This window comes from Mesorhizobium carmichaelinearum, assembly GCF_900199455.1.
GTDB lineage: Bacteria > Pseudomonadota > Alphaproteobacteria > Rhizobiales > Rhizobiaceae > Mesorhizobium > Mesorhizobium carmichaelinearum.
Window position 1 is genome coordinate 689,736 of the sequence record NZ_FZQR01000001.1, and the last position, 56,266, is coordinate 746,001.

Annotated in this window: 52 protein-coding genes, 1 tRNA gene and 1 other RNA gene (1 of these 54 running past the window's edge); 28 read left to right on the forward strand and 26 right to left on the reverse strand. The window is 63.8% G+C overall.

The features are described 5' to 3' along the window. Positions 1–67 precede the first annotated feature (67 nt). Positions 68–1,345 (reverse strand): 4-aminobutyrate--2-oxoglutarate transaminase, encoded by a 1,278-nt coding sequence (locus CKW40_RS02915; protein ID WP_095198519.1) that lies wholly within the window; start codon positions 1,343–1,345, stop codon positions 68–70. A 232-nt stretch (positions 1,346–1,577) separates the two neighbouring features. Between CKW40_RS02915 and CKW40_RS02920 the strand changes: the two genes are divergently transcribed. Genes CKW40_RS02920 through CKW40_RS02930 form a run of 3 tightly spaced genes read left to right on the forward strand, consistent with a single transcriptional unit; the run spans position 1,578 to position 6,885 of the window. After that, positions 1,578–2,714, forward strand: coding sequence for an efflux RND transporter periplasmic adaptor subunit (locus CKW40_RS02920; protein ID WP_095198401.1), 1,137 nt, complete (start codon positions 1,578–1,580; stop codon positions 2,712–2,714). After that, positions 2,711–3,787, forward strand: a complete 1,077-nt coding sequence (locus CKW40_RS02925) for an efflux RND transporter periplasmic adaptor subunit (RefSeq protein ID WP_095198402.1) — start codon at positions 2,711–2,713, stop codon at positions 3,785–3,787. The genes CKW40_RS02920 and CKW40_RS02925 overlap by 4 nt, the downstream gene beginning before the upstream one ends. Continuing rightward, the gene (locus CKW40_RS02930; RefSeq protein WP_095198403.1) at positions 3,787–6,885 is read left to right on the forward strand and encodes an efflux RND transporter permease subunit; all 3,099 of its coding nucleotides are present in this window, start codon (positions 3,787–3,789) and stop codon (positions 6,883–6,885) included. Before CKW40_RS02925 ends, CKW40_RS02930 begins: the two co-directional genes overlap by 1 nt. A 371-nt stretch (positions 6,886–7,256) precedes the next feature. On the opposite strand, the gene CKW40_RS02940 is transcribed toward CKW40_RS02930, so the two are convergent. From CKW40_RS02940 to ffs, 12 genes are all read right to left on the reverse strand, one after another. Continuing rightward, complete coding sequence (locus CKW40_RS02940; RefSeq protein ID WP_095198520.1) at positions 7,257–8,006, reverse strand: ABC transporter ATP-binding protein; 750 nt, start codon at positions 8,004–8,006, stop codon at positions 7,257–7,259. Further along, positions 8,003–8,836, reverse strand: a complete 834-nt coding sequence (locus CKW40_RS02945; RefSeq protein WP_095198404.1) for an ABC transporter ATP-binding protein — start codon at positions 8,834–8,836, stop codon at positions 8,003–8,005. The genes CKW40_RS02940 and CKW40_RS02945 overlap by 4 nt, the downstream gene beginning before the upstream one ends. Further along, a complete protein-coding gene (nikC, locus tag CKW40_RS02950) occupies positions 8,833–9,753 on the reverse strand; it encodes a nickel transporter permease (protein WP_095198405.1) in 921 nt (306 codons plus the stop codon). The genes CKW40_RS02945 and nikC overlap by 4 nt, the downstream gene beginning before the upstream one ends. Further along, positions 9,750–10,811, reverse strand: coding sequence for an ABC transporter permease (locus tag CKW40_RS02955; protein WP_095198406.1), 1,062 nt, complete (start codon positions 10,809–10,811; stop codon positions 9,750–9,752). Before CKW40_RS02955 ends, nikC begins: the two co-directional genes overlap by 4 nt. Before the next feature lie 18 nt (positions 10,812–10,829). Beyond that, positions 10,830–12,473, reverse strand: coding sequence for an ABC transporter substrate-binding protein (locus tag CKW40_RS02960; RefSeq protein WP_095198407.1), 1,644 nt, complete (start codon positions 12,471–12,473; stop codon positions 10,830–10,832). Between the two features lie 261 nt (positions 12,474–12,734). After that, a complete protein-coding gene (locus tag CKW40_RS02965; protein WP_095198408.1) occupies positions 12,735–13,988 on the reverse strand; it encodes a lytic murein transglycosylase in 1,254 nt (417 codons plus the stop codon). Positions 13,989–14,014: 26 nt separating this feature from the next. Next, positions 14,015–14,620, reverse strand: a complete 606-nt coding sequence (recR, locus tag CKW40_RS02970) for a recombination mediator RecR (protein ID WP_095198409.1) — start codon at positions 14,618–14,620, stop codon at positions 14,015–14,017. Positions 14,621–14,701: 81 nt separating this feature from the next. Next, the gene (locus tag CKW40_RS02975) at positions 14,702–15,760 is read right to left on the reverse strand and encodes a cell wall hydrolase (protein WP_095198410.1); all 1,059 of its coding nucleotides are present in this window, start codon (positions 15,758–15,760) and stop codon (positions 14,702–14,704) included. A 228-nt stretch (positions 15,761–15,988) separates the two neighbouring features. Next, a complete protein-coding gene (locus CKW40_RS02980) occupies positions 15,989–16,393 on the reverse strand; it encodes a hypothetical protein (RefSeq protein ID WP_095198411.1) in 405 nt (134 codons plus the stop codon). A gap of 75 nt (positions 16,394–16,468) precedes the next feature. Continuing rightward, the gene (locus CKW40_RS02985) at positions 16,469–16,792 is read right to left on the reverse strand and encodes a YbaB/EbfC family nucleoid-associated protein (protein ID WP_095198412.1); all 324 of its coding nucleotides are present in this window, start codon (positions 16,790–16,792) and stop codon (positions 16,469–16,471) included. A 23-nt stretch (positions 16,793–16,815) separates the two neighbouring features. Then, a complete protein-coding gene (locus CKW40_RS02990; RefSeq protein ID WP_095198413.1) occupies positions 16,816–18,621 on the reverse strand; it encodes a DNA polymerase III subunit gamma/tau in 1,806 nt (601 codons plus the stop codon). A gap of 104 nt (positions 18,622–18,725) precedes the next feature. Then, positions 18,726–18,822: signal recognition particle sRNA small type (ffs, locus tag CKW40_RS02995), an RNA gene on the reverse strand. Positions 18,823–18,965: 143 nt separating this feature from the next. On the opposite strand from ffs, the gene CKW40_RS03000 reads away from it, so the two are divergent. The 5 genes from CKW40_RS03000 (at position 18,966) to CKW40_RS03020 (ending at position 21,646) form a co-directional block, all read left to right on the forward strand. After that, on the forward strand, positions 18,966–19,385 hold the full coding sequence (locus CKW40_RS03000) for an HIT family protein (protein WP_095198414.1): 420 nt from the start codon (positions 18,966–18,968) through the stop codon (positions 19,383–19,385). An 84-nt stretch (positions 19,386–19,469) separates the two neighbouring features. Further along, the gene (gene nudC, locus CKW40_RS03005) at positions 19,470–20,414 is read left to right on the forward strand and encodes an NAD(+) diphosphatase (protein WP_095198415.1); all 945 of its coding nucleotides are present in this window, start codon (positions 19,470–19,472) and stop codon (positions 20,412–20,414) included. A 31-nt stretch (positions 20,415–20,445) separates the two neighbouring features. Next, positions 20,446–20,751, forward strand: coding sequence for a Dabb family protein (locus CKW40_RS03010; RefSeq protein WP_095198416.1), 306 nt, complete (start codon positions 20,446–20,448; stop codon positions 20,749–20,751). Positions 20,752–20,913: 162 nt separating this feature from the next. Further along, the gene (locus tag CKW40_RS03015; protein WP_095198417.1) at positions 20,914–21,165 is read left to right on the forward strand and encodes a type II toxin-antitoxin system Phd/YefM family antitoxin; all 252 of its coding nucleotides are present in this window, start codon (positions 20,914–20,916) and stop codon (positions 21,163–21,165) included. 55 nt (positions 21,166–21,220) lie between these two features. Next, positions 21,221–21,646, forward strand: coding sequence for a type II toxin-antitoxin system VapC family toxin (locus CKW40_RS03020; RefSeq protein WP_095198418.1), 426 nt, complete (start codon positions 21,221–21,223; stop codon positions 21,644–21,646). A 47-nt stretch (positions 21,647–21,693) separates the two neighbouring features. Here CKW40_RS03020 and CKW40_RS03025 read toward each other — a convergent pair whose 3' ends face one another. Then, the gene (locus tag CKW40_RS03025; protein WP_095198419.1) at positions 21,694–22,557 is read right to left on the reverse strand and encodes a prephenate dehydratase; all 864 of its coding nucleotides are present in this window, start codon (positions 22,555–22,557) and stop codon (positions 21,694–21,696) included. Positions 22,558–22,600: 43 nt separating this feature from the next. Next, positions 22,601–23,329: a 3-deoxy-manno-octulosonate cytidylyltransferase gene (locus CKW40_RS03030; protein ID WP_095198420.1), complete on the reverse strand. Its 729-nt coding sequence runs from the start codon at positions 23,327–23,329 to the stop codon at positions 22,601–22,603. A gap of 193 nt (positions 23,330–23,522) precedes the next feature. On the opposite strand from CKW40_RS03030, the gene CKW40_RS03035 reads away from it, so the two are divergent. Continuing rightward, positions 23,523–24,203, forward strand: coding sequence for a c-type cytochrome (locus CKW40_RS03035; protein ID WP_095198421.1), 681 nt, complete (start codon positions 23,523–23,525; stop codon positions 24,201–24,203). A gap of 37 nt (positions 24,204–24,240) precedes the next feature. Here CKW40_RS03035 and CKW40_RS45335 read toward each other — a convergent pair whose 3' ends face one another. After that, the gene (locus tag CKW40_RS45335) at positions 24,241–24,372 is read right to left on the reverse strand and encodes a hypothetical protein (RefSeq protein ID WP_280175376.1); all 132 of its coding nucleotides are present in this window, start codon (positions 24,370–24,372) and stop codon (positions 24,241–24,243) included. On the opposite strand from CKW40_RS45335, the gene CKW40_RS03040 reads away from it, so the two are divergent. Genes CKW40_RS03040 through CKW40_RS03065 form a run of 6 tightly spaced genes read left to right on the forward strand, consistent with a single transcriptional unit; the run spans position 24,371 to position 32,988 of the window. Then, positions 24,371–26,248, forward strand: coding sequence for an extracellular solute-binding protein (locus CKW40_RS03040; protein ID WP_095198422.1), 1,878 nt, complete (start codon positions 24,371–24,373; stop codon positions 26,246–26,248). The two genes, CKW40_RS45335 and CKW40_RS03040, sit on opposite strands and share 2 nt — an antisense overlap. A 14-nt stretch (positions 26,249–26,262) precedes the next feature. Next, on the forward strand, positions 26,263–28,125 hold the full coding sequence (locus tag CKW40_RS03045; protein ID WP_095198521.1) for an extracellular solute-binding protein: 1,863 nt from the start codon (positions 26,263–26,265) through the stop codon (positions 28,123–28,125). A gap of 30 nt (positions 28,126–28,155) precedes the next feature. Next, positions 28,156–29,253 carry a microcin C ABC transporter permease YejB gene (locus tag CKW40_RS03050; RefSeq protein ID WP_095198423.1) on the forward strand — a complete coding sequence of 366 codons (1,098 nt, stop codon included), beginning with the start codon at positions 28,156–28,158 and terminating at the stop codon, positions 29,251–29,253. Next, the gene (locus CKW40_RS03055) at positions 29,253–30,392 is read left to right on the forward strand and encodes an ABC transporter permease (RefSeq protein ID WP_095198424.1); all 1,140 of its coding nucleotides are present in this window, start codon (positions 29,253–29,255) and stop codon (positions 30,390–30,392) included. The genes CKW40_RS03050 and CKW40_RS03055 overlap by 1 nt, the downstream gene beginning before the upstream one ends. After that, the gene (locus CKW40_RS03060) at positions 30,389–32,017 is read left to right on the forward strand and encodes an ABC transporter ATP-binding protein (RefSeq protein ID WP_095198425.1); all 1,629 of its coding nucleotides are present in this window, start codon (positions 30,389–30,391) and stop codon (positions 32,015–32,017) included. Before CKW40_RS03055 ends, CKW40_RS03060 begins: the two co-directional genes overlap by 4 nt. Positions 32,018–32,046: 29 nt before the next feature. After that, the gene (locus CKW40_RS03065; RefSeq protein ID WP_095198426.1) at positions 32,047–32,988 is read left to right on the forward strand and encodes a 2-hydroxyacid dehydrogenase; all 942 of its coding nucleotides are present in this window, start codon (positions 32,047–32,049) and stop codon (positions 32,986–32,988) included. A gap of 75 nt (positions 32,989–33,063) precedes the next feature. Here the strand turns inward: CKW40_RS03065 and CKW40_RS03070 are convergent, their stop codons facing one another. The 3 genes from CKW40_RS03070 to CKW40_RS03080 form a co-directional block, all read right to left on the reverse strand. After that, the gene (locus CKW40_RS03070) at positions 33,064–33,591 is read right to left on the reverse strand and encodes a P-loop NTPase family protein (RefSeq protein ID WP_095198427.1); all 528 of its coding nucleotides are present in this window, start codon (positions 33,589–33,591) and stop codon (positions 33,064–33,066) included. Positions 33,592–33,616: 25 nt separating this feature from the next. Beyond that, positions 33,617–33,979, reverse strand: a complete 363-nt coding sequence (locus CKW40_RS03075; RefSeq protein WP_095198428.1) for a hypothetical protein — start codon at positions 33,977–33,979, stop codon at positions 33,617–33,619. A 125-nt stretch (positions 33,980–34,104) separates the two neighbouring features. Beyond that, positions 34,105–35,022, reverse strand: a complete 918-nt coding sequence (locus CKW40_RS03080) for a class I SAM-dependent DNA methyltransferase (protein ID WP_095198522.1) — start codon at positions 35,020–35,022, stop codon at positions 34,105–34,107. Between the two features lie 154 nt (positions 35,023–35,176). On the opposite strand from CKW40_RS03080, the gene CKW40_RS03085 reads away from it, so the two are divergent. Together CKW40_RS03085 and CKW40_RS03090 are read left to right on the forward strand one after the other, a co-directional pair. Next, the gene (locus CKW40_RS03085; protein ID WP_095198429.1) at positions 35,177–36,184 is read left to right on the forward strand and encodes a ligase-associated DNA damage response exonuclease; all 1,008 of its coding nucleotides are present in this window, start codon (positions 35,177–35,179) and stop codon (positions 36,182–36,184) included. Positions 36,185–36,188: 4 nt separating this feature from the next. Then, a complete protein-coding gene (locus tag CKW40_RS03090) occupies positions 36,189–37,790 on the forward strand; it encodes a cisplatin damage response ATP-dependent DNA ligase (RefSeq protein ID WP_095198523.1) in 1,602 nt (533 codons plus the stop codon). Between the two features lie 12 nt (positions 37,791–37,802). Here CKW40_RS03090 and CKW40_RS03095 read toward each other — a convergent pair whose 3' ends face one another. Further along, entirely contained in the window at positions 37,803–38,948 is a 1,146-nt protein-coding gene (locus CKW40_RS03095; RefSeq protein WP_095198430.1) for a hypothetical protein, read from the reverse strand. Positions 38,949–39,238: 290 nt separating this feature from the next. Here CKW40_RS03095 and CKW40_RS03100 point away from each other — a divergent pair. The 11 genes from CKW40_RS03100 (at position 39,239) to CKW40_RS03150 (ending at position 46,692) form a co-directional block, all read left to right on the forward strand. After that, positions 39,239–39,314: transfer RNA gene (locus CKW40_RS03100), tRNA-Thr, on the forward strand. 271 nt (positions 39,315–39,585) lie between these two features. Then, positions 39,586–40,278 (forward strand): class I SAM-dependent methyltransferase, encoded by a 693-nt coding sequence (locus CKW40_RS03105; RefSeq protein WP_143748231.1) that lies wholly within the window; start codon positions 39,586–39,588, stop codon positions 40,276–40,278. Positions 40,279–40,394: 116 nt separating this feature from the next. Continuing rightward, positions 40,395–40,832 carry a VOC family protein gene (locus CKW40_RS03110; protein ID WP_095198432.1) on the forward strand — a complete coding sequence of 146 codons (438 nt, stop codon included), beginning with the start codon at positions 40,395–40,397 and terminating at the stop codon, positions 40,830–40,832. A 133-nt stretch (positions 40,833–40,965) separates the two neighbouring features. Next, on the forward strand, positions 40,966–41,154 hold the full coding sequence (locus CKW40_RS03115) for a YodC family protein (RefSeq protein ID WP_032932854.1): 189 nt from the start codon (positions 40,966–40,968) through the stop codon (positions 41,152–41,154). Positions 41,155–41,376: 222 nt separating this feature from the next. After that, complete coding sequence (locus CKW40_RS03120) at positions 41,377–41,805, forward strand: EF-hand domain-containing protein (RefSeq protein WP_095198524.1); 429 nt, start codon at positions 41,377–41,379, stop codon at positions 41,803–41,805. Positions 41,806–41,850: 45 nt separating this feature from the next. After that, positions 41,851–42,387: an RNA polymerase sigma factor gene (locus CKW40_RS03125; protein ID WP_095198433.1), complete on the forward strand. Its 537-nt coding sequence runs from the start codon at positions 41,851–41,853 to the stop codon at positions 42,385–42,387. A 113-nt stretch (positions 42,388–42,500) separates the two neighbouring features. After that, positions 42,501–42,947: a hypothetical protein gene (locus tag CKW40_RS03130; RefSeq protein ID WP_244571064.1), complete on the forward strand. Its 447-nt coding sequence runs from the start codon at positions 42,501–42,503 to the stop codon at positions 42,945–42,947. Further along, positions 42,944–43,399: a periplasmic heavy metal sensor gene (locus CKW40_RS03135; protein WP_095198435.1), complete on the forward strand. Its 456-nt coding sequence runs from the start codon at positions 42,944–42,946 to the stop codon at positions 43,397–43,399. The genes CKW40_RS03130 and CKW40_RS03135 overlap by 4 nt, the downstream gene beginning before the upstream one ends. A gap of 110 nt (positions 43,400–43,509) precedes the next feature. Beyond that, positions 43,510–43,788 carry a GCG_CRPN prefix-to-repeats domain-containing protein gene (locus tag CKW40_RS03140; protein ID WP_095198525.1) on the forward strand — a complete coding sequence of 93 codons (279 nt, stop codon included), beginning with the start codon at positions 43,510–43,512 and terminating at the stop codon, positions 43,786–43,788. Positions 43,789–43,901: 113 nt separating this feature from the next. Further along, entirely contained in the window at positions 43,902–45,407 is a 1,506-nt protein-coding gene (locus tag CKW40_RS03145) for a DUF1800 domain-containing protein (RefSeq protein ID WP_095198436.1), read from the forward strand. 46 nt (positions 45,408–45,453) lie between these two features. Then, complete coding sequence (locus tag CKW40_RS03150) at positions 45,454–46,692, forward strand: DUF1501 domain-containing protein (protein ID WP_095198437.1); 1,239 nt, start codon at positions 45,454–45,456, stop codon at positions 46,690–46,692. Positions 46,693–46,882: 190 nt separating this feature from the next. Here CKW40_RS03150 and CKW40_RS45930 read toward each other — a convergent pair whose 3' ends face one another. From CKW40_RS45930 to CKW40_RS03180, 6 genes are all read right to left on the reverse strand, one after another. After that, on the reverse strand, positions 46,883–47,137 hold the full coding sequence (locus CKW40_RS45930; RefSeq protein WP_439330952.1) for a GCG_CRPN prefix-to-repeats domain-containing protein: 255 nt from the start codon (positions 47,135–47,137) through the stop codon (positions 46,883–46,885). 153 nt (positions 47,138–47,290) lie between these two features. Then, the gene (locus CKW40_RS03160) at positions 47,291–50,698 is read right to left on the reverse strand and encodes an acyl-[ACP]--phospholipid O-acyltransferase (RefSeq protein WP_095198526.1); all 3,408 of its coding nucleotides are present in this window, start codon (positions 50,696–50,698) and stop codon (positions 47,291–47,293) included. Positions 50,699–50,959: 261 nt separating this feature from the next. Further along, positions 50,960–52,549 (reverse strand): indolepyruvate oxidoreductase subunit beta family protein, encoded by a 1,590-nt coding sequence (locus CKW40_RS03165; protein WP_095198439.1) that lies wholly within the window; start codon positions 52,547–52,549, stop codon positions 50,960–50,962. Next, a complete protein-coding gene (locus CKW40_RS03170; RefSeq protein ID WP_095198440.1) occupies positions 52,542–54,695 on the reverse strand; it encodes a thiamine pyrophosphate-dependent enzyme in 2,154 nt (717 codons plus the stop codon). The genes CKW40_RS03165 and CKW40_RS03170 overlap by 8 nt, the downstream gene beginning before the upstream one ends. A 45-nt stretch (positions 54,696–54,740) precedes the next feature. Continuing rightward, positions 54,741–55,223: a MarR family winged helix-turn-helix transcriptional regulator gene (locus CKW40_RS03175; protein ID WP_095198441.1), complete on the reverse strand. Its 483-nt coding sequence runs from the start codon at positions 55,221–55,223 to the stop codon at positions 54,741–54,743. Next, a protein-coding gene (locus tag CKW40_RS03180; protein ID WP_095198442.1) for a phytoene desaturase family protein crosses the window boundary here: on the reverse strand, positions 55,223–56,266 show its 3' portion. The gene runs 528 nt beyond the window's last position; 1,044 of the gene's 1,572 nt are visible here — the last part of the coding sequence; the start codon falls outside the window, past its right edge — the gene reads right to left on this strand; the stop codon is at positions 55,223–55,225. Before CKW40_RS03180 ends, CKW40_RS03175 begins: the two co-directional genes overlap by 1 nt.

The following is a 56,266-nucleotide window of genomic DNA, read 5'->3' on the forward strand; positions in this document are numbered from 1 at the left end:
GGGTCGGCGCCAAGCCCCCCACCCGGACCTGCGGTCCGACCTCCCCACGAGGGGGAGGTAAAGAGGTTCAGGCGGCGCAGACTTCGCGGATCGAGCTTTCCAGGATGTCGAGTGCCTCGTTCATGACCTCGTCCTGGATGGTGATCGGCGCCAGGAAGCGGATGACGTTGCCGTAGACGCCGCAGGTCAGCAGGATCAGGCCCTTGTCCAGCGCCTTCAGCCGGATGGCATTGGCGATCTCGGCCGACGGCAGGCCCTTCTTGACGTCGTTGAACTCGACCGCGTTCATGAAGCCGAGACCTCTTATGTCGACGATCTCGGGCACGTCGTCGCGGATCGACTGCAGGCGCTGCTTCAGCCGAGCGCCCAGCGTGTTGGCGCGGTCGCACAGTTTTTCGTCCTCGATCACATCGAGCACGGCGTGTGCCGCGGCAACGCCGATCGGGCTGCCGCCATAGGTGCCGCCGAGGCCGCCGGGGCCGGGCGCATCCATGATCTCGGCGCGGCCGGTGACCGCCGACAGCGGGAAGCCGCCGGCCAGGCTCTTGGCCATGGTGGTGATGTCGGCCGCGACCTCATGATGGTCCATCGCGAACATCTTGCCGGTGCGGGCAAAGCCGGTCTGCACTTCGTCGGCGATCAAAAGCATGCCGTGCTGGTCGCAGAGCTTGCGCAGCGCCGTCAGGAACTCGCGCGGCGCCTCGTAGAAACCGCCCTCGCCCTGAACCGGCTCGACAATGATGGCGGCGACGCGGGCCGGATCGACATCGGCCTTGAACAACTTGTCGAGCGCGGCCAGTGAATCGGCGACCGACACGCCGTGCAGCGCTACCGGGAACGGCGCGTGGTAGACGTCGCCCGGCATGGCGCCGAAGCCGACCTTGTAGGGCACTACCTTGCCGGTCAGCGCCATGCCCATGAAGGTGCGGCCATGGAAGCCGCCGGCGAAGGCGATGACGGCCTGGCGGCCGGTGGCGTTGCGGGCGATCTTGATGGCGTTCTCTACCGCCTCAGCGCCGGTGGTGACGAAGATCGTCTTCTTGTCAAACTTGCCGGGCAGCATGGCGTTCAGCCGTTCGGCCAGCCGCACATAGCTCTCATAGGGCACGACCTGGTGGCAGGTGTGGGTGAAACGGTCGAGCTGGGCCTTGACCGCCTCGATTACCCTCGGATGGCGGTGGCCGGTGTTGACGACGGCGATGCCCGAGGAAAAGTCGATGTAGCGACGGCCTTCGACATCCCAGATTTCCGAGTTTTCAGCCCGGTCGGCATAAATCTGCGTGGTCATGCCGACGCCGCGCGAGATCGACTGGTTCTTGCGTTCGGAAATGGCTGAATTCTTCATGATATCCCTCATCGGGCCGGCGCCCGTTCTCGTTGATCAGATGTCTTCTGACCTTATTTCACGTTTTCCTCAAGTCGGCACCACCGCTAGGCGATTGGGCCTGATCTCGCTGCCTCCTTAACCAGTCATCCGATACGCGTACGAGACCGGTTTCCTTTTTCCGGAGATCGACTATCCTCCTGGCATCGCGCGAGGCATCGCTGTCAGCGAGCGGCCGCGGCTGGGGGAGCCCATGAGCAGGAACGCGACATCGTCCGTCTCGTCGCCATCCGTCAAAACCTCCAGCCTTTTGTCTTTTCCAATCGCCTCGGCGTGCGTCTGCGCAGCCGTCTTGCTGCTGGCCGGTTGCCAGAAGCAGGAAGTGGCGGACAAGAAACTGCCGGTCATGGTGCGCACCGAAACTGTGGCGATGGCAGACTATGCCCCGAGGACCTCGCTGACCGGGGTGATCGCGGCGCGCACGCTGAACAATCTGTCGTTCCGGGTCGGTGGCCGCGTCGCCGAGCGGCTTGTCGATGTCGGCCAGCACGTCGACAAGGGCGCCGTGCTTGCTCGCATCGATCCGCAGGAGCAGCAATCCGATCTGCGCTCGGCACAGGCCGATCTTGACGCAGCACAGGCGCAGCTGACCCAGTCCGCCGCCGCCTTCGAGCGGCAGAAGACGCTGCTTGCCCAGGGTTTCACCACCAGGCGCGACTATGACGCCGCCGACCAGGCGCTGAAGGTCGCGCAAGGCAGCGTCGACGCCGCGCAGAGCGCATTCGCCAATGCCCAGCAAAACCTGTCCTTCACCGAGCTCAAGGCCGGTGCGCCCGGTGTCATCACCGCCCGCCAGGTCGAAACCGGCCAGGTGGTGCAAGCGGCGCAAACCGTCTTCACCGTCGCCGAGGACGGCGACCGCGACGCGGTGTTCAACGTGCAGGAGACGCTGGTCGCCAGGACGCCGCCCTCGCCGGCGGTGACGATCACGCTGTTGTCCGACCCGCAGGTCCGGGCAAAAGGCACGGTGCGCGAAATCGCGCCGGCGGTCGACCAGACCTCCGGTTCGATCCGGGTCAAGATCGGCATTCCCGATACACCGGCCGGCATGCCGCTGGGGGCGGCCGTCATCGGCTCGGTCAGCGCCAAGCCGACGAAGGCGATCCTGTTGCCCTGGCAGGCGCTGACGTCCAGCGCCGGCAAACCAGCGGTCTGGATCGTAGATCCCTCGACCAAGGCAGTGGCGGTGACGCCGGTCGAGGTGCTGGCCTTCAATTCGGGCACGGTCGTCATCGCCGGCGGGCTGAACGAAGGCCAAAACGTCGTGACCGCAGGCGGGCAGTTGCTCAGTCCCGGCCAGACGGTCGAGATATCGGGGGCGGGCCAATGAACCGGTTGCCGCGCATCGTGCTTGGCCTGTTCGCGGTTGGCGCGCTCGCCGCCTGCTCGAAATCGGACGAAAAGCCGCCGGAGATCATCCGGCCGGTGCTGTCGGTCGTGGTCGAGCCGCAGACTTCGCAGACCTTCGGCTTTGCCGGCTCGATCGAGCCGCAGATCAGCGCCGACCTCGCCTTCCGCCTGCTCGGCCGGGTCGTCTCGCGCGACGTCAAGGTCGGCGACATCGTCAGCAAGGGCACGACGATCGCCGCGCTCGACCCGACCGCGCTGGAGCTGGCGGTGCAAGCAGCCACGGCCGAGCTCTCCAATGCCGAAGCACAGTTCGCCAATGCCGCCGCCAGCGAGGAGCGTCAGCGCCAGCTGCTCGCCGCGGCCAACACCACGCAGGCCGTCTTCGATGCCGCGCAGCAGGCACGCAAAGCAGCGGAAGCCAATGTCGAACGGGCCAAGGCTGCGCAGGCCAAATCGCAGGAGCAGCTTGGCTATGCCAGGCTGTTCTCGGATTTCGATGGTGTCGTCACCGCTGTCGGCGCCGAGGTCGGGCAGACGGTCTCGGCCGGCCAGACGGTCGTCACCGTGGCGCGGTCGGATCTGCGCGAGGCGGTGGTCGATATCCCCGATCAGCTGACCGGCGATCTCACGGCCGGCACGCCGTTCCAGGTCATCCTGCAATCGCTGCCGACGATCGAGACCCAGGCCAAGCTGCGCGAGATCGCGCCGCAGGCCGAGGGCTCGACACGCACCCGGCGCGTCAAGCTCGCGCTCACCGACCCGCCGCAGGCCTTCCGGCTCGGCTCGACGGTGACGGCGACCCGCATGACCAAGGTGGTGCCGACGATCGAACTGCCCATCTCGGCGCTGCTGGAAAAGAACGGTTCTGACAAGGTGTGGATTGTCGATCCGCAGACATCGAGCGTGAGCGCGCGCGACATCAAGGTCGCCTCGAAGAATGGCGAAACCTTCACGGTCGCCGAAGGGCTTGAAGCCGGCATGCGCGTGGTCACGGCGGGCGTCCACAGTCTGAGCGAAGGCCAGAAAGTCAAAGTGCCGGAGGGCGGCGTCTGATGAAGGGCTTCAATCTCTCCGACTGGGCGCTCGGCCACCGTTCCATGGTCTGGTATTTCATGCTGGTCTTCGTGGTGGCTGGCATCTTCTCCTACCTCAATCTCGGCCGTGAGGAAGACCCCAACTTCACCATCAAGACGATGATCATCCAGGCCAACTGGCCGGGCGCGTCGGTCAAGGAGACATTGCAACAGGTCACCGATCGCATCGAGAAGAAACCCGAGGAGCTCGACAGCCTCGACTTCACCAGATCAGTCACCACCGCCGGCCAGACCGTCATCTTCGTCAACCTGAAGGACACCACCAAGGCGCGCGATGTCGTGCCGAACTGGATTCAGGTGCGCAACATGGTCAACGACATCAAGGCGCAGTTTCCGCAAGGCGTGCAGGGGCCGTTCTTCAACGACCGCTTCGGCGACGTCTACGGCAATATCTACGCCTTCACCTCGGACGGGCTGACGCCGCGCCAACTGCGCGACTATGTCGAGGATGTCAGGACCAGGATCCTGGCCGTGCCCAACGCCGGCAAGGTCGATCTGGTGGGCGCGCAGGACGAAGCCATCTATCTCGAATTCTCGACCCGTCAGATCGCAGCCCTCGGCCTCAACCAGCAAGCGATCGTGGCGAGCCTGCAGGCACAGAACGCCATCACGCCGTCGGGTGTCGTCGAATCCGGGCCCGAGCGTGTCAGCGTCCGCGTCGGCGGCCAGTTCACCTCGGAGGACAGCCTGCGCGGCATCAATCTGCGCGTCAACGATCGCTTCTTCCGGCTGAGCGACGTGGCGACGATCCGGCGCGGCTATGCCGATCCGCCGACGTCGCTGTTCCGCTTCAACGGCCAGGATGCGATCGGGCTGGCCATCGGCATGAAGCCCAACGCCAATCTGCTCGAATTTGGCGCGGCGCTGGAAAAGGAAATGAAAGAGGTGCTGAGCGACCTACCGGTCGGCGTCGGCGTGCATCTGGTCGCCGACCAGCCTGTCATCGTCGAGGAAGCGGTTTCGGGCTTCACCCGGGCGCTGGCCGAGGCGGTCGCCATCGTGCTCGCGGTGTCCTTCATCAGCCTTGGCATGCGCGCCGGCTTCGTCGTGGCGCTGTCGATCCCGCTGGTTCTTGCCATCACCTTCACGGTCATGGCCTATCTCGGCATCTCGCTGCAGCGTATTTCGCTGGGTGCGCTGATCATCGCGCTCGGCCTGCTGGTCGACGACGCGATGATCGCGGTCGAGATGATGGTGGCGCGGCTGGAGGTCGGCGACAATCTGCGCAAGGCGGCGACGTACGTCTACACCTCGACCGCCTTCCCGATGCTGACCGGCACGCTGGTGACGGTCGCCGGCTTCATCCCAATCGGTCTCAACAACAGCGCCGCCGGCGAATACACCTTCACGCTGTTCGTCGTCATCGCGGTTTCGCTTTTGGTGTCATGGATTGTGGCGGTGCTGTTTGCGCCGCTGCTCGGCGTCACCATCCTGCCGGCCACGATGAAGCAGCAGCATCACGACAAACCCGGCCGCTTCACCAGCCTGTTTCGGCGCGTGCTCCTGGGCTCCGTGCGACATCACTGGCTGACCATCATCGCCACCGTGCTGTTGTTTGCCGCCTCGATAGCCGGCTTCGGCCTCGTCCAGCAGCAGTTCTTTCCGCCTTCCGACCGGCCGGAGCTGATCGTCGACTGGAACCTGCCGCAGAACTCGTCGATCACCGAGACGCGCGACCAGATCGAGCGTTTCGAAGGGCGGGCGCTGGCCGGCAACCCCGACATCGACCATTTCTCGTCCTATATCGGCCAGGGTGCGGTGCGCTTCCTGCTCGCCTTCGACGTGCAGCCTGCCAATCCCTATTTCGGCCAGACGGTGATCGTGACCAAGAGCATCGAGGCCCGTAACCGGATCAAGCCGGTGCTGGAGAAATTGTTGCGTGAGGAGTTCGTCGGCACCGACGCCTACGTCAAGCCGCTCGAACTCGGGCCGCCGGTCGGCCGTCCCGTGCAGTACCGTGTCGGCGGCCCCGACATTCAGACGGTGCGGGAGCTGGCGCAGCAAGTCGCCGGCCTGATCTCGGCCAATCCAAAACTGGCGGCGCCGACTTTCGACTGGAACGAGCCGCAGCGCGTGCTGAGGGTCGACGTGCTGCAGGACAAGGCACGGCAACTCGGCATCACCTCCTCCGACATCGCCAGCGCGTTGAACAGCACGGTCGGCGGTGCCACCATCACGCAGGTGCGCGACGCCACCTATCTGATCAATGTCGTGGCGCGTTCACGCGATGCCGAACGCGGTTCGATCGACACGCTGCAGAACTTGCAGCTGCCGACCAGCACCGGCGAGGCGATCCCGCTCGCGGCGGTCGCCAACTTCCGCTACGACCTCGAACAGCCGACGGTGTGGCGGCGCAACCGCATTCCGACGATCACCGTACGCGCCGGGCTGGTTGGCGATGTGCTGCCGGCCACCGTCGTCAACGAGTTGAAGCCATCGGTCGACGCCTTCATCGCCAAGCTGCCGCCCGGCTATTCCGTCCAGACTGCGGGCTCGGTCGAGGAAAGCGCCAAAAGCCAGGGACCGATCGCCGCAGTGGTGCCGCTGATGCTGTTCGTCATGGCGACCATCCTGATGATCCAGTTGCAGAGCTTCCAGCGCCTGTTCCTGGTGGTGGCGGTGGCACCGCTCGGGCTGATCGGCGTGGTCGCGGCCCTGGTGCCGAGCGGCGCACCACTCGGCTTCGTCGCCATCCTCGGCGTGCTGGCACTGATCGGCATCCTGATCCGCAACTCGGTCATCCTGATCGTGCAGATCGAGGATCTTGTCCGGGAGGGCAAGGACCGCTGGGCCGCCGTCATCGAGGCAACCGAACACCGCATGCGGCCGATCGCGCTGACGGCGGCGGCGGCGAGCCTCGCGCTGATCCCGATCGCGCGCGAAGTGTTCTGGGGGCCGATGGCCTACGCGATGATGGGCGGCATCATCGCGGGCACCGCGATCACGCTGCTGTTCCTGCCGGCGCTTTATGTCACGTGGTTCAGGATCAAGGAGCCGAAAGGTCGAGACGGGGCCCTGGTTTGGGAAGCCAGCAAACCCGTACCAGCTCAGACTTAAGGCTTTGCCGGATTACTCATTGTCGTTGAAGGCTACAGGGCGCGATTTGGCGCGCTGCCACGGTGACGATTTTGAGCTGCGCCAGGCGTGCCAGCCTTCCGGCAAGTCGGCTAAAGCCAAGATGCTTTCATCCCGCTGCACAACGTTTGCAAGCTAACGATCATTATGTCGCCATCGTTGACAGGACCTGTTTCGCTGTTGTGAAATTGCCAGCTGCCGTCGTCATCGTCATGCGAGACGTATGCTATCCAATCACCGCGGGTGACTATGCCTCTGTCCAAAAAACACCGCGACATTGGGTGGGTCTGCAAACTTCCATTCCCCCATGGGAATTCCTCGAACCAGTTGGTCATGTGGGCGGCCAGAAGATTTCAAGCAGTTCTCACAAACCCCTCGCTGGCCCGGAGCAGATTCCGCGTATAATCCTCGGTCACGCGGTGCGCGACAAGTTGGGCGGCCGTGAGATTCTCAACCGCCTCGCCGCTTTGCATCACCATCAGCCGCTCGCACATATGGGTGATGATGGCGAGGTCGTGGCTGACCATCAGGAAGGTCAGCTTGCGCCGCCGGCGGACTTCTTCCAGCAGGTTGAGCACTTCGGCCTGCACCGAGGCATCGAGCGCCGAGGTTGGCTCGTCGAGCAGCAGGATGGACGGCTCGAGGATCAGCGCACGCGCGATCGCCACGCGCTGGCGCTGGCCGCCCGACAATTGGTGTGCGTAGCGGAAGCGAAAACCGTTGCCGAGGCCAACTTCGTCGAGCGCGCGTTCGATGCGCTTTTCGCCATCGGCAAAGCCGTGGATGGCAAGCGGCTCCTGCAGCAGGCGGTCGACGGTCTGGCGTGGGTGCAGCGAGCCATACGGGTCCTGGAAGACCATCTGCACCTCGCGGTAAAAGGCCTTGTCGCGACGCGCGCCAAGTGTCTTGCCATTGACGGTGATGCTGCCCGATGCGACCGGCGCGAGCCCAGCGATTGCCCTCAGCAGCGTCGATTTGCCGGAACCGGATTCGCCGACAAGGCCGAAGGATTCGCCTGACCTGACTTCGAGGCTGACGCCCTTCAGCGCGCGAAAGCGGTCGAAGATCACTTCCAGCCCGTCGACGGTGATCGCTGCCGTCATGCCGCCCACTCCGGCTTGCGGTCGAGCACCGGCAGCGGGTGACGTTCGAAGCCGATCCTGGGCATGCAGTTGAGCAGGCCGCGCGTGTAGGGATGCTGGGCCTGGCCGAGTTCGGAGGCCTTGAGCTGCTCGACCACCTTGCCGGCATACATGACGATGACGCGGTCGCAGAAGGACGAGACCAGACGCAGATCGTGCGAGATGAAGATCAGCCCCATGCCGCGGTCGCTGACCAGTCGGTCGAGGATGCCCAGGACGTCGAGCTGTACGGTAACGTCGAGCGCCGAGGTCGGCTCGTCGGCGATCATCATTTCCGGCCCGGCGATCAGCATCATGGCAATCATGGCACGCTGGCCCATGCCGCCGGAGACTTCGTGCGGGTGCAGGTCGAAGACGCGTTTGGGATCGCGGATCTGCACCGCTTCCAGCATGGCCAGCGCGCGCTCGCGTGCCTCTGCCTTCGAGACTTTCTCATGGGTGCGCAGCGTTTCGACGATCTGCCGGCCGATGCTCATCACCGGGTCGAGCGAATATTTCGGATCCTGCAGGATCATGGCGATGCGGTTGCCCCGCAACGCCCGGCGTTCACGTGGCGAGATGCCGAGCAGGTCGATGCCGTCGAAGGCCAATTTCTTCGCCGATATCCGGGCCTGCGGCGGCGTCAGACCCATGATGGCGCGGCCGGTCTGCGACTTGCCCGAGCCGCTCTCGCCGACGATGCCGAGCCTTTCGCGGCCGAGCGAGAAGGACACGCCGCGCACCGCCTCGATCAGCCCGGTGCGGGTCGGGAAGGTGACACGCAGATCCTCAACGTCGAGAAGCGTGCTCATTGGTCACCACTGCGGGGATCGAGGGCGTCACGCAGGCCGTCGCCGAGCAGGTTGAAGCCGAGACTGACGATGAGGATAGCGAAGCCAGGGGCGCCGGCCACCCACCATTGGTCGAGGATGAAGCGGCGGCCGGAGGCAATCATGGTGCCCCATTCAGGCAGCGGCGGCTGCGCGCCGAGGCCGAGGAAGCCGAGGCCGGCGGCGGTGAGGATGATGCCGGCCATGTCAAGCGTCACGCGGACGATCAGCGAGGAAATGCAGAGCGGCATGATGTGGCGCAGCACGATGCGGAAGGGCGAAGCGCCCATCAGTTGCACCGCCTTGATGTAATCGGAATTGCGCACCGTCAGCGTTTCGGCGCGCGCGATGCGGGCATAAGGCGGCCAAGAGGTGATGGCTATCGCCAGCACCGCGTTTTCGATGCCGGGGCCGAGCGCCGCGACGAAGGCCAACGCCAGAACCAGCTTCGGAAAGGCGAGGAAGATGTCGGTGATGCGCATCAGGATGGCATCGGTCCAGCCGCCGGCATAACCGGCGACGGTGCCGACCAGCAATCCGATGGGGGCGGCGATAATGGCAACCAGGATGACGACATAGAGCGTCCAGCGCGAGCCGTAGAGGATGCGCGACAGGATATCGCGGCCAAGGTCGTCTGTGCCGAACCAGTGCTCAGCACTCGGCGCCAACAGCCGCGCGTTCTTCAGATCGCCGAAGGTCGGCGAATAGGGCGCCAGCACGCCGGCAAGGGCGGCAATGACCAGCAGGGCGATGATGATCAGCAGGCCGACAAAGGCCAGCCGGTTGGCGGAAAAACGTCGCCACGCGACATAGGCGCGGCCGAGCCTTGCCTGCATGCGCGAGGCCGGCCGCTCGCTGAGCAGCCAGTCGCGCCGACTCTGGATGGTGTCTGTGCTCATCCTGTCTTCGTCCTCGGATCGAGCACGCGGTAGAGAAGATCGGACAAGAGATTGATGCCTATGAACACCGAGCCGATGACGATGGTGCCACCGAGCACGGCGTTCATGTCGGCATTCTGCAGCGAGTTGGTGATGTAGAGGCCGATGCCCGGCCAGGAGAAGACGGTCTCGGTCAGCACCGAGCCTTCGAGCAGCCCGGCATAGGACAGCGCGATCACCGTGACCATCGGCACGGCGGCGTTGCGTAGCGCGTGGCCCCAGATAATGCGGGTTTCCGACAGACCCTTGGCGCGCGCGGCGACGATGTATTCCTGGGCGAGCTCGTTGAGCATGAACGAGCGCGTCATGCGGCTGATATAGGCGAGCGAGAAATAGCCGAGCAGCGAGGCCGGCAGGATGATGTGCCGGAAGGCATCCCAGAAGACATCCCACTGACCCTGCATCGCCGAATCGAGAAGGTAGAAACCGGTGATCGGCGTGAAGGTGTATTCGTAGACGACATCGAGCCGTGCCGGAAAAGCCACCCATTGCAATTTGGCATAGAACAGCACCAAGCCCAGCAAGCCTAACCAGAAGATCGGCACGGAATAGCCGATCAGGCCGATGACGCGGACGATCTGGTCGATGATGCTGCCGCGCTTGACGGCGGCCAGCACGCCCAGCGGCACGCCGAACAGCGCGCCGATCAGCGTCCCCAGCGTCGCCAGTTCCGTGGTTGCCGGCAGCGCGCGGCGGATGTCGGTCATGACCGGGTTGGTGGTCAGTACCGAGGTGCCGAAATCGCCGCTCAGGGCATTTTTCACATAGATGTAGAACTGCTCGACCAGCGGCAGGTCGAGACCCATCTCGCGGCGCGTGCGCTCGACGACATTGAGAGGCGCCCGATCGCCGAGCACCGCCAGAACCGGATCAATCGGGATGACACGGCCGATGAAGAAGGTGACCGCGAGCAGACCAAGATAGGTCGTCACCGCGATGACCAGGAAACGGCCGATCGCCGACGCAATAGCGACGGCGCGGGCGCCACCGCGCCCGCTTTCGTTTTCAACCGCGCTCATGCGGCGCGTCCGCGGGCACTATTCCTTGGAGACCGGCCCGACGAAGTTGCTATCGAAGCTCGGGCCGAGCGCGAAGCCCTTGAGGTTCTTGCGCAGGCCGGCCACTTCCAATTGCTGATGGATGATGACGAAGGGGCTGGTGTCGAGGATCTTCTTCTGCAGATCCTTGTACATGTCGGCTCGCTTGCCGGCATCCTTCTCCAGCAGCGCCGCTTCCGTTTCCTTGGTCAGGTCCGGAATGTCCCAGGAATTGCGCCAGGCAAGCGTGTGGGACTTGCCGGCATCCGAATTGTCCGGGTTCGAGGCAAAGGTCTGGGCGTTGGAGTTCGGATCGAAATAGTCCTGGCCCCAATTGCCGATATAGATGTCGTGGTTGCGGGCGCGGTACTTGGTCAGCGTCTGCTTGCCGTCGCCGGGGATGATCTCCAGCTTGATGCCGGCCTGACCCAGTGTCTGCTGGATCGATTCCGCCATGCCGGTGGTCGGCTGGCCGGTGCGCACATCCATGGTCACGCTGAAGCCGTCCGGCAGGCCGGCCTTGGCCAGCAGTTCCTTGGCTTTGGCGACATCGAGCTTGAACGGGTTGTCGTCCACGGCGCCAAGGTCACCCTTGGGCAGGAAGGATTGGTGGATTTCGCCAATGCCCTTGAGGATGGTCGAGCTCAGCGCATCATAGTCGACCAGATATTTGAAGGCCTGACGAACCTCGGGCTTTGCGAGGTTGGGGTTCTTCTGGTTCAGGCTGATGTAATAGACCGTGCCCTTCGGCGCGCTGGTCGAGGTGAGGTCGGCGTTCTTGGCGATGGCGTCGAGGTCGTTCGGCTCGAGATTGCGGGCAACGTCGATGTCGCCGGCTTCCAGCGCCAGACGCTGGGCCGAGCTTTCCTTCATGTTGCGATAGATGACGCGGGCAAGCTTGGCCTTCTCGCCATGATAGTTGTCGTTGCGCTCCATGACGACGGCTTCGTTGGCACGCCATTCACGCAGCTTGTAAGCGCCGGAACCGGCATAGCCGGTCTTCAGCCAGGCATTGCCGAAGTCGTTGTCCCATTTGTAGTCCGCGGTGGGCGCTGCTTTGACGACGTGTTCTTTGACCAGCTTGCTATCGACGACCGATGCGACCGTTGCCGACAGACAGTTCAAGACGAAGCTCGGCGCGTAGGCCTTGTCGACGGTGAACTGGAAGGTGGTATCGTCGACGGCCTTGGCCTTGTCGGCAACGTTGTCGCCGCTGATGCCGAACTGTTCGATGATGAAGGCCGGGCTCTTGTCCAGCTTGACGGCGCGCTCGAAGGAATAGGCGACATCGGCCGCGGTGATCGGATTGCCCGAGGCGAATTTCAGGCCGGGCTTGAGCTTGAACGTGTAGGTCAAGCCATCGTCCGAGACGGTCCAGCTTTCGGCGAGATCGGGCTTGACCTTGGAGGTGTCGCTGAGGTCGAGGCGGACCAGCAGGTCATAGGTGTTGCCGGTGACTTCGGCGGTCGACAATTCGAACGCCTCGCCCGGATCCATGGTGATGATGTCGTCGATGGCGAAACCTTCGACCAGCGTGTCGGCAGGCGTGACCGCGCCGGCCGGCGCGCCGGCCAGAAGCAGCGCCGACATAGCTGCGCCCGCAAGCAGGACGCGGGATCGTAGAGCAAACTTTTCCATCATCATGGTGATTGTTCCCTGTTTTGTTGGTTGTTGACCTGAGTTCCCGGCTCAGGGTTGCAGAATTCTTGTCGAGGCCAAACGACGGCCCTCTAGCCCCTTACCGTCGTGGTTTTTGTCCAATTGGTCAACAGCATATCCGGCGGCCTCATGGCCGGCAACGAGCATTTATGCGACGGCCCATTGGAGCAGAATGGCCGGCGGCGCGTCGACGCACAGGCCGGTCAATCGAGGCCGTCGAACGAGAAAAATCTGCTAATTTTTGAGCTATTTCAGCGCGGCGACCAGGCTGGCATCGGGAAAGCAAGTCGCTGCCTGGCCATTCTTGGCCTGCCACTTGCCGATCGAACGGCGGGTCTTGAAGCCGGGCAGGCCGTCGGCGCTGCCGACATCATAGCCCTTGGCTTCCAGCGCCCGTTGCAAGCCGGCAATGTCGGAACGGTGGAGATCGCCGACCGGTCCCCAGCTGCCGGAAAAAGTCTGGTCGCCATGTGCAATGCGGTCCGCACCATGGCCGATGAACAGCGCGTAGAGGTCGCTGGTGTTGTATTCCTTCAGCACGTAGAAATTGGGGGTGGCGATGAACGCCGGACCGCTGCGGCCGGCCGGCATCAGCAGGAAGCCCTCCGCCTTCAGCTCGCTCGGCGGAAACGGCTTTCCGCCGACGCGCTTGATACCCATACCAGCCCACTCGGAAATCTTCTTGCCTTGATCGGGGCCTTCCAGCGAGCAGGAGACACTGTCGGGCACTGTCACCTCGAAACCCCAGCCGCGCCCCCTCACCCAGCCATAGTGGACGAGATAGTTGGCGATCGAGGCGAGAACGTCGGGCGTCGAGTTCCAGATGTCGACGCGTCCGTCGCCGTCGAAATCCACGGCATGCTTGAGGAAAGAAGTCGGCATGAATTGCGGCTGGCCAAGCGCACCGGCCCAGGACGATTTCATTGCGCCGACCGGGGCCAGGCCGCGTTGGACGATTTCCAGCGCGGCCAGCAGCTCGATGCGGAAGAAATCCTTCTTCGTCGACATGAACGCCTTGGTGCCCAGCACCTCGAAAGCGTCGTAAGGCATCTTCGCCGCGCCGAAGCCGGTCTCGCGGCCCCAGATCGCCAGAAGGATTTCGCCGGGCACGCCGTAGCGCTTTTCGATCGCGGCCAGCGTCGTGGCGTTGGTCGCTTCGCGCGCGCGGCCGCCCGATGTCACCGCACGAATCGTCTTCTCGGCGAAATAGGCGCCGGGCGAGCCGAACTCGGCCTGATGTTGCTTCTGCGGTGTCTTCGGCTTCTCGCCGGGCATGACAAGGTCGGGCAGTTTCAGATTGGGCTTTATGCCGTCGAAGGCGGCGTCAAAAGTCTGTTTGGAGATGCCTTTGACCTTGGCCTCGGGCCATAGATCGTTCTGCAGCCAGGCGCTGAACTGGTCGTCGATCTTGGCGGCGGAGGCGGGGGCGGCGCAGATGACGGCGAGGAGGGCTGCAAGAAAGCAAAGCAGAGCCAATCTGAGAGGACGCGCAACAATCATGATCCGCACCCTTTCCAGCAACTTTGTCAAAATGCCGTCCGCGAGCGCAGCGCGGCGGCGAGCGTCCCCTCGTCGAGATAGTCGAGCTCACCGCCGACCGGCACGCCGTGCGCCAGCCTCGTCACCTTGATGTCGAAGCCGGACAGCTGGTCGGTGAGGTAGTGCGCGGTGGTCTGGCCCTCGACCGTGGCGTTGACGGCGATGATGATCTCCTTGACCTCGCCGCCGGCAACGCGGTCGATCAGCGAGCGGATGTTGAGCTGGTCGGGGCCGATGCCGTCGAGCGGCGACAGCGTGCCGCCGAGCACATGGTAGCGCACGTTCATCGCCGCAGCGCGTTCGAGCGCCCACAGGTCGGAAACATCCTCGACGATGATCAGCGTGGCGGCGTCGCGGCGCGGATCGGTGCAGATCATGCAGGGGTCCGATGTGTCGACATTGCCGCAAGTGGAACAGATGCGCACCTTGTCGGCGGCCTCGCCCATGGCGGCGGCGAGCGGCGACAGCAACTGTTCCTTTTTCTTGATCAGATGCAGCGCGGCGCGCCTGGCCGAACGGGGGCCAAGCCCCGGCACCTTGGCCAGAAGCTGGATCAGGCGTTCGATCTCGGGACCGGCGATTCGCTTGGACATCGCTCTGATCTAGGATTTTTCAGAGCGCTTTGAAACATCCCATGGTCGCCATACTGCCACGCGAAGCCGTGGCGATGCGAATCAGTTGACCTCGAGCGGTCGGCTCTGGCTGGCGATCATCGCACCGATGGCGTCGGTGTTCTCAGGCGTCGACTGGAACCCCATCGCCGCTTCCTGCGGCGCGCCCTGAACGGAAGAGATGACCTTCGTGTTCAGAGTTCCGCCGAAACGGGCGGCATCCGGTTCTTCCATCGGCTCCTGCATCGCGACCATCGTCTGCTTCGCGGTTACGCGCGCCGACTTTGCCGTGGGCGCCGCAGCCGCGGTCACATAAGTCTCTTGGACCGGAGCGGTCTTGGTCTTGGGCTGACGTGTCGGTTCCGCAGCAGCAGTCATAAAGACCTGCTGCGACGGAGCGGTGCGAACAGCGGTTTTGGCCGGACGCGTCGGCTCCACCGAGGCGGTCATAAAGACCTGTTGCGCCGGAGCGGTGCGAGACGTTTTGGCCGTGCTCACCGGCTCGGCCGAGGCGACCATCGTCACCGGCGCGGCGGGCTTCACCACTTGCGGCGCCACCGAGGCAACCATTGGCTCATCCGGCAACGGCTGCCAGTTGCGGCCGCGCTTTTCGTAAAAGGCATTGCCGCCGGCGACCATGGTGTAGTGCATGTTCTTGTAGGGGAAGCGCAGGCCAGCGGTGTGGAAATACATCGTGTTCTTCAGCTTGGCCTTGCGCTCGCCCTTGAGCACGGCATCGGCGGCTTCCTCGACATCGGGCATGGCGCGCGAATTCATCGGCCTGGTCATGACGCCCGGCGCGAACTGGCCGGGCTCGCCCACCACGTCACAGATGGTGCTGCCGTGGTTGCCGGAGCGCAAGCGGTTCATCACCACGGTGCCGACCGCGATCATGCCGTCACGGCTCGACCGGTTGGATTCGAAGAACATCGCCCTTTCCAGGCACTCCCTGTCCTTCGGCGTGTGGCTGGAGGCGCGCGACGTCAGGAAACTCGGCGTGATGGCATCGGTCAGGCTTGCAACGGACATGCCGTGCGAAGTGGTCTGGCTGCAGGCGGCCAGGAACAGGGGAGACGTGATGACGCCGAGCAACAGCGGCGCCTTCCATCGCGTGACGATCAACAGGTTACCCTCTCACTTCGATACCCGCCCCCGGGCTGCGGCAAGAATGAGACACTTTCGGGCAAAATGATGGCTAAAACGTTATTAACAACGTACTGTTGCCGAAAAGGCACAAATTCGAGGCTTTCCAGATAGATCGCGCCGTCATTTCACAAAAGCGATGACCGCTGTCTCTTGGTTTCGCCGCAATTGCCGAGGGAAAATCGCGTCACGTTTTTCCGGGAATCGCTACCGCCCGGCCGCAATCGCGGCCTCCTGAGGCTCAAGCTCCTCGACCTTCTCCGAAAACAGGCCGCGCCGGAGAAACAACGCCCGCGCGTCCCTGGCCGCCGGCGCGATCTTTCCCGGCCAGTCGCTGTCGATGAATTCGGCCTTGGTGAAATCGGGATTTGTTTCGGAGGCCGCCTCGAGGAATTCGGCGATTTCCAGCACGACCGCGCGCTCGTCCTTCGAAAGCGCCGACGTGCCGGCCTCGATCGACGGGCGGTGCACGAAATCCTCGAACAGATGGAAATAACCCTTGATGCCGACGATATCGACGCCAGCGTCGCTATCGGCAAGAATTTCCAGAATCTCGTAGATCCTGTTGCGGATACGCTGCTCGATCAGTCTTTCGGACGGCTCTTCGGTCATGGCGCATCGCCGCTGAGTTCAACTTTCATGCATGTCGTTTACCCAAAACCGCTACACATTTTTGGGCGACATGCATCAGAACGGCAGTTTCATTCCCGGCGGGATCGGCAGGCCGGCGGTCAGCGCCTTGGTCTTTTCCTGCATGATCTGCTCGACCTTGGCCTTGGCGTCATTATGGGCGGCCAGAATCAGGTCCTCGAGGATCTCGACATCGTCCTCCTTGAACAGCGACGGATCGATCTTCAGCACCTTCATCTCGAACTTGCCGCTCAAGGTGACGCTGACCAGGCCGCCGCCGGCCTGGCCGACGGATTCGACCGTGGCGATCTCGTCCTGCATGGCCTGGAATTTGGCCTGCATTTCCTTCGCCTTGCCCATCAGGCCGAGAAGATCTTTCATGGTCCGGTCCTTGTCTTGGTTTGTCAGGTCTCGTCGTCGTCGGCCGGCGGCTCGACCGGCACTTCGGCCTCGGTCGTGTCTGCCTCCGGCGCGTCGGGAATGCGCACGTCGATGATCTTGGCGCCGGGAAAGCGCGCCAGGATAGCGGCAACCGTCGGATCGCTCTTGGCATCGAGGAAGGCGTTTTCGCGCTTGGTCGATTCCATTTCGGCCAACGTCTGGCCGCCCTCTTCCTTCGACAGCGACACCAGCCAGTTGCGGCCGGTCCAGGCGCGCAGTTTCGTCGTCAGCTCGTTGAGCAGCAGCTTCGGCGCATCGTCGGTCAGGTTGACGTCGATGCGACCGGGCTCGAAGCGCACGGGACGGATGCAGCGCTTGACCAGCACCTTGAGGGCGATGTCGCGCTGCGCGTCGGCAAGGGCAACAATGTCGGCCAGAGACCTGACCGGCACCTGCTGCGGCTCGGACACCGGCGCGGGCGGCGCGACGAAGGCGGCCGGCGCGGGGGTGGCCCCGACCAGCCGCATGGTCTGTGCGCCACCGGACCCGGATGGCATGCGCGTCTGCGCCGCCACCGCACTGGCACCACCGCCATTGCCGGGGCCAGTCGGTGCCCCGTTCGAGCGCGGCGCGCCATTCTGGACCGGCGCTGCGCCCTCAAGCGATCGCAACGCCTCGTCCAGCGTCGGCAGGTCGGCGGCATGCGCCAGCCGGATCAGCACCATTTCGGCAGCACTCACCGGCCGGTTGGAGGATTGCACCTCGGGAATGCCCTTGAGCAGCATCTGCCAGGTCCGCGACAGCACGCGAACAGACAGCGCCCTGGCGAAATCGGCGCCGCGCTGGCGCTCGTCTTGCGACAGCGAAGCGTCGTCCATGGCGGTCGGCACGAAACGCAGCCGGGTGACGAGGTGGTTGAACTCGGCAAGATCGGTCAGCACGGCGGCCGGATCGGCGCCGGTGTCGTATTGCGTGCGGAACTCGGCGAGTGCCGCCGCCACATCGCCCTTCATCACATGTTCGAACAGATCGACGATACGGGCGCGGTCGGCCAGGCCCAGCATGGCCCGTACCGCCTCGGCGCTGACGGAGCCGGCGCCGTGGGCAATCGCCTGGTCGAGGATGGAGAGCGAATCGCGGGCGGAACCTTCGGCGGCGCGCGCGATCATCGCCAGCGCGTCGTCGTCGACCGAAATGCCTTCCTTGCCGGCGATCGAGGAGAGATGCGCGACCAGCGCGCCGGCATCGATGCGCCTGAGGTCAAAACGCTGGCAGCGCGACAGGACGGTGATCGGAACCTTGCGGATTTCGGTGGTGGCGAAGATGAATTTGACGTGCGGCGGCGGCTCTTCCAGCGTTTTCAGCAGGCCGTTGAAGGCCTGCGTCGACAGCATGTGCACTTCGTCGATGATGTAGACCTTGTAGCGGGCCGAGACCGGCGCGTAGCGCACGCGCTCGATGATGTCCCTGATGTCGTCGATGCCGGTGTGCGAGGCGGCGTCCATCTCGATGACGTCGACATGGCGGCCTTCCATGATCGCCTGGCAATGCTCGCCGAGCACGGCGAGGTCGACCGAGGGCTGGTCAACGGTCGATGTCCTGTAGTTCAGCGCCCGCGCCAGAATGCGCGCGGTGGTGGTCTTGCCGACACCGCGCACGCCGGTCAGCATCCAGGCCTGGGCAATGCGGCCGGTGGCAAAGGCGTTGGTGAGCGTGCGCACCATCGGCTCCTGGCCGACCAGCTCGGAAAAATTCGACGGACGGTATTTGCGCGCCAGCACGCGGTAGGCAGCAGCCTTTTCCGTACCCGAATTTCCGGCTTCGCTCATTCGCCCGTTAAGCTCCAAAAGGCCGCGCCCAAAGGCGCCGATTCCTGCGCATAATCTCGCCCGCGCTGCAATGCGTCGTCAATGTCGCGAGGAGGGCCGATGAGGTGGGAGGCTGGAACAATGACCCGTTCCGGGCTCGTTAGGGCTGCTTCCTTCCGGACCTGACCCGGTTGGCGAGTGGATCGTCCACCACCAACCTCCCGCTGTCCATATCGGCAATTGCGCGACGAAATGCAAGTGCGCAGGCAAATCGGCGCGATCACACAAGAGATTCGCTTGCAGCCCCGATGCAGCCGCTCTAGCGTTCGTGGTTTGAATAAACCAAGAAAAGCAAGGAAACGCCGATGCTGCCGGGCCTGAAGGCCGGATTCACGCTGGATGCCCGGCTGGAGGCGGACAGCGAGCAGTTGATGTGGCTTGGGCTGTGCGAATTGCGGGTGATGAACGATCGCCGCTGGCCTTGGCTGCTTTTGGTGCCGCAGCGGCCGGGCGCGGAAGAAATCCACGACATGACACCGCTCGACCAGGCGATGCTGACTTTCGAGACCAATATGGTGGCGCAGGCGCTGAAGAAAGTGACCGGCTGCACCAAGATCAACACCGGCGCGCTCGGCAATATCGTGCGCCAATTGCATATCCATATCGTCGCACGGTCCGAAGGCGATCCCGGCTGGCCCGGCCCGGTGTGGGGGTATGGGCTGCGCGAACCCTATCAGCATTCCGACCTGCGCCGGTTTGCCGAAACGATAAGGGCGGCGCTATAAGCCTTCCCCGTGTTCTCCTAAAACACGTTCATTCCAAAACACGTTCGTCCCCAGACATGTCCATCCCAGAGCACCAGAGTCCGCATGAGCTTCCGCCTGTTTGACGCGCCCTTGCGCGAGCCGAGCCAGTTCGTCGGCTTTGCCGGCAACACAATCGACCGGCAATCCGAGAATCGCGCCGACGATTCGGTCGACAAGGCGCTGGCGGATCCGACGACGCGGCTGCTGTTGATGAATGGCGGCCGGCTCCACCTCAAGCTTGGAACAAGCGGCAGTCTCGATCCCTGGTTCGACGCCGCCGGGAGCGATCCTTTCAAGCCGTCCTTCGCCGGGGCTGTGCTGCTCGGCTTTTCCGAACAGGGGCCGGTGCTGGCGATGCCTGTCGCAATCGAGGCCGAGCAGTTGCCCGAGACCGTCAAGGCGATCGACTACCGCTCGGTCTACATGCAAGGGCTGATCGACGAGGCGGCCGCCGGCGCGATGGCGCAAGGGGCTGCCCTGCTCGCCTGGCATGCCAGCCATCGTTTCTGCAGCAAATGCGGTACCGCATCTCAAATGCGGGCCGGCGGTTACAAGCGGCACTGCCCGAATTGCGGCACCGAACATTTCCCGCGCACCGACCCGGTGGCGATCATGCTGACGGCGACGCGGGAGAAATGCCTGCTCGGGCGCGGCCGGCATTTCGCGCCGGGCATGTATTCGGCGCTCGCCGGCTTCATCGAGCCGGGCGAGACAATCGAGGCCGCGGTGCGCCGCGAAACGCTGGAGGAGGCCGGCATCCGGCTCGGCCGCGTCGTCTACCACGCCAGCCAGCCCTGGCCGTTCCCCTATTCGCTGATGATCGGCTGCTTCGGCGAACCGCTCAATGAGGACATCCAGGCCGATCTCAACGAGCTGGAAGACTGCCGCTGGTTCGGCCGCGACGAGGTGCGACTGATGCTGGCCAGGGAGCATGCCGACAATCTGGTCACACCGCCGAAAGGGGCGATCGCGCATCACCTCATCCGCGCCTGGGTCGACAGCGAATAGCCAATACTGGAAGTCATTGCAGGAGAGACAAATGATCCGTCACACCGTCGTCTTCACGCTGAAGCATGCACCGCACTCGCTCGAGGAAAAGCGGTTCCTCGTCGATGCCAAGAAAATCCTCACCGCGATCCGGGGCGTCACGCATTTCGAACAGTTGCGGCAGATCAGCCCGAAGAACGACTATCGGTTCGGCTTCTCGATGGAGTTCGCCGACCAGGCCGCCTACACCAGATACAACGACCATCCCGACCACGTCGCCTTCGTGCGCGACCGATGGGTGCCGGAAGTCGAGAAATTTCTCGAGATCGACTACGTGCCACTGGGCGCGGTGATTTAGGCGCAAGCCATCGTTGAACAGCCGCGAGCGCTATGGCCTTCCCGGCAAGGCGGTGCAACCCTATCGTGGACTTGCGATGGGTTGCCATTCGCGCGCTCAATCTTGCAATTCCTGCTCAAGCAGATTAAATGTGGTTACGTAACCACATTTTGCGAAATTGATATGATCACCACGCTTTCGGGTCGCGAACTCAATCAGGATCTTGGCCGCGCAAAACGCGCTGCCAAGGACGGCCCCGTGATCATCACCGACAGAGGGCGGCCGGTGCATGTCCTCTTGTCGTTCGAGGAATACAAACGGCTCACCGGTAAATCGCGCTCGCTCGGTGACATGCTGGCTGCACCGGAGGCGGGTGACGTTGACTTGCCGCTCCCGGCCCGGACGGAACATGCCCATCCAGTAGACCTGTCCTAGATCAGGATGACGTTTCGTTGAATCGCCAGTTCCCACTTTTCGGGATCATGCTCTGATGCTGCTGCTCGATACCAATGTCGTGTCCGAATTGCGAAAGGTATCGAGCGGTAGGGCGCATCCCAATGTCGTGCTCTGGAACGAAACCGTCGATCCTGCCGAGACCTTCATTTCGTCCGTAGTCCTGCACGAGCTGGAGATTGGCGTAAGACTGGTGGAACACCATGATGCCGTTGCTGGCAAAGTGCTGCGCAATTGGTTGGAGAGTGCGGTTCTCACAACATTTTCCGGTCGAATCTTGCCGCTGGACGACGCAGCGGCCGTCCAGGCGGCACAATGGCATGTGCCCAATCCCAAACCGATCAATGACACCTATATCGCGGCCACGGCCGTCACCCGGCGGATGACGCTGGTGACGCGCAACATTGGCGATTTTGAGGGAATGGGAGTAACGCTGGTAAATCCGTGGGACATCCAGGCGTAGGCTTTCAAGTCATCGTTTCATGCATGTCGCCAACAAGGCGCCATGCACTAATCCGCCACCTTCCACTGCTCGCGCGACTCGCTGGCCGGGTAGACGCCCAGGATCCGCACTTCGCGGGAGAAGAAGCGGAGTTCGTCCAGCGCCAGCTTGACCAGCGGATCGTCCGGATGGCCCTCGATGTCGGCGTAAAACAGCGTCGCGGTGAAGGCACCTAGCTGGTAGCTCTCCAGCTTGGTCATGTTGATGCCGTTGGTGGCGAAGCCGCCCATGGCCTTGTAGAGCGCGGCCGGCACGTTGCGGACGCGGAAGATGAAGGTGGTCATCATCTTGACGTCCGGTGACGGGCGCTCGGCCCATTGCTTGCTCTTGGTCAGGACGACGAAACGGGTGACGTTGGAATCCGTGTCCTCGACATTCTCCTCGATGATGTCGAGCCCGTAGAGCGTCGCGGCTAGCGTCGGCGACAGCGCCGCCATGGTGCGGTCCTTGACCTCGGAGACCATCTTGGCGGCACCCGCAGTGTCGCCGGCGACGACAGCCTTCCAGCCGTTCTTGCGGATGTATTTGCGGCACTGGCCAAGCGCATGGATATGGCTGTGCACGGTCTTGATCTCGTCGCGCCTGACGCCGGGCAGCACCATCAGTTGGAAATGGATCGGCAGGAAATATTCACCGATGATGTGCATCCGCGATTCCGGCAGAAGATGGTGGATGTCGGCGACGCGTCCGGCGATGGTGTTTTCGATCGGGATCATGGCCAGGTCGGCCTTGCCGGTCTCGACCGCGTTGAAGGCATCCTCGAAGGTCGGGCACGGCAACGGCTCCATCGAGGGATAGACGTTGCGGCAGGCGGTGTCGGAATTGGCGCCTGGCTCGCCCTGGAAGGATATTCTGTTGGTCTTTTCAGGCATGGCCGGGTCTCGATTCACGGTGGCTCGGGTTCGAAGGAATTTCTCAGTTTGAAAGGATCATCCTGGCGCGCTCAAGGTCTTCCGGCGTATCGACGCCGAGCGGCAGCGACTGAACGATCTCGGCGTCGATGCGCATGCCGGCTTCCAGCGCCCGCAACTGCTCCAGCCGCTCGCGGCGCTCCAGCGGCGATGGCTTCAGCGCGACGAAGCGCTCGAGTGCCGCACGGCGATAGGCGTAGAGGCCGACATGGTGATAGAGCGGCCCCTCGCCCCAAGGTGCTGTGGCGCGGGTGAAATAGAGTGCCTTCAGCCGCGTCGTCGACACTGGCGATCCGACGATCTTGACGACGTTGGAATTGGTCTTTTCCTCCTCGCGGACGATCTCGACACCGAGCGTGGCGATATCCACCGCGCCATCCTCGAACGGCCTGAGCGAGGCGGCGATGATGCCGGGGTCGATGGTCGGCAGGTCGCCCTGCACATTGACGATCGTTTCGACCTTGTGCCCGGGATCAAGCGCGACCAGCGCCTCGTGGATGCGATCGGAGCCGGATTCATGGTCGACGCGCGTCATCACCGCCTCGAAACCATGCGCGCGCACCGCTTCGGCGACGCTTTGCGTGTCGGTCGCCACCACCACCCGACCGAGCCCGGCTTCGGCCGCGCGGCGGGCGACATGGACGATCATCGGAGCGCCGGCAATGTCGGCCAGCGGCTTGCCCGGCAGGCGGGTGGAGGCCATGCGGGCTGGTATCAGGATCAAGGTGGACATCGCGATGGCAAGGCGTTCGAAAAGAGGAGGGGAAAAGTGGCAAAAGGTCTCACTGGCAGCGCCCTTATAGGTGTTGCAACGCCCGAGCAAAAGACCTAGTTTCCGCCCGATTTGACCGGCTCTGGAGGGCAGGTCTCGATACCGACGGACGGAGTGGACGGTTCGGTCCGCCGGAAAAGGGAGCAAGGGGCGTATGGATTCCAACGAAGTCAACAAACTGCTCGCCGGATTGCTCGGAACCGTATTCGTCGTTTTCTCGGTTGGCCTGGTGTCGGACGCGCTGTTTGCCTCGCCGGCCCCGGAAAAGCCCGGCTTCGCCATTGAGGTCACGGAGCCCGCCGAAGGCGGCCCGGCCGCGCCCGCCGCCGAAGCCAAGCCGATCGCCGATCTGCTGCAGACCGCCAATGTCGAGGCGGGCGCTGCCGTGTTCAAGAAATGCCAGGCCTGCCATTCCGGCGAAAAGGGCGGCCCCAACAAGGTCGGCCCCGATCTGTGGGATCTCGTCGACCGCCCGGTCGCCGAACATGAGGGCTTTGCCTACTCGGCCGGCATGAAGGAATTTTCCAAGGGCGGCACCGAGAAGTGGACCTACGACAACATCAACCACTTCATCACCTCGCCGAAGAAATTCGTAAAGGGCACGGCCATGGGCTTCGCCGGCCTGCCCAAGGACGAGGACCGCGCCAACGTCATCGCCTATCTGCGCACGCTGTCGGACAATCCCAAGCCGCTGCCGGCACCGGGTGCCGCCGCCGACGCCAGCGCGCCCGCCAAGCCGGCCGATGCAGCCGCCCCGGCCAAGCCCGCTGACGGCGCCGCACCGGCCAAGCCTGCCGCACCGGCAGCACCAGCTCCCGCGGCTCCGGCCAAATAAACGAATTGTCATCGCGACGATCTTGAAAAAGCCGGGTTCAGCCCGGCTTTTTTGTTAGGAAAAACGCATATGCGGCGACAAAGCCGCGCATGGCGGTTTTCACGCGCGCCAAATCATCTAGATTGCCCTCCTGGATGATCTGGCACGCATCGCGAAGAGGATAGTGCATGACGGTTGGCCGAACGCTTCTCAAGTCGCTGCTGGCGGCGGCCCTGCTGGTAGCGGGGCTGCAGACGACCCGGGCCGACGAGTGGCGCACCACCTCATCGCTGATCGGCCCTTCCAAATACGGCGACAATTTCCAGCACTACGACTACGTCAACCCGAACGCGCCGAAGGGCGGCAACTACAACTCCGTCGTCCAGGGGACATTCGACAGCTTCAATCCCTACATCGTGCAAGGAGCGCCGGCCGCCGGCTTCCAGCCGTTCGGCGGCGGCCTGCTCTACGATACGCTTATGGACCAGGCGACCGACGAGGGCAGCGTCAGCCATCCGCTGATCGCCGACGCCTACAAGTATCCGGCCGACTATTCCTCGGCGACCTACCGGCTGGACCCGCGCGCGAAGTGGCATGACGGTCAGCCGATCACTGTCGACGACGTGATCTGGTCGTTCCAGGCGCTGAAGGCGAACAGCCCGATGTACAGCCGCTATTTCGAGAACGTCACGGATGCGGTGGCGATCTCCGACCGCGAGGTCGAATTCCATTTCAGCCAGAAAGGCAACCGCGAACTGCCCAAGATCCTTGGCGACCTCGTCGTTCTGCCCAAGCATTGGTGGGAAGGCACCGACGCCAACGGCAAGAAGCGCGACATCACCAAGGGGACGCTGGAGCCGCCGCTTGGCTCGGCTGCTTACAAGATTGCCAGCTTCAAGCCGGGCTCGGAAATCGTCTGGCAGCGCGTGCCGGATTATTGGGGCGCCAAGCTGGCGGTGAAGATCGGGCGCGAGAATTTCGACACCCAACGCTTCACCTACATTCTTGACGACAATGCCGCCTGGCAAGCCTTCAAGAAGGGCGGGCTCGACGATATCAAGCCGGAAAACAGCTCGAAGAAGTGGGCGACGTTTTATGATTTCCCGGCGATCAAGGCCGGCGACGTGATCAAGCAGGAATTCAAGACCACCTCGCCGGAGCCGATGCAGGCCTTCATGCTCAACCAGAGGCGGCCGCTCTTCCAGGATCGCCTTGTACGCGAGGCACTGACCTATGCGTACGATTTCGAGACGATGAACCGTACGCTGTTCTTCGGCTTCAACACCCGTACATCAAGCTATTTCCAGGGCACGGAGCTGGCCTCGAGCGGCCTGCCGCAAGGCAAGGAACTGGAAATCCTGGAAAAATACCGCGACAAGCTGCCGCCCGAGCTTTTCACGCAGGAATTCAAGCTGCCGGTCTATGACACGCCGCAAGCCGAGCGCAAATATTTGAGGCAGGCGGTCGATCTGTTCGCCAAGGCCGGCTGGGTGATCAAGGGCGGCAAGATGGTCAACGCCAAGACCGGCGAGCCGTTCAAGTTCGAGATCATCGGCTCGAGTGAAACGGACCAGGTCCTTTCCGGCACCTACATCGCCAATCTGCGCAAAATCGGCGTCGATGCGACGCTGCGCATCATCGACCAGAGTCAATACATCAACCGCGTCAACAATTTCGATTACGACGTCATCACCAGCCTGCTGCAGCAATCGGAATCGCCCGGCAACGAGCAACGCGATTTCTGGAGCTCGAAGGCCGCGGACACACCGGGAGCGCGCAACTATTCCGGCATCAAGGATCCGGTCGTCGACGCCCTTGTCGACCGCATCATCTTCGCCACCGACCGCGACGATCTCGTGGCCGTCACCCATGCGCTCGACCGGGTGCTGCTGTGGAACTACTATGTCGTGCCACAATACTACCGTGCGGTGGTGTGGCTCGCCTACTGGAACAAGTTCGGCATTCCGGACAAGCAGCCAAGCTACCGCGGCGCCGATATCGATTCCTGGTGGATCGATACCGAGAAGGAAAGAGCGCTCGCCGCCAAATACAGGGGTAGCGATTGATGGGGCAGCAGCCGATGCTTCCTCGTCGCGACTTCCTAGCGCTCGGCGCCGCGGCGACCGCGGCCGCGCTGCTGCCGGGCAAGGCTTTCGCCGCCAGCCCGACCGGCGTGAAACTGCACGGGCTGTCGGCCTTCGGCGATCTCAAATACAAGCCGGACTTCACCCACTTTGACTATGTCAATGTCGATGCGCCGCAAGGCGGCACCTTCAATTTCCTGCCGCGCAACTGGGGCGCCAACCAGACGCCGCTGACCTTCAACACGCTGAATTCGTTCGTTCCCAAAGGCGATTCGCCGCAGCGCATGGAGATGTGCTTCGATTCGCTGATGGTGAGAGCGCTCGACGAACCTGACGCCGTCTACGGGCTGATCGCCGACGGTGTGATAATTTCGGACGACCGCAACGGTTTCACCTTCTCGCTGCGTCCGCAGGCCCGTTTCCATGACGGCACGCCGCTGACGGCCGAAGACGCCGCCTTCACCTTCAAGCTGTTGAAGGACAAGGGCCATCCGGACTATTCGCTGCCGCTGACGCATCTGAACGACGCGATTGCCATCGATGCTCACACGTTGAAGCTTGCCTTCTCCGGCAAGCAGACAACCCGCACCATCCTCAACGTCGTTGCGTTCCCGATCCTGTCGAAGGCTTTCTATACGGCCAACCCGTTCGATTCCTCGCAGATGAACCCGCCGCTCGGGTCAAGCGCCTACAAGGTCGGCCACTGGTCGGCAGGAGCTTGGATCGAATATGAGCGTGTGGCCGACTATTGGGGCAACGACCTGCCGATCAATCGCGGCCAGAACAATTTTCAGCGCATTCGTGTCGAGTTCTACCAGGACCGCAACGTTGCCTTCGAAGCGTTCAAGAAGGGAGAGATCCTCTACAAGGAGGAATTCGTGTCGCGTGTCTGGGCGACGGGCTACGACTTCCCCGCTTTCATTGCCGGCAAGGTGGTCAAGCACGAATTCCCGGCCGAAACGATGCCTTCCATGCAGGCCACCGCCGTCAATCAGCGGCGCGAGCAATTCCGCGACCCGCGCGTGCGGCAGGCGATCGGGCTCTGCTTCGACTTCGAGTGGACGCGGCGTAATTTCTTCTACGGCTCCTATGAGCGCTCGCAATCCTGCTTCGAGCAATCCGGTTTTCGCGCCGAGGGCGTCCCGTCGCTGCAGGAACTTGCCTTGCTCGAGCCGCTACGCGGCCAGATTCCGGCCGAGGCTTTTGGCGAAGCCGTCACACAAGACGTGTCGAACGGCTCCGGTCGCGACCGCCAGCTGCTTGGCAAGGCGGCCAAGCTCCTGACTGACGCCGGCTGGAAACGCTCCGGCAATTTCGTCGTGAACGACAAGGGCGGTCGACTGTCGGCAGAGTTCCTTGTCGATGACGAGGTCTTCGAGCAGGTTTACTCGCCTTGGGTGGAAAACATGAAGGCCGTCGGCATCGATGCCTCGATCCGGCTGGTCGACGCCGCGCAGTATCAGCTGCGGCAGAATTTGTTCGACTACGATCTTATCTCGGTTGCGGCCCGGTTTCCGGCGACGCCAACCCGTGACGACCTCGAAACCTTTTTCCACTCGCGAACCGCAACCTTGTCGGGCACACGCAATCTGCCGGGAACATCGAGCCCGGCCATCGACGCCCTGGTCGACGCCGCCGGCGCCGCCAAGGATCGCGAAAGCCTGACAATTGCCATGCGCGCGCTCGACCGGGTCTTGCGTGCACGGCGCGATTGGATTCCAAGTTGGTTCCTGGCGAATCATCGAAGCGCCTATTGGGACATGTTCGGCTTTCCCGAGCGGAAACCCGATTTCGACTTTCCGGTCGAAGCGCTGTGGTGGGTCGACAAGGGCAAGGCGGCAAAAATTGGCAAAGCCTAACATGACCGTTCGCGCAGGATTGGCGGGCTGATGGGCGCCTATATACTGCGACGCATCCTTCTGATGATCCCGACGCTGTTCGGCATCATGGCGATCTCCTTTGCCGTGATCCAGTTCGCGCCCGGCGGTCCGGTCGAGCAGGTGATTGCCAGCCTGACCAACCAGGGTGGCAGCGATCGCCTCGGCGGCGGTGGTGGCGACGCCGGCACCAGTGGCAATTTCGATGTGGCCGGCGATATCAGCTCGAAATACCGCGGTGCCCAGGGTCTTGACCCCGAGTTCATTAAGAAGCTGGAAAAGCAGTTCGGCTTCGACAAACCGCCGCTCGAACGCTTCGGCATGATGCTGTGGAACTATATCCGGTTCGATTTCGGCGACAGCTATTTCCGCGACATATCGGTGCTCGACCTGATCCTCGAAAAGATGCCGGTGTCGATCTCGCTCGGCATCTGGATCACCATCCTGTCCTACCTGATCTCGATCCCGCTCGGCATCCGCAAGGCGGTCAAGGATGGCTCGGCATTCGACATGTGGACCAGCGGCGTCGTCATCATCGGCTATGCCATCCCGGGCTTCCTGTTCGGCATCCTGCTGATGGTGCTGTTTGCCGGTGGCTCGTTCTGGGACTGGTTCCCGTTGCGCGGCATCGTTTCGGACAATTGGGACCAGTTGTCCTGGCCGGACAGGATCGTCGACTATATCTGGCACATGACCTTGCCGCTGACCGCGCTGGTGCTGTCGGCCTTCGCCACGACGACGCTGCTCACCAAGAATTCCTTCCTCGAGGAAATCCGCAAGCAGTATGTGGTGACGGCGCGCGCCAAGGGCCTGTCGGAGCGCAAGGTGCTCTACGGCCATGTCTTCCGCAACGCCATGCTGATCGTCATCGCCGGCTTTCCTGGCGCCTTCATCTCGGCCTTCTTCACCGGCTCGCTGCTGATCGAGAACATCTTTTCGCTCGACGGTCTTGGCCTGCTCGGCTTCAAGTCGGTGTTGGCGCGCGATTATCCGGTCGTGTTCGCCAATCTCTATATCTTCTCGCTGCTTGGGCTGTTCGTCGGATTGCTGTCCGACCTGATGTACACCTGGGTCGATCCGCGTATCGATTTCGAGCGGAGAGACGTCTGATGTCCGAAGCCGTTGTCGAGAACACGCCGCGACGCGCCAGACGGCCCTGGCTATCGCCGCTGAACCGCCGGCGCTGGCAGAATTTCAAGGCCAACCGGCGCGGCTACTGGTCGCTGTGGATCTTCCTTGTCCTGTTCGGTCTGTCGCTGTTTTCCGAATGGATCGCCAACGACAAGCCGATCCTCGTCTCCTACAAGGGCGAGATCCTGTTTCCGGTGCTGGTCGCCTACCCCGAGGAGAAGTTCGGCGGCTTCTATGCCGTCACCGATTATCGCGATCCGGTCATCCGGGACGAGATCGACGCCAATGGCTGGATGATCTGGCCGCCGATCCGCTACTCCTATCGCACCGTCAACAATGCGATCCCCGATGCCGCTCCTGCAAAGCCGTCGTGGCAATATGATGCAGACCAGCGCTGCAGCCAGTATCCGCAGAAGGCCGCCGATCCCGACTGCATTGTCGGCAACTGGAACTGGCTGGGAACCGACGACCAGGCGCGCGACGTGCTGGCGCGGCTTATCTATGGTTTCAGGATCTCGGTGCTGTTCGGCCTGATCCTGACTGCCGGCTCGTCGCTGATCGGCGTCGCCGCGGGCGCCATGCAGGGCTATTTCGGCGGCTGGACCGATCTTCTGTTTCAGCGCGTCATCGAGATCTGGTCCGCGATCCCGGTGCTCTATCTGCTGCTCATCGTCTCCGCCATCCTGCCACCCGGCTTCTTCATCCTGCTTGGCCTGATGCTGATCTTCTCTTGGGTGGCGCTGGTCGGGGTGGTGCGGGCCGAGTTCCTGCGCGCCCGCAACTTCGAATACGTCAACGCGGCGCGCGCGCTCGGCGTGCCCAACCGCACGATCATGTTCCGGCATCTGTTGCCCAACGCCATGGTGGCGACGCTGACCTTCCTGCCGTTCCTGACCAGTGGTTCGATCTCGACGCTGACCTCGCTCGACTATCTCGGCTTCGGCCTGCCTCCGGGCTCGCCGTCGCTGGGCGAACTCATGAAGCAGGCGCAAAGCAACCTGAACGCGCCATGGCTCGGCATTTCCGGCTTCATCGTCGTCTCGCTGATGCTGTCGCTACTGGTGTTCATCGGCGAGGCCGCACGCGACGCCTTCGATCCGCGCAAGGCATTCAGATGAGCGAAATTCTGCTCTCTGTCAGCGATCTTAGTGTCGCCTTCACGCAAGGCGGCAACCAGTCGATAGCTGTCGACCACATTTCCTTCGACCTCGCCAAGGGCGAGACCGTGGCACTGGTCGGCGAGTCCGGCTCCGGCAAATCGGTGTCGGCCTTGTCAGTGCTGAAGCTCCTGCCCTATCCGACGGCCAGCCACCCTTCGGGAAAGATCCTGTTCCAGGGCGCCGACCTGCTGGCCATGAACGAGAAACAGTTGCGGCAGGTGCGCGGCAACAAGATCACCATGATCTTCCAGGAGCCGATGACCTCGCTCAATCCGCTGCACACGATCGAGCAGCAGATCGTCGAGATCCTGAAGTTGCATCAGGGCATGGCCGACCGTCCGGCCAAGGCGCGCACGCTGGCGCTGCTCAGCGAGGTCGGCATCCGCGACCCGCAAAAGCGGCTCGATGCTTACCCGCACCAACTGTCCGGTGGCCAGCGGCAGCGCGTCATGATCGCCATGGCGCTGGCCAACGAGCCGGAACTGCTGATCGCCGATGAGCCGACGACGGCACTCGACGTCACCGTGCAGGCGCAGATCCTTGAACTGCTGGCGGGCCTCAAAAGCCGCAAGGGCATGTCGATGCTGTTCATCACCCATGATCTCGGCATCGTCAGGAAGATCGCCGACCGGGTCTGCGTGATGACCAAGGGCAAGATCGTCGAGACCGGGCCGACGAAGGACATCTTCGCCAACCCGCAGCACGCCTATACCAAGCATTTGCTGGCCGCCGAGCCGAAGGGCAAGCCGCCAGCCGCCAATGCCGATGCTAAGCCGGTGATGACCGGCAAGGACATAAAAGTCTGGTTTCCGATCAAGCAGGGCTTCTTCCGACGCACCGTCGACCATGTGAAGGCGGTCGACGGCATCGATGTCACCGTGCGCGCCGGCCAGACGCTGGGCGTGGTCGGCGAGTCCGGTTCGGGCAAGACGACGCTCGGCCTGGCACTGGCGCGCATGATCTCGTCGACCGGGACCATCCAGTTCAACGGCCGCGACATCAACCAGCTCACCTTCAACGCCATGCGGCCGCTCAGGCGCGAATTGCAGATCGTCTTCCAGGACCCGTTCGGCTCGCTCAGCCCGCGCATGTCGATTGCCGAGATCATCGAGGAAGGGCTCAGGATTCACGAGCCGAAGCTGTCGCCCAATGAACGCGACGACAAGGTGGCCGCCGTGCTGAAGGAGGTCGGCCTCGATCCGGCGACCCGCAACCGCTATCCGCACGAGTTTTCCGGCGGCCAGCGCCAGCGTGTCGCCATCGCGCGCGCCATGGTGCTCAACCCGCGCTTCGTCATGCTGGACGAGCCGACATCGGCGCTCGACATGAGCGTGCAGGCGCAGGTCGTCGACCTCCTGCGCAACCTGCAGGCCAAGCACGACCTCGCCTATCTCTTCATCAGCCATGACCTCAAGGTCATCCGGGCGCTTGCCAATGACGTCATCGTCATGCGCAATGGCCAGATCGTCGAAGCCGGTCCTTCCCAGCAGATTTTTGAAAATCCGCAAACCGACTATACTCGGGCACTGATCTCGGCCGCCTTCAAGATAGAGACGGCGCCGGTCGGCATCGTCAGCGAGTAATTTGCGTAAAGAAGGACTAGAATACCGCGATGGAAAAAGGCCGCATCCTGCTTGCCGTCACCGGCTTTCATCCGCAGCGCTGGCGCGATCTGTTGTCGGCCGAGCGCGAGGTGGTGCTGGAGCCGGACGGCGCCAAGGATCCGTCGATCACCTATGCGGTGGTGTGGAAGCAGAAGCCGAACCTGTTGTCGTCGCTGCCCAATCTGCGCGCCATCTTCTCAATCGGCGCCGGCGTCGACCATATCTTCGCCGATCCCGGCCTGCCTGACGTGCCGATCGTCAAGGTCGTCGCCGACAATCTCACCCAATACATGACCGAATATGTCGTCTGGCGGGTGCTCGATCATCATCGCCAGGGCCTGCTCTACCGGCAGCAGCAGCAAAAGAAGATCTGGCACGAGCCGCAACAGAGGCCGGCCGGCGACATTTCCGTCGGCATTATGGGGCTCGGCAATCTCGGCCGCGCCGCGGCCTCGGTGCTGCTGTCGCTCGGCTTCGCGGTCAATGGCTGGTCGCGCAACGACCGGCCGATGCAAGGGGTCGCGACCTATTCCGGCGAAGCCGGTTTGATCCCCTTCCTCAAGGCCACCGATATCCTCGTGGTGCTTTTGCCGCTGACGCCGGACACGCAAGGCATCATCAATTACGGCGTGCTGAAGGAATTGCGCAAGCGCAACGGCCTCGGCGGCTCGGTGCTGATCAATGCCGGACGCGGCCGCCTGCAGAAGGACGCCGACATCGTGCGGGCGCTGGATGACGGTACGCTGAAGGAGGCGAGCCTCGACGTATTCGAGGTCGAACCGCTGCCCAAGACCAGTCCGTTGTGGAACCATCCAAAGGTGTTCGTGACGCCGCACGCCGCGGCGACCTCCGATCCCATGCATCTGGCGCCGATCATGCTGCGCCAGATGGACGCCTTCGAGCGCGGCGAAAAGCTCGACAATCTGGTGGATCGCAAGGCGGGATATTAGAGCAATTCCAGGAAAAGTGTGAGGCGGTTTTCCGTCCGGAATTGCGTCAAAACAAATAGACTCTTGCCAGGATTCTTACCTGGCCAAATCCCACTGCCTGAAGCATTGCTTGATTGCGCTCACGGAGGAGAGCTGCAGCTTTGGCAGGTCGAGTTCTTCGAACATCGCCTGGTATCTCTGGCGGTTTTTCGGCGTGGTCACGGCAATATGGCGGATCATGTCCCATTTGACGCTGTCGCGCCCACCCTCCAAGGCACCGCGCCTGTTCGTCTCAAACCAGCTTCGCCTGAAATAGCGCAACAGACTTGCCGGCGTGGAGATATCCAGCAGGATCAATCCCGTCGCCCGCCGGAACCGTTGCGGCATGCAGATCGAGTAATTCCCGTCCATCACCCAACGCTCGCCGGCGATTGCGGCGTCGTGCAAGGCGGTGAATTCGCCCTTTGGACGCGGTTCCCAGTCGGTGTTGGGCAGATGATGAAGCAGATCGAGGTGAACGGGCTCCAGGCCACGCTTGCGCGCAATCGCGTCGGCCAGGGTCGACTTGCCGCTGTTGGACGGCCCCAGAATGCAGATGCGGTCGCCAAGATCCGAGAGTTTCATCGGATAGTGCCCTCGCCAGGTATCCTTAACTCGGCAGAGCGAGCTTCTTCTTCTGACTGTCCGGCTTGCCGCAGTCGCGGCGCTCGATCGACCGGTTCATGGCATCGATCTCGCCTGCCGCCTTGTCGCTGTCGCGCTGGGCTTTGGAGCGCATGTCGGGCGTGAACGGGCCGAAACCCATCGCGGGATTGGAGAAGGTCGGCTTCGTGGCCACCGGAAGGTTGTTCTGCTGCGCCAGGCCATCGCGCTGCGCCAGCAACTGATCGCATGGCACGGTGTCATACTGCAGGGAGGACTCGATGTTGGCGTCCTGCCGCTCGGACATCGAATTGCCGACGCAGCCGGCTGTTGCCAGGCAAGATGCCAAGATCATCATGTTCCAGCGCATCCGGTATCCTCCTGATATCCCGCCCTGATGCGACCAGATCGCAAATATCAGTCGCGCACGCAAATTGGACTTTTTCGCAGCAGCACTGAGCCGTGGCGGCACCACCGCACGATGATCCTGCAACTTCAAGCGGCGTGAGCCTTCCCAGCCACAACAGCCAGCCCTTTGACGGGCTCGCGGCGATCCTGCCGGATGACCGTTGGCTCCAGCGCCAGGATCGACAGCCCGTTGGCCTCGAGCACGCGCCTGACATAGCCATCCGAATGGGCGTAGCGCCGCGAGGGCTGCAGCGCGAAATCGCCGTCGCCTGCCAGGCTTTCGACGGAGAAGGCAAAAAGGCCGTCGTCGGCAAGCAGGCCGGCAACAGTGCCCACCAGGCCATCGAGTGCGCCGATGTAGATCAGGACGTCGGCTGACGTCACCAGATCGGGCTTGTCGCCTGAATGGGAAAAACCCTGCAGATCCGCTTTTGTCAGCGCGTCATAGATGCCTTTCGCCCGCGCCTTCTTGAGCATCCTGGCGGAGATGTCGACGCCTTCCAGCCGGTCGACGATCGGCCGCAGCCTTTCGCCCATCAGCCCGGTGCCGCAGCCCAGATCGAGCGCCAGCCGGAAGCGGCCCGGCTCTGCCTTGCGGATCATGTGCTCGAGGAATTCAGGAAACCGGTAATCGAGCTTGCCGACCAGCATCTCCTCGAATGTCTCGGCATAGTGGTCGAACAGCGTTTCGACAAAGGCGCTGGGCGGCGCGGTGGCAACCGGACCCTTGCCGATCAGCTGCAATTTGAGGGCCGCGCCCTGGCGATCGGTCGGGTCCAGTTTCAGTGACATCGCCCAGGCCTGCGCCGCCAGGTCGAGCCTGCCTGATGCCTCCTGCATCTCGCCCAGGCGAAACCAGCCCATTGCCCATTGCGGCGCCAGCTCCAGCGCGCCGAGCAGCAGCTCTGCCGCGGCCGCGTGATCGCCAGAGGCAAACAGCATCTCGGCATAGTCGGCACGTCGGTCGGCGTTCAGATCGCCCGATGAGGTCTGGAGCGGCTTCATGACGATGGTTCCGCCGGCGGAGGCAGCCGGCCCGCCATCTCTGTAGAGCAAAGGATGCGGAAGCTGAACCGAATTGAGCGTCCTTTGCCAAGGAGAGTCAGCAGTCTCCGACGACAGGCTTCCCGCAACGGAATTATATCCTATCTTGGGGACCATGCGCGCCAGCGACCTGCTTCATCCCCGGCCCGAGGGCCTTTACTGCCCGCCGGGCGACTTCTTCATCGACCCGGTGCGGCCGGTGGGTCGGGCGCTGATCACGCACGGCCATTCCGACCATGCGCGTTCCGGCCACCGCTCGGTGCTGGCGACGCAGCAGACGCTCGACATTATGGGCCTGCGCTATGGCGAGGATTTTGCCGGAACGACCCAAGCCGCACGGCTCGGCGAGACGATCGCCCTCGACGGCGTCAGCGTCAGCTTCCACCCGGCCGGCCATGTGTTGGGCTCGGCGCAGATCTCGGTCGAGCACCAGGGCATGCGCATCGTCGCCTCCGGCGACTACAAGAGGCGCAAGGATGCGACCTGCGCGCCGTTCGAGCCGATCCGCTGCGACGTCTTCATCACCGAGGCGACCTTCGGCCTGCCGGTGTTTCGCCATCCGCCCGACACGGAAGAGATCGCCCGCCTGTTGAAGTCGGCGGCGCAGTTTCCCCAACGCTCGCATCTGGTCGGCGCCTATGCATTGGGCAAGGCGCAGCGGGTGATGCGGCTGTTGCGCGACGCCGGCTACGACAGGCCGCTCTACATCCATGGCGCGCTGGCCAGGCTCAGCGAGTACTATCAGAGCCAGGGCATCGATTTGGGGATTCTCGAGCCGGCAACGGTCGAGGGCGGCAAGGATGACTTCACTGGGGCCATCGTCGTCGGCCCGCCATCGGCCTTCGCCGATCGGTGGGCGCGGCGCTTTCCCGATCCGATCTCGTGCTTCGCGTCAGGCTGGATGCGCATCCGCCAGCGCGCCAAGCAAGGCGGCGTCGAACTGCCGCTGATCATCTCGGACCATGCCGACTGGGACGAACTCACCGCCACCATCAAGGAGACCGGGGCGGAGGAAATCTGGGTGACGCATGGGCGCGAGGAAGCGCTGGTACGCTGGTGCGAGTTGGAAGGCATTGCGGCGAGGCCACTGCATCTGGTGGGCTATGAGGACGAAGGCGATTGATGGCATGAACCGCTTCGCCGAACTTCTCGATCGCCTAGTGCTGACGCCGTCGCGCAACGGCAAGCTGACGCTGCTGGTCGACTATTTCCGCACCGTCGAGGACCCGGATCGCGGGCTGGCGCTGGCCGCCATCACTGGCGATCTGAGCATCGCGGCGGTCAAGCCGGCGATGCTGCGCATGCTGGTCACCGAACGCATGGACCCGGTGCTGTTCGGCTATTCCTACGACTATGTCGGCGATCTCGCCGAGACGGTGTCGCTGGTCTGGCCGCAAACGCCGGGCAAGCTTCCCAATCGCGAACCGACGCTTGGCGAGGTCGTGGCCAAACTGCAAGCGGCAAGCCGCTCCGACGGGCCGAAGGTGCTGGCCAGTCTGCTCGACAGCGCCGGCATCTCGGCGCGCTTTGCCATCATCAAGCTGGTCACCGGCGGCCTACGCATCGGCGTGTCGGCGCGGCTGGCCAAACAGGCGCTGGCGGATTTCGGCAAGGTCGACGTCGCCGAGATCGAGGAGCTCTGGCACGGGCTGTCGCCGCCCTACACGGCGCTGTTCGCCTGGCTGGAGGGCAAGGCCGATAAACCGAAGAACACGGCGATGGCGCTGTTCCGCCCGGTGATGCTGTCGAACCCGGTTGGCGACGGCGACCTCGAAAAGCTCGATCCGGCGGATTATGCGGCCGAATGGAAATGGGACGGCATCCGCGTCCAGGCGGTGGCGGAAGGCGGCATCCGCCGGCTCTATTCGCGCACCGGCGACGATGTTTCCGGCGCCTTTCCCGACCTTGCCGATGCCATGCATTTTTCCGCGACGCTGGATGGCGAGTTGCTTGTCGGCGACCCGCGAGAGGCGACGGGAACCTTCTCGGACCTGCAGCAGCGGCTGAACCGCAAGACGGTGACGCCGAAGATGCAGCAGCAATATCCGGCCTTCATGCGCTGCTACGACCTGCTTCAGATCGGCGATGAAGACCTTCGAGCATTGTCGTTCCGGGAACGGCGTGGCCGCCTCGAAGCCTTCGTGAAAACGCTCGACCCCGGCCGTTTCGACCTGTCGCCCTTCGTCGCCTTCGCGGACTGGCAGACGCTGGAAGACCTGCGCCGGGCACCGCCGCATCCGATCATCGAAGGTGTGATGTTGAAGCGCTGGGATTCGCCCTATGTCGCTGGCCGGCCGAAAGGCCCGTGGTTCAAGTGGAAGCGCGATCCACACACGGTGGACGCGGTGCTGATGTATGCCCAGCGCGGCCATGGCAAACGCTCGAGTTTCTACTCCGACTACACGTTCGGCGTCTGGTCCGGGGCCGAGGGCGAGGAGGAACTGGTGCCGGTCGGCAAGGCCTATTTCGGCTTCACCGACGAGGAGCTGAAGCAGATCGACAAATATGTCAGGGACAACACGGTCGAGCGTTTCGGGCCGGTGCGTTCGGTGCGGGCGGATCGCGACAATGGCCTGGTGCTGGAAGTCGCCTTCGAGGGACTTAACCGCTCGACCCGGCACAAATCCGGCGTCGCCATGCGCTTCCCCCGCATTTCACGGCTGCGCTGGGACAAGCCGGCCAACGAAGCCGACCGCATCGAGACGCTGCAGGCGCTGCTGGACCGCTAAGTGCCGCCGACATTACGGCTCGATCGAGACGCGGATCTCGTAGATGTTGACCGCCTTGCCCTGCTTGTCGAAATCGGAATTGACGGCGATGGTCCCGGCCGAGCCCGGATGCTTGGCGGGGAACTGCACGTCGAACAGATATTCGTTGCGCTGCTGGCCGACCGCGTAGCGCTTGCGGCCGCAATCGCCGAGCTCGCCGAAATTGCAGTCGACGGAGACCTGCGTGTCCTTGCCGTCCTCGGCGCGGGCGATGATATCGAAGACGGCGTGCTTGCCGGCGAGCTTCTCCAGCACGCCTTGCCCGACATCGAAGGCAATCGCCGAACCGGAGGGGCCGGACTGGATGCGCAGGAACGGACCGGTGTCGTCCTTCATCACCGAGGCCTTGGCGTCCGACGGAGCAGCGACATGCGTCGGATCGGCAGGCGAGAACACATTGATCCAGTTGCGCGACTGGTCCGCGGCGCCAGGCTTGGCCGGCGCGTTGGCGCCGTCGGCCGGGGTGAAATCGTCATCCTCGACGGTTGGTGGCGCCTCCGGCGGCGCTGTGTTGAGCTGTGCCGCCGTCTTGAACACACCGGTCTGTATGGCAAAGAACACGCCGATGCCGATCGCCGCAAGCAGGGTCACGGTAAAGAAAATGGCGGTCAGCGGCAGGCGACGTCCACGAATGCGCCGCTCATCGCGATCGGGCGCCACTTCCGTCGCTGCCCCCGAAGCAGCGGGGGAGGACATGTCGATGGCCGGCACGCCGGGAAGCGTCGCGTCGGGCATGATGTCGGGAACGACCGGCAGCACGCGCGAGCGCGGGGCATCGGACACAGGCTGCGCGGGCGTATCGACAGTGACGGCGGGCGATGGTGTCTTGTCGCCGATCTCGATCGCCGGCGCCGCAGTGGCCGCGGGCTCGGCCGCCGGTGTGTCGACCTCCAGGCCCACATCCGGCACCGCCGGCAGGAATTCGGATTCGATCTCGGTGATCGTCGCCTGGATCGCCTTGCGGCGCTTGATGGCGACCTCCACGGTCACGCCGGGATTGGCCTGGAGCGCACGGTCGAGCGCGGCAAAGGCCGACCGATAGACCCTCTCGCGGAACGCGCGGTCCTCGGCATTGCCCTTTTCCAAGGCGTTCCGGATCGCTTTTTCAATCGCGTCCAAGCGAGATCCCTCTGCAAATTGCCCCAATCTTCCCTGATGGTTAGCCGTAGGCGACCAATCAATCAACGGGCGGGCGGCCGCATTCTGCCTCGACGGGCCGTCCAAAGTCCATCTTGGCGATATTCCGGCAAATAAAATCGGAACATGCCGGCGATTCTCGCACGCCGGGCGGCGCGAAGCCCTGGTTTCGACCGCGGCGGGCACTTGTGCATGATTTGGCAAGTCGCATCTTGAATTCGCCGCCGGTTGAGTCTATCACCCAGCCCATCTTGGAGGCCTTGGCCTCCCGGGCCGCTTTAGCTCAGTTGGTAGAGCACATCATTCGTAATGATGGGGTCAGGTGTTCGAGTCACCTAAGCGGCACCAATATTTCCCAAGGGTTTGCGGGTTCCCGAGGCGTAGAGCGAAAGACGCCGTCGTAGCACTCTGGCAGCACTTCCTGGCGGCGCTTTTTGCCCTTTTGTTCTTGGTGTGAGATCGCCTTGCATCGGGGTTTAGCGCGCCGATCTGCTGACAAAGCTGGGAAGCGGTACGTTCGTGCAGCCCGATAGCATGACGATCAATTGTAGGTCCCACTTGCGTGGTTGCATCGAAGCGGAGAGTGGCGCTAGACAATCCTGGAATAGAGGAGTTAGCAGTGGTCGATTTTGCTAAGTGGTACGAAGGGAAAGAATTTTCCTCCGATTGGACGTCTAATAATTTCCGTGTCTGGAGCGCTTGCCTTGCAAGTATGCGGGATCGACCTCTCAACATCTTGGAAATCGGATCTTGGGAAGGACGTTCCGCGATCTTTTTTCTTGAGTACTGCCATCTGTCGCGGATTACGTGCATCGATCCGTTCGCTGGGGGGCAGAACGAATACGTAACTTTGGCCGGCGGATTTGCCCAAGTAGAACGGCGCTTCGATGCCAACACGGCCTCGTATGCCGGGCGCGTCACAAAGCTGAAGTCGATTTCCAGCAAGGCATTGATCGACCTGCAGGACCAAAAAAGATCTTACGACCTGATCTATATCGATGGTGCCCACGACCGGGACGCGGTTCACGTCGATTCCCTTCTGGCGTGGCCTCTACTCAAGAATGGCGGGACCATTATCTGGGACGATTACGCTTGGGAACGGAAACAACCGATCGAAACGAGGCCGGAAGAAGCCATCAATGTTTTCGTGGCTTCCAGACGCAAGGAAATTAAAGTTCTCCATGTCGGGCACCAAATCGTGGCTCTGAAAGTCGATAGCGGAGGGTTTGGTATCGGCTCCGCTATCAACTCTGTCATTTTGAGCACGCTCAGGATGCGACGGCGTCCGCGCTTCGCCAAAGAGGCTCTATAGCGAACGAAGGATCACGGTGGGTCGAGGCCAAGGAATTACGCCGCCATGGCCTCGGCGAAGGTCAAAGCGAGTGCAGAACGCACGCGGCCTGGACGGGCACCTTGGAGATTGGACGCATGGCGCTCAAACGGATGGACAATGTCGGCATCGTCGTCGACGACCTCGAAGAGACGATCGATTTCTTTCGCGAGCTCGGCCTTGAGCTCGAAGGCCGGGCCACGATCGAAGGCGAATGGGCCGGACGTGTCACCGGGCTGGGCAATCAGCGCGTCGAGATTGCCATGATGCGCACGCCGGACGGCCACAGCCGGCTCGAACTGTCCCGCTTCCTCACGCCGCCTGTGGTCGCTGATCACCGCAACGCCCCGGTCAACGCTCTGGGCTACCTCCGCGTCATGTTCGCCGTGGACAACATCGACGACACGCTTGAAAGGCTCGGCAAGCGCGGCGCGCAGCTCGCAGGCGAAGTCGTCGAGTATAAAAACGTCTATCGGCTCTGCTACATCCGCGGGCCCGGAGGCCTTCTCATCGGCCTCGCACAAGAACTCAGCTAAGGCGCAATACCACGACAATGACGAAGGGCCTGCGAGCGGGGTGCGGTGGATCGCGCCGAGGCGCCCCATGTCCACCATTGTCGAGACTCAGCTTTGGTGGGAAACTCGTGGGCCTCAGCATGGGAGGTCCAAAATGCCCAACACTTTCAAGACCGGAGACGTCGTCAGGCTGAAGTCGGGAGGGCCGAAGATGACGGTCAGCGACGGTGCCGCTTCCGGCATGTATCTGTGCCACTGGTTCAACCGCGAAGGCGATGTGTGGATCCCGCAGCATGCGGGCTTCAAACCGGACCAACTGGTGGCCGCCGACCCATCGGCGTAGCCCCTGCCCTTTTGCCAAGGGCGGTGGCCGGCCCGGCGTGAATTCGGATGACGCCGGATGAGGTGTCATGTCGTTCTTGAGACCAATAGCCGTGTCGGCATCGCCGGCCATCGAAAGTATCGGCACAGGCGACCGACGGATTTCCGTCGTCGCGGCGTTTAACGGTTGAAGCGTGACCATGGCATGGGCCGTGGCCGACGCGCCAGCCGGAGACGCCGAAGCATGATAAGCCGTTCGATGCTTGCCGCTGCCTTGAGCCTGCTGACCGTTGCGGCTCTCGCCCAGACGGCGACGCAGCCCCCTGCTGCCACACCGCCAACCGCCGCCCCCACCGCGCCAAAGGCCAAGTCGGACATCACGCTGGCCAAGTTCCAGAAGCGTCGGGAGAAGGCGATCATGGCCGCCGACTCGGATGGTGACGGCAAGATCAGCCTCCTGGAGTGGGAGGCCTTTCAGGCCAAGCGCAACGTCAACGGCGACGCCGCCAAATCCTTCGCGCGCATCGATTCGAACCATGACGGCTTCATCGACCGCGCCGAGCTTGATGCGTTCTTCGCCAAGCGCTTTGCCAGGCTGGACAAGAATGGCGACGGCGTTCTGACGGCCGACGAGATGCCAGGCCACAAATCCGCTGCCAAGCCGGAGCAATGACCAAGGGGCCATGACGCGTGATGGATATCGGGAGTGCGCCAGCCGATGAGCGCCGATCCGGACGAGGAGTTGGTTCGTCGGGTCGGTGCCGGCGACCCGGCGGCGGTGCAGACGCTCGTCGCGCGCAAATTGCCGCGCATCCTTTCGCTTGCCGTGCGCATGCTGGGCGACGCGGCGGAGGCCGAGGACGTCGCGCAGGAAACCTTCGTGCGCATCTGGCGTCATGCCTCGAGCTGGCGGCGCGGCAATGCACGCTTCGACAGCTGGATCCACCGGGTCACGCTCAACCTTTGCTACGACCGGCTGCGCCGGCGCCGCGAGTTGGTGACCGACGATTTGCCGGATATGGTCGATCCGGCGCCGCTTCCCGATGCCCGCGAGGAGCCGCGGAGGATCGAGCAGGCCTTGCAGGCAATCGCGCCGCGCCAGCGCGAGGCGATCATCCTGGTCTATTATCAGGAGATGTCCAACATAGAGGCGGCCGCGACCCTGGAGATCAGCGTCGATGCGCTGGAGAGCCTGCTCTCACGCGGCCGGCGGGCCTTGCACATGATCCTGGCCAGGGATGGCGTCCATGACTGAGAAGAGCGCGGCCATGAATGGCGGACATTCACCGCGCCGTGCCGGCGTCCGGCGGGGCTGCCTCGTTTCCAACCCACGTGGGCACGCGGCACCAAGGGGCAAGGGGAAAACACATGGCTGAAGACATCGAAGACGGCCCGGCAATGGACGTAAAGCGTTTCGCGGCGCTCGCCGAAGCCTATGGCGGCGATTTGCGCCGCTGGCCGCAAGCGGAGCGCCAAGCAGCCTCCGCCTTTGCTTCAAGCGAGACAGGCCAGGCCATTTCACGAAAGGCCGCCACGCTTGACGCCCTGCTCGACCGCTACAGCGTCCCGCATCCCGGCAGGGCGCTGCATGACACGATCCTGCGGGTCGCCGACCGGCACATCGTCCGGCGCCGGCGTCAGCGCTTCTGGTGGCTGGGGCTGGGGCTTGCCGGCATCGGGCTCGCCGGCGCCATCGCTGGATTGGCCCTGGTGACCGTCGTCACGCCCGAGGTTCCGCCAGACCACTACGTGCTCGATGCCAATGCGACGGCGTTCGGCGATGCCGGACCCGAGACGATCGAGGAAGACCTATGAGCGCAGCCCGCAACCTTCTCATCGCTTCGGTGGTGCTGAACGTCTTCCTGGCCGGCGCGCTTGCCGGCGGGGCCGTCTGGATAAAAAGCGGCAAGCAGGGTCAGGGCACTTCGCTGGAGGCGGCCGGCGGCCGGCTTCCCGACCAGCAGCGCACGCTGTTTCGCAAGGCGTTGCGCGAGGTCAGGCGCGAGTCCCGCGACATCATCCTTGACGGCCAGCAGGCGAGGCGCGAGGCGGCGGACTTGCTGCGGCAGCCTGCCCTCGACACGGCAGCCCTGTCGGCCGCTCTGGAGCGGGCCCGCAACGCCGACGTCACCGTGCGCACGCGGCTGGAGCAGCGCATCATCGAGTTCGCGGCGGCGGGTTCCGCCGAGGATCGCAACGTGCTGGCGGAGGGCCTCGCGAGACGCAGCGGGACGCAGCCGTCGACAGCGCCAAAAAAATCGCCGTGACGACCGACGGAAAATGCCGACGGCGCCCGTTTAACGAAATGAAGGGCAAGACCTGCCGGACCATCTGGTGCCGACAGGTTTCCAATCTCGGACAACTTCGGAGCATGGTCATGAACTATCTGACAAAATACGCAATCACCGCCGCTCTTGCGGTGACCGGAACGGCCGCGACGGTTGCGGCATCCTCGGCGATGCCGCTGGCCTCGCTTGCCGCCCCGGCGCTGGTCGAGCACGTCGCCTGGGGTTGCGGGCCTGGCTGGCATCCCAATCCCTGGGGGCGCTGCGTCCCCAATCGTGTGGTGGTCTACCCGCGCTATTACTATGGGCCTGGCCCCGCTTTCTACGTCTGGCACCCGCACCACCACTGGCATCGCTGGCATCACTGGTAAAAGGCCACGGGGGCCGGCCGCGCCGGCCCCACGACCCCAGTTGAACAGGCACGAAACGGCTCGAACGGGCTTCACGCGCTGCGTGCGGGAAGCCCGAGCAATGGAGAGCTGACTTGGCTACCCTTGCGTCCAATTCCCAGCCAGATCCAGCCCCGGATCCAGCTCTCGTCGCTTTCAACCGCTTCGGGCTCGGCGCAAGGCCCGGCGACCGGGACAAGGTCGCCCACGACCCGCGCGGTTATCTGAAGGCGGAACTGCGGCTGCCCGACATCGCCATGATCCCGCTTGACGATCCGGCCTATGCGAGCCTGCTGGGCAGCACATCAGCCATCCAGGCCAGCATGGCGGCAAATTTCCAGCGCAAGCTCGACCGCGAGCATATGGCCGCTGCAGCGCAGCCGGCAATGGCGAGCGCCCAGACCATGTCGGCCCAGGCCACGTCGGCCCAAATTGCGCCTGCCCCACCCGTGCCGCCGCCCGCGGCACCGGCCAAGCCCGCGCCGCCGATCGAGGCCACGCTGTTTCGCGCCGAAGCCCAGGCGCGCTTCGACAAGGCTTTTCGGGCCGAGGCCGGCTTTGTCGAACGTCTGGTCTATTTCTGGTCGAACCATTTCTGCGTCTCCGTAGCGAAGGACAACATCGTGCGGGCGAGCGCCGGTGCCTTCGAGCGGGAAGCCATCCGGCCTTTCGTGCTCGGCCGTTTCGCGGACATGCTGATGGCGGTCGAGCGGCATCCGGCGATGCTGTTCTATCTCGACAACCAGCAGTCGATCGGCCCGGACTCCCGCGCCGGCAAGAACCGCCAGCGCGGCCTCAACGAGAACCTCGCCCGCGAGATCATGGAACTGCATACGCTCGGCGTCGGCAGCGGCTATAGCCAGGCCGATGTCACCAGCTTCGCGCGCATCCTGACCGGCTGGACGATGGCCGGACGCGAAGGACGGCTGGGCGAACCCGGCAGTTCCGTCTTCAACGCCAATGCCCATGAGCCGGGCGACGCGGTATTGCTCGGCAAGACCTATCCGGCCGGCGGCATGGGCCAGGCCGAGGCGGCACTCAACGACATCGCCAGCCATCCGGCGACGGCGCAGCACATCGCCACGGAACTCGCCCGTCATTTCATCGCGGACGACCCGCCGCCAGGCGCGGTCGCACGCCTGGCCAAGGTTTTCGCCAAGAGCGACGGCAATCTCAGGGCGCTGGCTGCGACCCTCATCGACATGCCGGAGGCCTGGTCGACGCCCCTGGCCAAGATGCGCTCGCCCTTCGACTATATCGCCGCCATCCGCCGGGCGGCCGGCTCGGGGCCGGCGAACGATCCCGGCCAGTCGCTCAACTGGCTCAACGCGCTCGGCGAGCCGCTCTGGCAGCCGCCGGGGCCAAACGGCTTTTCCGACCAGGCGGCCAGCTGGGCCTCGGCCGAAGGCATGAAGATCCGCCTGGACATCGCCTGGCAGGCGGCCCGCCAGGTCAAGGATATCGGCAATCCCAACGACATGCTCGACGCCGTCATCGGTCCTTCCGCCTCGCCGGAGACACGGCAAGCGGTGGCCCGTGCCGAGTCCAAGCAGCAAGGCCTGGCGCTGCTGCTGATGGCGCCCGAATTCCAGAGACGATAGCGCGATCGACAGGTCCGGCGCCGACAACTCCCATGGAGACCAAGTCATGAGCCTGCTATGTGAAACCCCTCATCCCTCCCGCCGCGCCGTGCTGATGACCGGCGGCGCGCTGTTTGCCTGGGCCTATCTGCCGCGCTTCGCCCGCGCCGCCGACAATCGCGATCCGCGCCTGATCGTCATCGTCCTGCGCGGCGCGCTCGACGGCCTGTCGGCGGTCGGTCCTATCGGCGATCCTGACTATGCCGGCCTGCATGGCGACATTGCTTTGTCGCTCGCCGGCACGCACGCCGCACTGCCACTCGACGGTTTCTTCGCGGTCAATCCGGCGATGCCGGTGTTTGCGCGCCTGTTCAAGGACAAGCAGGCCGCTGTCGTGCATGCGGCCGCGACAGGCTATCGCGAACGCTCGCATTTCGACGGCCAGGACGTGCTGGAAAGCGGTTTTGCCGGCCCCGGCCATGTCGCCACCGGATGGCTCAACCGGGCCTTGGAAAACCTACCGGCAGGCGACCGCGTGGCGACGCTTGGCGGACTGGCCGTCGGCCCCTCGACGCCACTGGTGATCCGAGGTGCCGCCCCCGTGCTCGGTTGGGCGCCACAATCGCTGCCGGCGCCGGCTGGTGATCTCGCGGCGCGGGTTCTCGACCTCTACCAGCATCGCGACCCGGTGCTGGCGGTGGCCCTGCAAAAAGGTCTCGACGCCGACCGCATGGCGCTCGACGACCAGATGGGCGCCAAGGCTATGAAGCCGAAGGGCGGCCTCGACAGCGCCGCCGGGATGCGGCAGGCCGCGCAAGGTGCGGCCAAGCTGATCGCGGCCGATGACGGGCCGCGCGTTGCAGCACTCGCCTTCGACGGCTGGGACACGCATGTCAACGAAGGCGGCGCGACCGGCCGGCTCGCAACGCTGCTCGGCGGCCTCGACGGCGCCTTCGAGGAATTCGAGAAGGGTCTCGGCGAGCGCTGGAAGGACACGGCGATCGTCGCCATCACCGAGTTTGGGCGCACGGCGCAGATCAACGGCACGGTCGGCACCGATCACGGCACCGGCACGGTGGTGTTGCTCGCCGGCGGTGCGATCAAGGGCGGCCGCGTCATCGCCGACTGGCCGGGCTTGAAGCCGGCCCAACTCTACGAACAGCGCGACCTCGCTCCGACCAGCGATGTCAGGGCGGTGCTGAAAGGCCTGCTCGCCGACCAGTTCGGCCTTTCGGCCGCCGTGCTCGGCGACAAGGTGTTTCCGGAGTCCGCAGCGGTGAAGCCGATGCTGGATCTCATCGTATGAGGAATAAAGATGGCGTCACAGGGGACGCCACCTCTAGAGCAATTCCAGGAAAAGTGTGAGCGGTTTTCCGTCTGGAATTGCGTCAAAACAAAGAGTTAGAGCAGTTCGCCGTTTCCATGAAACGGTGAAACGCTCTAACGGAAACGCCCACGTCACTCCGGAGCGGATGCCGCGTCGATCCGCTCCGTGATCACCAGCGGTGGTGCCAGCGGTGGTGGTGATGGTACCGCCAATGTCCCGGCCGGACTATTATCACGCGACGACGGTTGGGCACGCAATTTCCCCACCGGTTCACGTGCCAGCCGGGGCCGCATCTCCAGCCGACGCTCTCTATTGGCAACGAACCGGCGCTCGGCTTTGCCATGGGCAAGGCCTGTGTGCCGACGCTCGACAGCATCAATGTGCCTGCGGCGATAGCAATCGGTAGAATGTATCTGGTGAGCATGATTGTGTCCTCCATGGTTGACATTCCCGGGAACAGCATACCACTCACCCGGCTGAATACCGGGTGAGTGGTCCGATCACATATTCGTTAGCGGCAGAGCGCTGGCCAGGCGACGCCACGGCCTTCGGCGGCGTCGTCTCGTCGTCACCTTGATCAGGCGGCCTCGACCTTGGCGACCGGCGCGTCCTCTCCACGCACCAGTTTGGTCACACCGGCAAAGTCGAGCTTGCCGGAGCCGAGCACCGGTACTTTCTGGACGACGCGCACTTCGGCGGGCACCATCAGATCCATGGCGCCATTTGCCTTGGCGAAGGCCAGGAAATCCGCGCGTATGGCGCCGGGAGCCTCGGTGATGAGAATGAGCTTCTCACCCTTACGCGCATCCGGCACGGAAGCGACTGCCGACAACGAGCCTTTCCACAATTCACCCGCCAGTGCCTCGACGGCGGCGAGCGAAATCATCTCGCCACCGATCTTGGCAAAGCGCTTGGCGCGGCCGCGAATGGCGATGAAGCCGCCCTCGTCGATCGAGACGACATCACCTGTGTCATGCCAGCCATCCGGCAGCGGTTCGAGCACGCCCGGCTTTTCGGCCCTGAGATAGCCGGCCATCACGTTGGGGCCGCGCACGAACAGCCGGCCGCCATCGTCGACACCGGGCACCGGATCGAGGCGGTATTCCATGCCGGGCATGATTTTGCCGACACTGCCGGAACGGTTGTACATCGGCGTGTTGATGGAGATCACCGGCGCGGTCTCGGTGACGCCATAACCTTCCAGGATGCGCACGCCGAACTTTTCCATATAGGTCATGCGGGTTGAGGCCTTGACCGGTTCTGCGCCGGCAAAGCAATAGCGTATCGAGCGGAAGTCATAGGGGTGCGCGGTCCGCGCATAGCCGCTGAGGAACGTATCGGTGCCGAAGATGATGGTCGCGTTGGACGCATAGATCAGTTCCGGCACGATGCGGTAGTGCAGCGGCGATGGGTAGAAATAGACCGGCACGCCCGAGATCAGCGGCAGCACCGTGCCGGCCGTCATGCCGAAGGAATGGAAGATCGGCAGCACGTTGAACACCTTGTCGCCAGAGTGGAAGTCGATGCGCGAGGCCGCCTGCGCGGCATTGGCCAGGATGTTGCGGTGGGTGAGCACGACACCCTTCGGCGTGCCTTCCGAACCCGAGGTGAACAGGATCACCGCCGGGTCGTTGGGCAAGCGCCGCGCGCGCGGCGTCGACTTGCGCAGCAGGCCGAGTAGCTTGTCCTTGAGACCGATGGTCTTGCGCAGATCGTCGAGCCAGACGATGTCGACCGAGCGGCCTATTTCCTCGACCACCGCGCCGAGCTTTGCCTGCTCGACGAACGCGCGGGACGTGAGCACCGTGCGCACCTGGGCCGCCTTGCAAGCGGACAGGATGTTGGCGGCACCAGCCGTGAAGTTGATCATCGCCGGCACCTTGCCCGCCGACATGACGCCAAGCAGCGTGGCGCATGAGCCATTGGCGTTGGGCAGCATGATGCCGAGCGTCTGCTGATCGGCATAAAGGTTCTGGAATTTCTCGCCGAGCACGGCGGCCGCGGTCAGCAGCTTGCCATAGCTTAGCGAACCGGTGACCGGATCCTGCACGGCGAGCCGTTTCATGCCGCGTTCATTCGCCGTCAGGATGATCTTCTCCAGCACCGTCTTGTCGATGTCCTGGGTGCGGAAGACGAGATCCGACATAACCTGATAAAGTGCAGCACCCGCCGCGGCGCGGCGCTTGCGACCCTTCAGTTCCTGCGGCACTTCGAGCTTGACCGGCTCCAGAATGGTCACCTTGACCTTCGGGAACAGGCGGCGGCGCACATGCTGCGACGTCAGCCGCGAGAACGGGCTTTTCTCCAGCCCGTCGATGCGGATCGGCACCACCATCGAGCCGGTCTTGTCCGCCACCATGGCGGCGCCGTCATAGACCTTCATCAGCCCGCCGGTGACGGTGATGCGGCCTTCGGGGAAGATGACCAGCGGATCGCCGCCCTGCACGATCTTGATCAGCGTGCGGGTCGACATCGGCTTGGCCGGATTGAGCGGCAAAGCGCGGGCGAGCTTCATGAACGGCTTCATCCACCAGGCCTGGGCAATGGTGTAGTCGATGGCGAAGACCGGCTCCTCATCGGTCAGCGTCAGCGCCAGCGGACCGTCGAGGAAGCTGACATGGTTGAGCGCCAGGATCGGCGCCTTGCCGGCCGCCTTGAGGTTCTCCATGCCTTCGACCTCCAGGCGGAGGAAGGCGCGGAACAGGATGGAGACGAAATCGCGGAACGCGTTGGTCGGCAGGAATTTCAGCATCAGCCAGGCGGCGACGGCGTTGGCCGCTGCGAGGCCGAACAGGATGCCGCCAGTGGAGACTTTCGTCTGGATCACGGCGACAACAATACCGCCGACCGTCATGAAGCCGGCATTGACGATGCTGACGGCCGCGACGACGCGGGCGCGGCGCGCTTCAGGCGACCAGGCCTGCACCGCGGCGAAGGTCGGCACCACGAGGAAGGCGCTGGCGATGGCCATGCCGGCAAGGTCGATCGCCACGCGGATCGTGTTTGGCCCGGCAAAGAACAGGCCAAGGGTTTCGGCCCTGGGCGACGGCTGCATGCTCCAGATGGTCCAGGCCAGATGCAGGCCGAACAGCGCCAGCAGCGCCGTGCCGACCGGTGCGGGCAGAAGCACGATGCGCCCCTGCGACATCCATGCGGCAATGGCCGAGCCGATGGCGATCGAGACGGCGAAGACGGCGAGGTAGACGGTGACCGCGATCTCGTCACCGCCGAGCGAATCCTTGATCAGCGTCGGCAGGATCGAGAGCACGATGGCGCCGATCAGCCAGAACCATGAGGTCATCAGGCCGGCGCGCCAGATGCGCGTGTCGGTGCGCAATTCGCTGACCTGGCGCCAGGTCGAGCGGAAGATGTTCTTGTCGATGACGAGGTCGGGCGCCGCCGAACCGGTCGGCGGAATGTAGCGGCTGACGAACCAGCAGCTGACGGCCAAGGCCATCATGATCGGCCCGAACACAGTGACGCCGATGCCATCGGCCGAGACGACGCCGCCGGCGATGGTGCCGCCGAGGATGGCGGCAAACGTGGCCGACTCGATCCAGGCGTTTGCCTTGGGCAGTTCCTTGCGCTCGAGGTGATCGGGCAGGATGCCGTATTTGATCGGCCCGAACAGCGCCGAGATGATGCCGAACATCAGCAGTGCCGTCATCAGCACCGGGATCGACGACAGCGCGATGCCGGCGACAGAGACTGCCGCGGCGGCGATCTCGGCGAATTTCAGCCGCCGGGCGATCAGGGCCTTGTCGAAGCGGTCGGCAATCTCGCCGCCAAGGGCTGACAACAACAGGAACGGGGCCATGAAGACGGCCCCCGCCAAAGTGACCAGCGACGCCGCCTGGCCGGCGGCGAGCGTGAACAGGATCAGGAACACCAGTGTGTTCTTGAGGAAATTGTCGTTGAAGGCGGACAGGAACTGCGTCCAGAACAGAGGCGCAAAGCGCCGGGACAACATCAGATGCGTGTTCATGGCGATTTCCATTTGGCTGAACCCTTCGACGGTGTGCCGGTGGGCCCTGCGGGTTGCAGGCGCTGTTTCAATCTCAGTGATAGTCTTGAGCTGGTTAAACTTCCTTACTGTGCCTGATGCTCATCCGTGCCTTTTCGGCTCGCCGGAATTGAACATCGTTCATAATCGCACTCTACCACGTTTTGAACATTGTTCAAGCAGAAAATGAACGACGTTCACCGCGCCCGAAAACGGAGCCAGCGGTCAGTGGGTCTGTCAGGATTAGGGCGCCCCAGCTGCCGGACCGGGTCCGAGCGTCGCCACGGTCTTCAGCGCGCCGTCGAGCATGTCGCCCTTTTCGTCCTTCAGCGCCGCCTCGCGCAGGCGGCGGATCCAGTCGGCGGCATCGTCGCGGCCTTCGAGCATGGGGAGCGCCGACAGGACGCGGTCGAATTTCGACTGGGCGCGGACATGGGTGTCGCTATAACCCTTGATCAGCCGGCGGCAGTTGAGGATTTCGACGGCGAGCGCGTAGTCTGCCGGCACATGGCCGAGCGCCAACGCGTACCAGCGCTCGAGATGGGTCATCTCGACCTTGTGGCGCAGCAGGCTGCGGCGCCAGCGGCGCAGGCCGCCGATGAACCAGAGTGCGGCAAAGCCGGCAAAGCTGTCGGTGCGGATGCGGCGGCCATGGTTGATGCGACGATCGAGGAAGGCGGCGAGTTTCGGCCGGCTCTCGATATAGCTGCCGAGCCCCGCCGGCATGGTGCCGCAGAATTCCTCGATGCGCGGATGGAAATATTCGGTGACCTGCAGGATCGAACCGTCCTTGACGCCGACCTCCTTGCGCACACGCCTGTCGCGCGTCGAGCGCGTTTTCAGATCGGCGACGCGGATCATATCGTCGTAGCATAGCGCGTTGGCGAGATGCTTGGCGGCGGCGATCGACAGCGCATGGGCATGGTCGGCGCCGTCCAGCGCGACGGCCTTGTCCAGCCGGTCGAGATAGTCGCGGCCATAGGCGATGTCCTGATAGTCGACGACCTTCCTCAGGCCCCGCAGCGCCATGTCGTGCACTGCCACCGGCATCAGGTCGATGCGGGCGGCCAGGGCCTGCCAGCCCTGCAATAGGTTTTGCGGGCCGGTGACGCGCCCCGTACCCAGGGCGGATTCGACAATCGCCGGCTCCGCCGGTTTTGGCGCAGGTGCGGCCGTGCCGCGCGCGCGGTCAAACGCAGCGCCAAAGGCGGCAAGGCTGGCCTTGACGCCGCGACCGCCGGCACCGATCGCCTGCTCGTAGCTTTCGCGCGTGAACGGCAGCGCATCCGACCCGGCCAGCGCGCCGAGCAGGCTGGCCGAGATCATCGAACCATTATCAGCGGCGATCTTTTCCATGTCGAAAGCAATGAAGCGTTTCGATGCGGCCTCCGCTGTCGCATGCACCTTGGAAGACGAGGCCCGGCCGTCGCCGGGTTCGATCTTTTCCGACACAGCGGCGATGCGGTGTGAGGAGGCGATCAGCGTCGTGCGTTCCGGCGTGACGAAACCACGGATGATGGCGCGGCCGGCTTCCATCAATTCGGCCGCGATCAGTATGTCGACGTCGCCCTGCGAGGGCGACAGCGCGAAGACCGGCAGCCGGCCGGTGTCGCGGGCCATCTCGACATAGTAGATCGTGGCGCCCGTGCGCTGCGCGACGCCGGCGACCGAGGTCGACTGCGCGACGTAGCCATTGCGCTCGGCGACGTCAGTGATCCAGTCCGCCAGTACACCGCCGCCCTGGCCGCCGACGGCGAGTACGGCGAGCTTGATGACCCGCTCATCATCCTGGGCGCCGGCCTTGGCGCGAAAGGGCGGGACAGCGTCAAGCATCGGCGAAGGTCAGGCGCCGGCTTTCGCGGCGGCGCTGCAGCAGGCTGATGGTGGCGCGGCGCGCGCCTTCCAGAAAGCGGTCCCAGCGGCTCGGATTGTGCACGACGTCGGCGCGGTAGAAGGAGGGGCAGAGCACCGCCGCATCCGCCACCTCACCGCAATTGCCGCAGCCGACGCAGCTCTGGTCGATCGATGCCACCGGATCGTCGCGCAACGGATCGTCGAGCGACTTCACCGACAGCGACGGGCAGCCGGAGAGCCGCATACAGGCATGGTCGCCGGTGCAGATGTCCTCGTCGACGCCGAATTTCGGTTTGACCACCCGCTCGCCGCCCTTGATCGCCTTGTCGACCAGCGGCTTTTCGCGGCGCTGGCGGTTCAGCATGCATTCGGACGAGGCGACGATGACCTTCGGCCCTTTCTCGTCCGTCGTCAGCGCCTCGCGCAGCGTGTCCTGCATCTTGGTCACGTCATAGGTGCGGTCGACATGGCGCAGCCATTTGACGCCCATGCCTTTCACCGCCTCGGTGATGGGATGTTTGGTCGACTTGGTCTTGTTGCCGGCGCGCGACGACAGGATGTCCTGGCCGCCAGTGGCGGCCGAGTAGAAATTGTCGACGATGACGATGACGCCATCGTTCTTGTTGAAGACGGCATTGCCGATTGAGGAGGTCAGGCCGTTGTGCCAGAAGCCGCCGTCGCCGACGAAGGAGATCGAGCGGCGTTTCGCGTCGGGCGAATTGAAGGCTGAGGCCGAGGCCGGCCCCAATCCGTAGCCCATGGTGGTGGCGCCGAGTTCGAAAGGTGGCATGATCGAGAACAGATGGCAGCCAATGTCGGAAGCGATGTGGTGTTTGCCGAGCTCCTGTTCGACTAGCTTTGTCGCGGCGAAGATCGGCCGTTCCGGGCAGCCGATGCAGAAGCCCGGCGGGCGGCCCGGCACAACGTTGATCAGGTCCGCGGTATCGACGCCGTCGCCGACCTTGTTGGGCGCGCGCACCTCGCCCGGGAGCAGATGCGGCGCCTCGGCGCGCAGGAAAGTACCAATGCCGTCGAGCATGACCTGGCCGGTGTATTCGCCGGCCATCGGCAGATATTCCTTGCCGACCAGCCTGGTGCCGCGCCCGGCCTTGTGCAGCATCGCGGCAAAGGCCTGTTCGATGTAATTGGGCTGGCCTTCCTCGACGACCAGCACCGCCTGCTTGCTCTCGCAGAAGGACAGGAATTCGTCATCGATCAAGGGGTAGACGGCATTGAGCACGTAGAGCGGCACGTCGGTCTCGCCATAGGTGTCGGCAAGGCCGAGACGCTGCAGCGCGCGGATGACCGAATTGTACATGCCGCCCTGCATGACGATGCCGACCGAGCCGTGGTCCGAGCCGAAGAATTCGTTGATCTTGTTCTTGCGGATGAACTCCACCGCCGCCGGCCAGCGCTTCTGCACCTTCTCCTTCTCGTGCAGGAAGGAGGCGGGCGGCAGCACGATGCGGCCGGTGTCGCGGCGCGGGGCTTCCAGCGCGTCGGCCACCGTCATCGGCGGGCGCTTGTTGTCCTTGGCGATGAAATGGCCATGGACATGGCAGCAGCGGATGCGCACCTGCAGCATGACCGGCGTGTTGGAGATCTCGGACAGTTCGAAGCCATCTTCCACCGCCTTGACGATCGACGGCAGGTTCGGGCGCGGGTCGAGCAGCCAGACCTGGCTCTTCATGGCAAAGGCGTGGCTGCGCTCCTGCATGATCGAGGAGCCCTCGCCATAATCCTCGCCGACGATGATCAGCGCGCCACCGGTGACGCCGCCGGAGGCGAGATTGGCGAGCGCGTCGGAGGCGACATTGGTGCCGACGGTCGACTTGAAGGTCGCCGCACCGCGGATAGGATAATGCACCGAAGCGGCGAGCATGGCGGTGGCGGTGGCTTCCGAGGCGCTGGCCTCGAAATGCACGCCGAGCTCGCCCAGAATGTCCTGCGCATCGGCCAGCACATCCATCAGATGGCTGATCGGCGCGCCCTGATAGCCGCCGACATAGCCGACGCCGCATTGCAGCAGCGCCTTGGTGATGGCGAGGATACCTTCACCGGCAAATTCCTCGCCGGCGCCGAGCCGCAGCTTTTCGACTTCCTTGGCAAAAGACCGTTCGGCCATTTTTCTGCTCCTTCCGTTACCGCCGGGCATTGGCGGCGCGTAGGTCTAGATGTCGTGCTTGCGAATGTTCTTCAGCATCTTCAAAAGTGTGGCGATCAGTGCCGCATATTCGGCGTCGTCGATATCGTCGAACATCGCCTCGAAGGCGTCATGCATGGCCGGCCAGGCACGGGTGAACTCGGCGCGGCCATCGTCCGTCAGGAACACATGGCGGATGCGGCTGTCGGTGACGCCCTGCTCGCGCCGCACGAAGCCTTGCCCCTCCAGCGTGTCGAGCGTGCGGCTCAAGGTCGACTGCTCGATAACCGTGTAGACCGAGAGATCGTTGACGGTGACACCGTCGGTGACCGACAGCACAGCCAGCGTGCGCACCTGCGGAATGGTCAGCCCCTGCTTGCGGAAATCGTCGCGCAAGGTGGCGTTGTAGCGGCCCATGATGCGGTTCATCAGATAGGGCGCGAATTGCTGCAGGCCGATCTGGCCGAGCGTCGAAATGCGCTGGCGCTTTTCCGCGACCTTCTGTTCCATCACAGCCTCCCCGCCAGGAGAAAGCCGGAGCCGCCGCCGAGACCGGCGCCAGGATGGGTCGAGGCGCCGATATGGTAGAGGTTTTTGATGCCGGTCTGGTGGTTGCGGCTGGTCTTGAACGGCCGCCACAGGAAGGCCTGGTCGATGGTGGACGAGCCGCCATAGGGATCGCCGCCGACCAGATTGATGTTCATCGCCTCGAGGTCGGCCGGCGAATAGGCGCGGCGCGCAATCACGCTGTCCTTGAAGCCGTCGATATGGCTGGCGAGGATGGCTTCGACACGATCGGCATAGACCTCGCGCAATGCGTCGGTCCATTGGCCGTCAGCCGGCGCCTGCAGCTTGCCTGCGGCGTCGCCCTTGATGTGGCGGGGAGCCTCGGGCAGTTGCAGCCAGAGGATCGCCTTGCCTTCCGGACAGCGCGACGGGTCGAGTGCGTGCGGCTGGCCGACGCAGATGGTCGGCACTTCCGGCAGCAGGCCGCGTGCCGCTTCGTTGCAGGCCTTCGACACGCCATCGAGCCCAGGTGTCAGATGCAGCAGCGCGACCTTGTCCAGTCCTTCGCCGCGCCAGGACGGCGGCTTGTCGAGGGCATAGTGGATCTGGAAATTGCCCTTGCCGTAGCGATATTTCCGCGTTGCCTCGACATCGGCCTTGGGCGCCTCGCTGCCGAGCAGCCGGCCGTAAAGCTGCGTCGGCGTGACCGAACAGATAACGCTCTTCCTGGCATGCACCATTTCGCCCGAGGCCAGCCGCACGCCAGTGGCGCGGCCTCCAGCCAAGATGATCGAGGCAACATCGGCTTCGGTGGAGATGACGCCGCCGCGCTCGGTGATCAATGCCTCGAAAGCCGACAGCAGGTTCTTCGCCCCACCCTTGACGATCGGGGCGCCGGCGGCTTCGAGTGCGAAGGCAATCACCTTGGCGATCTGGCCGGAGAAGGCATCTTCCGGCCCCAGCCCGGCATGCAGCACCCAGGGCGCCCAGAGCGCGCGGATGGTTTCGGACTGATAGCTGCTTTCCAGCCAGCTGCGCGCCGGCAC

Excerpts from the sequence above, each read along its gene's own strand:
- CKW40_RS02955 (WP_095198406.1), bottom strand. The coding sequence starts at position 10,811 with ATGAGCGCGGTTGAAAACGAAAGCGGGCGCGGTGGCGCCCGCGCCGTC.
- CKW40_RS03015 (WP_095198417.1), top strand. The coding sequence starts at position 20,914 with ATGATCACCACGCTTTCGGGTCGCGAACTCAATCAGGATCTTGGCCGC.
- CKW40_RS03060 (WP_095198425.1), top strand. The coding sequence starts at position 30,389 with ATGAGCGAAATTCTGCTCTCTGTCAGCGATCTTAGTGTCGCCTTCACG.
- CKW40_RS03165 (WP_095198439.1), bottom strand. The coding sequence starts at position 52,549 with ATGCTTGACGCTGTCCCGCCCTTTCGCGCCAAGGCCGGCGCCCAGGAT.
- CKW40_RS03085 (WP_095198429.1), top strand. The coding sequence starts at position 35,177 with ATGCGCGCCAGCGACCTGCTTCATCCCCGGCCCGAGGGCCTTTACTGC.
- CKW40_RS03120 (WP_095198524.1), top strand. The coding sequence starts at position 41,377 with ATGATAAGCCGTTCGATGCTTGCCGCTGCCTTGAGCCTGCTGACCGTT.
- CKW40_RS03065 (WP_095198426.1), top strand. The coding sequence starts at position 32,047 with ATGGAAAAAGGCCGCATCCTGCTTGCCGTCACCGGCTTTCATCCGCAG.
- CKW40_RS02930 (WP_095198403.1), top strand. The coding sequence starts at position 3,787 with ATGAAGGGCTTCAATCTCTCCGACTGGGCGCTCGGCCACCGTTCCATG.
- CKW40_RS02915 (WP_095198519.1), bottom strand. The coding sequence starts at position 1,345 with ATGAAGAATTCAGCCATTTCCGAACGCAAGAACCAGTCGATCTCGCGC.
- CKW40_RS02945 (WP_095198404.1), bottom strand. The coding sequence starts at position 8,836 with ATGAGCACGCTTCTCGACGTTGAGGATCTGCGTGTCACCTTCCCGACC.
- nudC (WP_095198415.1), top strand. The coding sequence starts at position 19,470 with ATGAGCTTCCGCCTGTTTGACGCGCCCTTGCGCGAGCCGAGCCAGTTC.
- CKW40_RS03125 (WP_095198433.1), top strand. The coding sequence starts at position 41,851 with ATGAGCGCCGATCCGGACGAGGAGTTGGTTCGTCGGGTCGGTGCCGGC.
- CKW40_RS45930 (WP_439330952.1), bottom strand. The coding sequence starts at position 47,137 with ATGCTCACCAGATACATTCTACCGATTGCTATCGCCGCAGGCACATTG.
- CKW40_RS03150 (WP_095198437.1), top strand. The coding sequence starts at position 45,454 with ATGAGCCTGCTATGTGAAACCCCTCATCCCTCCCGCCGCGCCGTGCTG.
- CKW40_RS02925 (WP_095198402.1), top strand. The coding sequence starts at position 2,711 with ATGAACCGGTTGCCGCGCATCGTGCTTGGCCTGTTCGCGGTTGGCGCG.
- CKW40_RS02960 (WP_095198407.1), bottom strand. The coding sequence starts at position 12,473 with ATGATGATGGAAAAGTTTGCTCTACGATCCCGCGTCCTGCTTGCGGGC.
- CKW40_RS02965 (WP_095198408.1), bottom strand. The coding sequence starts at position 13,988 with ATGATTGTTGCGCGTCCTCTCAGATTGGCTCTGCTTTGCTTTCTTGCA.
- CKW40_RS03000 (WP_095198414.1), top strand. The coding sequence starts at position 18,966 with ATGCTGCCGGGCCTGAAGGCCGGATTCACGCTGGATGCCCGGCTGGAG.
- CKW40_RS03035 (WP_095198421.1), top strand. The coding sequence starts at position 23,523 with ATGGATTCCAACGAAGTCAACAAACTGCTCGCCGGATTGCTCGGAACC.
- CKW40_RS03040 (WP_095198422.1), top strand. The coding sequence starts at position 24,371 with ATGACGGTTGGCCGAACGCTTCTCAAGTCGCTGCTGGCGGCGGCCCTG.
- CKW40_RS03045 (WP_095198521.1), top strand. The coding sequence starts at position 26,263 with ATGCTTCCTCGTCGCGACTTCCTAGCGCTCGGCGCCGCGGCGACCGCG.
- CKW40_RS02990 (WP_095198413.1), bottom strand. The coding sequence starts at position 18,621 with ATGAGCGAAGCCGGAAATTCGGGTACGGAAAAGGCTGCTGCCTACCGC.
- CKW40_RS03115 (WP_032932854.1), top strand. The coding sequence starts at position 40,966 with ATGCCCAACACTTTCAAGACCGGAGACGTCGTCAGGCTGAAGTCGGGA.
- CKW40_RS03010 (WP_095198416.1), top strand. The coding sequence starts at position 20,446 with ATGATCCGTCACACCGTCGTCTTCACGCTGAAGCATGCACCGCACTCG.
- CKW40_RS03020 (WP_095198418.1), top strand. The coding sequence starts at position 21,221 with ATGCTGCTGCTCGATACCAATGTCGTGTCCGAATTGCGAAAGGTATCG.
- CKW40_RS03030 (WP_095198420.1), bottom strand. The coding sequence starts at position 23,329 with ATGTCCACCTTGATCCTGATACCAGCCCGCATGGCCTCCACCCGCCTG.
- CKW40_RS03070 (WP_095198427.1), bottom strand. The coding sequence starts at position 33,591 with ATGAAACTCTCGGATCTTGGCGACCGCATCTGCATTCTGGGGCCGTCC.
- CKW40_RS03025 (WP_095198419.1), bottom strand. The coding sequence starts at position 22,557 with ATGCCTGAAAAGACCAACAGAATATCCTTCCAGGGCGAGCCAGGCGCC.
- CKW40_RS45335 (WP_280175376.1), bottom strand. The coding sequence starts at position 24,372 with ATGCACTATCCTCTTCGCGATGCGTGCCAGATCATCCAGGAGGGCAAT.
- CKW40_RS03050 (WP_095198423.1), top strand. The coding sequence starts at position 28,156 with ATGGGCGCCTATATACTGCGACGCATCCTTCTGATGATCCCGACGCTG.
- CKW40_RS03160 (WP_095198526.1), bottom strand. The coding sequence starts at position 50,698 with ATGAACACGCATCTGATGTTGTCCCGGCGCTTTGCGCCTCTGTTCTGG.
- CKW40_RS03140 (WP_095198525.1), top strand. The coding sequence starts at position 43,510 with ATGAACTATCTGACAAAATACGCAATCACCGCCGCTCTTGCGGTGACC.
- CKW40_RS03135 (WP_095198435.1), top strand. The coding sequence starts at position 42,944 with ATGAGCGCAGCCCGCAACCTTCTCATCGCTTCGGTGGTGCTGAACGTC.
- CKW40_RS03075 (WP_095198428.1), bottom strand. The coding sequence starts at position 33,979 with ATGCGCTGGAACATGATGATCTTGGCATCTTGCCTGGCAACAGCCGGC.
- CKW40_RS02940 (WP_095198520.1), bottom strand. The coding sequence starts at position 8,006 with ATGACGGCAGCGATCACCGTCGACGGGCTGGAAGTGATCTTCGACCGC.
- CKW40_RS03110 (WP_095198432.1), top strand. The coding sequence starts at position 40,395 with ATGGCGCTCAAACGGATGGACAATGTCGGCATCGTCGTCGACGACCTC.
- CKW40_RS03055 (WP_095198424.1), top strand. The coding sequence starts at position 29,253 with ATGTCCGAAGCCGTTGTCGAGAACACGCCGCGACGCGCCAGACGGCCC.
- CKW40_RS03175 (WP_095198441.1), bottom strand. The coding sequence starts at position 55,223 with ATGGAACAGAAGGTCGCGGAAAAGCGCCAGCGCATTTCGACGCTCGGC.
- CKW40_RS02985 (WP_095198412.1), bottom strand. The coding sequence starts at position 16,792 with ATGAAAGATCTTCTCGGCCTGATGGGCAAGGCGAAGGAAATGCAGGCC.
- CKW40_RS03080 (WP_095198522.1), bottom strand. The coding sequence starts at position 35,022 with ATGAAGCCGCTCCAGACCTCATCGGGCGATCTGAACGCCGACCGACGT.
- CKW40_RS02920 (WP_095198401.1), top strand. The coding sequence starts at position 1,578 with ATGAGCAGGAACGCGACATCGTCCGTCTCGTCGCCATCCGTCAAAACC.
- CKW40_RS02980 (WP_095198411.1), bottom strand. The coding sequence starts at position 16,393 with ATGACCGAAGAGCCGTCCGAAAGACTGATCGAGCAGCGTATCCGCAAC.
- CKW40_RS03130 (WP_244571064.1), top strand. The coding sequence starts at position 42,501 with ATGGCTGAAGACATCGAAGACGGCCCGGCAATGGACGTAAAGCGTTTC.
- CKW40_RS03090 (WP_095198523.1), top strand. The coding sequence starts at position 36,189 with ATGAACCGCTTCGCCGAACTTCTCGATCGCCTAGTGCTGACGCCGTCG.
- nikC (WP_095198405.1), bottom strand. The coding sequence starts at position 9,753 with ATGAGCACAGACACCATCCAGAGTCGGCGCGACTGGCTGCTCAGCGAG.
- CKW40_RS03170 (WP_095198440.1), bottom strand. The coding sequence starts at position 54,695 with ATGGCCGAACGGTCTTTTGCCAAGGAAGTCGAAAAGCTGCGGCTCGGC.
- recR (WP_095198409.1), bottom strand. The coding sequence starts at position 14,620 with ATGTCCAAGCGAATCGCCGGTCCCGAGATCGAACGCCTGATCCAGCTT.